The sequence below is a fragment of the Tropicibacter oceani genome (genome assembly GCF_029958925.1).
Lineage (GTDB): Bacteria > Pseudomonadota > Alphaproteobacteria > Rhodobacterales > Rhodobacteraceae > Pacificoceanicola > Pacificoceanicola oceani.
Genome location: NZ_CP124616.1, coordinates 1,126,821 through 1,181,701, shown reverse-complemented (window position 1 = coordinate 1,181,701; position 54,881 = coordinate 1,126,821). Strand labels below are relative to the sequence as shown.

Genomic DNA, 54,881 nt, shown 5'->3' with positions numbered 1-54,881 from the left:
CATGTGCTTTTGCTTTTGCGCGCAGGCTACCACAACCTGCACACCTGGGAAAGTTCCCGTGTTTCCACCTATTGCAGCGGTCCCCAGCTGGGGTCCGACGCGCCTGCCGGGGTACGCACCCGCTTCAGGTTGCGCCCCGAAATATCCACCGAATACAGCGCCGATGCGCCATCCGCGCCTTGGGTTTCGCGGGCAAACATGATCACCCGGCCATTGGGCGCCCATGTCGGGCCTTCGTCAAGGAACGACGCCGTGAGCAGGCGCTCTTCGCTGCCATCGGTGCGCATGACGCCAATGTGGAACCGGCCTGCGTTCTGCTTGGTAAAGGCCACCTGATCGCCGCGCGGTGACCAGACCGGGGTGCCATAGCGCCCTTCGCCAAAGCTGATGCGGGTGGCATCGCCGCCCTGCGCCGGCATGATATACAGCTGCTGCGATCCGGACCGGTCGCTTTCAAAGACGATGCGGCTGCCGTCGGGCGAATAACTGGGCGCGGTTTCGATCGACGGGGCAAATGTCAGCTGGCGCGACGCGCCGCTGGCGATGTCCATCGCAAAGATGTCGGTGTTCGACCCGTTGGTCAGCGAATAGATCACGGTGCGGCCATCGGGCGAAAAACGCGGTGCAAAGCTCATCACGCCTTCGCTGGTCTGGAAGATCCGGCTTTGCACATCGCCAACGTTCAGCACGTGAATGCGCGGCTGGCCGGTTTCATAGCTGGTATACAGCACGCGGTCGCCCGCAGGCGAAAAGCGCGGCGCCAGGACGATGGCATCCGATCCGGTCAGGTACTGCACGCTGGCGCCGTCATAATCCATGATGGCAAGCCGTTTGGCGCGCGCATTCTTCGGCCCGGTTTCCGAGACAAAGACAACACGGCTGTCGAAATAGGGGTCTTCACCGGTCAGGCGGGCATAGACCTGGTCGGCCACCTTGTGCGCAAGGCGGCGCCAACCATCGGCGGTGGCGGCGAATTGCATGCCCTGCCCCAGCTCGGCCCCGGCAAAGACGTCCCAGACGCGGAACTTGACGATGACCTTGCCGGCGCCGTCGGTGCTGACCGCGCCGGTGATCAGGGCCTGCGAATTGATCGCCTTCCAGTCGGCATACTGGATGGGGGCGCCAAAGCTGGCCACCGTGCTGATATGCGCCTCGCGGGGGATTTCGCGGAACAGGCCGGTGCCGGTCAGGTCATCGGCGATGACGCGGCTGATCTGTTCGGCGTATTGCTGGGCATCCGCGGTTTCGGCGACGAAATTCGGCACCGCGTAGGGCATCGGTTCGACGACGCCTTCGGTGATCTCGATCCTCAGCGGGCCGGTCTGCGCCGTGGCGCCAGAGGCACCAAGGATCAAGACCAGCGCAACCGCGCCGATCATCAAGCTGGCAAGGCGATGCATCATCCTGTTTCCCTCCTTGGGGGGCTGCTCATTGCTGTCCGAGCGGGTCTGCGCCCGCTTTAGCGCAGCATACGCGGATTTGCGCCACTGCAAAACACCATAGGCGGCGTCGGTCGCGGGGAATTTGCGCGGGTTATTGCTCATTTATTGCTCATTTCAGGCCTATCTCAGGCGCATGTCGGCGGGATTGAAGGTAATTTCGATCTGGCGCCAGTGGTCGTACTTGTCATCAGGCAGGTCATACCCGTCAGCCTGGCAGCGCAGCACGGCACGGCGCGCCGCCTGAAAGGCGGTTTCGACCGCCGCGCCCGATCCGCCGGACGCGCTGATCATCCTGAGGTCCACGACCTTGCCGCTGCGATCCATCTCAAGCCCGACCGTCACCACGACCGAAGCCGCGGCAGAGCCGACATCGACGTTCCAGCACTTTTGCACGGCGACCCGCAGGCCCTCCTGCTCGCCGCGTGTCAGCGGCGGGCCGGCGGGGGCGGCGGGCTCTGATCCGCCCGAAAGCGCCTCGGCCAGGGCGGCGGCCACGGCATCGGCGGTGTCGGTCTCCGGCTCGGCGGCCGGCTCGGCGGGTTTGGGCGGTGTTTCCGAGGCCGGGCCTGCAGCCGCAGCCGCAGCCGTCGCGGCAGCGGGCCGTGTCTTGGGACGCGGACTGCTGGGCGGTGCCAGGCTGCCCGAGGGTTTTTCAGCCTCGGTCACGATTTCGGTTGCCGCCTCCTCGGGGGCGGTGGCCTCTTGCGACTCTTCTGCCGGTTCGGGGGAAACGGCGTCGGGCTCGGCGGCCTGCTGGACCTCGTCGGCAACGGTTGTGTCGGTTTCGGGCGGGGCCACGGGTTCTGCGGCGACGCGCTGCGCCGGGCGCGGTTTCGGCCGCACCGAGGCATCGGGCGCCAGAACCGGCGGCGGGGTCACTTCGGGGGGTGTCGGCTCGGGCGGCGGCGGAGCAGCCTCGACCGGCGGCAAGGCCGGCGGCGCAGGCTCCGGTTCGGGTTCGGGCGCGGGGGCGACAGGGGTCGGTTCCGGCGCAGGGGTCGGTTCTGGCGCAGGGGTCGGTTCTGGCGCCGGTTGGGGTTCCGGTACGGGCTCGGGCGCGGGTTCGGGTCTGGGGCTGGGGCGGACGGGGGCCGGCTCCGGCGGCGGCGCGGACAGCACCGGCTGGGTCAGCGCGGCGAATTCAGCTTCGGACAATACCGTGACGTCGGCCACCTCGACCTCGGGCGGGTTGGCGCGGAAAAGCCCCCCGAACAAAAGCCACAGGATCGCAAGGCCGTGGGCACCGGCGGATATGTACTGACCCTTCGTCACGATGGCCCCTACTGACCCGTGCCGTTCAGGGCCGGACCACCAATGTCCGTCACAAGACCGATCGAGGAAAAGCCGCCCGCGTTCAGCGCGCCCATGATCTGGGCCACTTCTTCGTAAGTCACCGACCCGTCGGCGCGCAAATAAACGCGGTCATCGCTGCGCTCGGCGGCGATGGCACGCAGGCGCGGCACCAGGTCCTCGCGGCTGATCTCGGTCGATTGCAGAAGAACGGTGCCCTCGGCGGAAATCGTCACGGTCAGCGGTTCTTCGGTTTCCTGCGGCAGGGCCTGCGCGGCGGTCTTGGGCAATTCCACCGGAACCCCAACCGTCAGCAAAGGCGCGGCCACCATGAAGATGATCAAAAGCACCAGCATCACGTCCACAAAGGGCGTGACGTTGATTTCGGACATGGCCTGGCTGCTGCCGCCCCTGCGGCGACGCCTGCGGCGGCTGCCACCCCCGCCGTTTTTCATGACCCCGGCGCCCATGGCTCAGGAATCCAGCTGGCGCGAAAGGATGGTGGCGAATTCGTCGGCAAAGGCCTCATAGCCGCCAAGGATGCGGTCGCTGTCCGCATTGAACTTGTTGTAGAAGATAACGGCCGGGATCGCTGCCATCAGGCCCAGACCGGTGGCCAGCAGCGCCTCGGCGATGCCGGGGGCCACGACCACAAGCGAGGTGTTCTGCTGCGACGCGATCTCGATAAAGGCGTGCATGATGCCAAAGACCGTCCCGAACAGGCCGACAAAGGGTGCGGTCGACCCGACGGTGGCCAGCACCGGCAGACCTTTTTGCAGCTCTTCGGCCTCTTTCTGGATGGCCACGTCCATGCTGCGGTCGATTCGGCTTTGGGCATTGGCGATCAGCCCGCCATCCTCGCGGTGCGAACGTCGCCATTCCGTCATGCCGGCGGCAAAGACGCGCTGCGCCCGCCCGCTGGGTTCGGGGCCAAGCTGTTCGTAAAGCTCGTCCAAAGGTTCGCCCGACCAAAAGGCCTGATCGAAAATCTTGGCCTCGCGTCGTGCCTTGCGGTACGCGATCAGCTTGTCGATGATGATGCCCCACGACCAGACCGATGCGATGGTCAAGGCCAGCATCACCAGCTTGACGGTCAGCGTTGCGCGCGCAAAAAGCCCCCACATAGAGAAATCAATCTCCTGCGCGAGCGCTAGGGTTTCTGCTTCCATGAACCTGCTCTTTCCACCTGTCGACCCTCTTTCGGGGCCGTATTAAAGGGGTGTTTAGCCGATTTGGAGGGCAAAGGCCAACATAATGCTGTGATCGGCGCGCGATTTTGCACGATAGGCGAACAATCGCCACAGCCGGGGCTGTTCAGGCCGGGCGCGCTTCGGGACGGCGGGCGGGGCGGCTTTCGGCCAGGGGCCGGAACAGCGCCCTGCGGCGGCCCCCTAGTGCACCTTTTTGCGCAAACCGGCAGGCAGGCGCGCGGGATGGCCGTCCAGCGTGGCGCAGACTGCCGTGACCTCGGCGCGGAACAGCACTTCTTCGCCGCGCAGCACCTCTTGCGCCATGATCAGGCGCACCCCGGTCATGGCCTTGACGCTGGTGCGCACCTCAAGCGCGTCATCGTATTTCGCCGGATGCAGGTAATCGCATTCGATCCGCCGCACGACAAAGACGATGCCGTCCTCGCGCATGGCGTTCTGATCCAAGCCCTGTTCCTTGACCCAGTCACTGCGCGCCCGTTCAATGAATTTCAGGTAATTGGCGTGATAGACGATCCCCGCCATATCGGTGTCCTCGTAATAGACGCGGACAGGAAAGACATGGATCATGGGCAAGGCTCCGCAATGGCTTGGGCAGACCCTAACCGCTGGATTGTAACAGCCGCAAGGCCCCGTCACCTTTTGCGGCGCCCGCCCGCGCTGCGGCTGTGAAAATCCGGGCGGCGTTTGGCCACCCAGGCCAGAAAGCGCGCCATCCTGGGGTGGGCGCGCAGTGCCTCGACCGTGTTGTAGTCGCGCGCCAGTTCCGCCTCGGTAAAGACCGTGTGGATTTCCGAATGGCAAATCTGGTGCAAAAGCACCACCGGCCCGCCCTTGCCGCCCTTCAGCTTGGGGATCAGGTGATGCAGGCTTTGCTTGGCAGCGGGTGGAATGGGCCGCAGGCACAGGGGGCAAATCGGGTCACTCATGGGCTTTGACTTGTGCCTGACCGCGCCACAAGGCAAGACTGCACGCCAAATCAGCGCCGTCCCGGGAACCGCCACCATGACCTTCGACCTCGACTCGCAGCCGCAGATCATCCAGCGCGCCGCCGGCTTTGCCCTGCAAGGCTGGGACATCGCCAAGGGTTGGCTGCTGTCGCCCGCCGCATGGTCGCAGTTCGGCCTGTTGATCGCGGCCTTTGTGCTGGCCTGGCTGCTGACCCGGCGCCTGCGCCCGATGCTGGAACGCCTGTTGACGCCCGAGGCCGGGAAAACCTCGATCCTTGCCACGATCCGCCGCTTTTTGCTGATCTTCGTGCCGCTGCTGCTGCCGCTTCTGGCCTGGGGCTTTACCGCCATCGGCGAACAGGCCACCCGCGCCCTGTTCGGATCGGGCGCCGTCATTGCCTTTGGCAAGCGGATCTTTTTGTTCCTCGCGGCGCGCATCCTGGTCCGGGAAATCATCTCGGACGGGTTTCTCAAGATGCTGGGCCGCTTTGTGCTGCTGCCGATCATGGCGCTTTACGCGCTGGGGTTCCTGGATGACAGCATCGCCCGCCTGAACGAGATGACGATCTCTTTGGGCAATATCGAATTCACCGTGATGTCGATCATCCGGGGCATCATCGCCGGGTCGATCCTGTTCTGGATCGGCCGCTGGTCGAACGACCAGACCGGCAACTTCATCAAGAAACAGGACGACATGCCGCCTGCAACCCGGCAGCTTGCCTCGAAAGCGGCCGAGATCGCGATCTTTGGCCTGGCCTTCCTGCTGCTGATGAACATCATGGGCATTCCGCTGACCTCGCTTGCGGTGCTGGGCGGCGCCATTGGTGTGGGCCTTGGCTTTGGTCTGCAAAAGATCGCGTCGAACTATATTTCCGGCGTGATCCTGCTGCTCGAAGGGCAGGCCACGGTGGGCGATTATGTCGAACTGGACAGCGGCGAGGCCGGCACCATCGTAAAGACCACCGCCCGCGCCATGATCCTGGAAACCTTTGACGGGCGCTGGATCGTCGTCCCGAACGAAGATTTCATCACCACCCGGATCATCAACTATTCGGATCAGGGCAGCGCCAACCGCTACGAAGTGCCGTTTTCCGTCAGCTACGACACCGACATCAACCTTGTGCCCGACATCATCGAAGCGGCCGTTGCCACGCACCCCGGCGTCTTGCAAAAACCATATCCGCCCGATTGTGAATGGCGCGCCTTTGGCGAAAGCGGCGTCGATTTCGCGGTGGAATTCTGGGTGAACGGGCTGGACGACGGCAAGAACAAGTTTTCGTCCGATGTCGGTTTCCTGATCTGGAACGCGCTCAAGGCACACAACATCGAAATCCCCTATCCGCGCCGCGTCATCGAAATGCGCAATGCGCCGTCGGGCGACTAGACCGGCATGCAGGGCATGAAGGGCGCGCTTGTCATCGGGGGTGGCCCCGCGGGGCTGATGGCCGCCGATGCGCTGTTGTCGGCGGGCATCCCGGTTTTGCTGGCCGAGGCCAAGCCATCGCTTGGACGCAAGTTCCTGATGGCGGGCAAGTCCGGGTTGAACCTGACCAAGATGGAGCCCCTGGCCGATTTCCTGTCCAACTACGGCACCGCCCGGAACGCGCTGAGCCCGATGATCACCGCCTTTGGCCCCGATCAGGTCAAGACCTGGGCCGAGGGGTTGGGCCAGCCCTGTTTCACCGGCTCGACCGGGCGGCTGTTTCCGACGGCCATGAAAGCCTCGCCGCTGCTGCGCGCCTGGCTGGCGCGGCTGGACGACATGGGATTGCAGCGCCGCACCCGCTGGCGCTGGACCGGATGGGACGGCGACGCGGTTTTGTTCGACACGCCCGTAGGGCCGCAGCGGATCACGCCGCAGGTGACTGTTCTGGCGCTTGGCGGGGCCAGCTGGGCGCGGCTTGGGTCCGACGGGGCCTGGGCCGGAACGCTTGTTCAGGCGGGGCAACCGGTTGCGCCCTTCCAGCCGTCAAACGTCGGGATCGTGGTGGAGTGGTCCGCCCACATGCAAAGGCACCTTGGCGCGCCCTTGAAGAACATCGGCTTTCACGCCGGGGATCTGTCCAGCCGGGGCGAGGCGGTGATATCGACAAAGGGGCTGGAAGGCGGGGCGATCTACCCGCTGGCCCCTGCCCTGCGCGCCGGGGCCGCGCTGTTTGCCGATCTCGCGCCCGATCTGGACGAGGCCGCCGTTGCCGCGCGGCTGTCCCGCCCGAAAGGCAAACAAAGCCTGTCCAACCACCTGCGCAAGGCGCTGTCCTTGTCCCCCGCCAAGCAGGCCCTGCTGATGGAATGCGCCCGCCCCCTGCCTGACCAGCCCGATGCACTGGCGCGGCTGGTCAAACACCTGCCCATCGCCCACCAGGGCCCCCGCCCCATGGACGAAGCGATTTCCACCGCCGGAGGCCTGCGCTGGGACGGCCTGAGCGATGGCCTGATGCTGCGTGAAAAGCCCGGTACCTTCTGCGCTGGCGAAATGCTGGACTGGGAGGCCCCGACCGGCGGTTACCTGTTGACGGCCTGCCTTGCCACCGGGCTATGGGCCGGGCAGCACGCCGCGCGTCATTGCCAAAGGTAGCGGACCGTTTCGCCCGCATCGTCCGCTGCCTGTCCGATCGCCTCGATCCTTGCGCGCGGCACCCCGCGTTCGGCCAATGCGGCGCGCAAGGCCTCGGCCCGGCGCCGCGCCAGTTGGCGGTTAAGGGCTGGGTAGTCGGTCTTTCCGGCCTGAACCTCGATCATCAGGGTCAAGTCGCCGGTCCAGGTACAATCGCGCGCCACGGCCGCCAGCTGGGCCAGCGGATGCACCGCCCCCAGCGCCAGAGCAAAGCCATTTTCCTCGAACGGTACGGGCTTGGCCTCGGCCATCGCCTTGGTGCAGGCCTCGGCGGTCGGGGAAATCGACAGTTTCGGCAACCAATAGCCATCCGTGAAAACCTGCGGCAGGCCCAGCACCACATGCGTGCGCTGGGTGCCGGGCAGCGGCGGGCTGGCGCTGTCGATCGTGGCCTGCACCCCATTGGGCAGCGCCAGTTGCTGCCGCAACAGTGCAACCGGTGCACCCGGCGTGACCTGCAAGCGCAGGGACAAGGGCGCGCCCGGCCCGTGGTCAAGCGTCATCCCGTCCAGCAGGTCCAGATAGGGCTGAACCGCGCGCAAGGCGTCCAGCACCGGCGCGGCGTCGCCCCCTGGCGCGACACGCGGATCACCCCGGACCGCGTCCAAGCCCAGCGCCTCGGCCATCGCCGCAGGCGTCAAGCCGGCGGGCAGCTTGCCTTGCAGGCTCGCGCCGGTCGCCGCGTCATAGGTCAGTTCGAACACCGCAGGCGCGCCATCATCCGCCAGTTGGAGATCGGCCTCGCCGCTGTCGCCCAGCGCCGCGCGCGCCATTTGCCGGGCCGCCGGATCAGCGGCAAGCCCGGTCAGGCGCAGGCCAGTGGCGTCCAGTTCCAACACGCCGCTGCGCAGCGCGGAAAGCGCGCGCAAGCCCGGCTGCAACGGGTCATCCCAACCCTGAAGATCGGGATAGGGTGAACGATCCAGCTGTTCGGCCCCCAAAGGCGCGCCAAACCCCGCTGCCCAAGCCCCGGCGTCGAAATCCGCGGGCACGCGGCCATGAAAGTCCAAGGCGCTGCCATCCCATGTGACCGTCAGCGTCAGGGCCGGGCCATCATCCACCGGCACCAAGGAACGGTTCAATGCATAGCCCAGCGGCAATTCCAAGGCGTCGATTTGCGCGATGATCGCAGGCGGCATCGGCCCGCCCTGCACCGTCACAACCCCTGGCGTCACGCTGATCGTGCCCAGTTCCAGGGCCTCCACCAGCGGGGCAATCGCGGCCAACGCCTCTTCGAAACCCGGTGCGTCCAGCGGTTTCGGGGCATGGGTGATGGCCCCCTCTGCCCCGTCGATCACCGCCGCAACAGGTCCGGCATAGTCCGGAGGCAGCTTACCAAAAGCCCGCAACCCCATGAAAGGATCGCGCGTCACCAGCAGGCTATAGGGCAACCCGTCATCCAGAGCGGTGATCGTCAGGGTCGCGCTGTAGCCTTCGGGCACTTCGGCAAACCCGGCCTCAATCTGGCGCAACTGCGCAGGAAGATGCACCACGCCGCTGATCGCCAAGTCGCGGTCCACCAGACGCACCTGCCCCTCTTCCATCCCGGCCAGGGTCTGGGCAGCCCGCAAGGCGACTTCGCCCCAAAGACCATCGGGCGCCCCCGCCGCGACAGTCAAATCCGGCTCGTCCAGCGCAAAAAGCTCCGTCAACTGCCGGGCCAGACCCTCTTGCGGAACCACGCCCGCGACGGTGACCAGCCCCGCCGCCTTGGTCATACCCAGATCAAAGGGTGCAACCGTGGGCAGGATCGTCAGCAGGTTTTCCACTGCTTCGACGCCCTGCAGATCGGTCAGTTGCGCGACGACCTGTTCTGCCTCGGCCTCGCTTTCGACGCGGCCCGACACGGTGACCGTGCGCGCCTTGACCGCAATGTCCAACGGATGCCGCGCCTGATAAAGGGCAGCCTCGGCCTCGGCCTTGATCCCGGCGGCGACCAGCGCGTTTTCATCCGGCACGCGGAACACACCCAGCGAGATCACCGCCAGTGCAATCGCCAGAATGGCAAACAGGTCCCGCATGGCGCGGCTTAAACCGCGGCCTTGCGGCTTTCGTCCAGATAGATTTCGCGCAGGCGCAGGGCGCGCGCGCCCGGGGTGCCATCGCCCAGTGCCACGCCGTCAATCTCGACCACGGGCATCACGAAAGTAGACGCACTGGTGACGAACGCCTCGTCCGCCTCTTTTGCCTCGTCGATGGAGAAATTGCGTTCCTCGACCTCCATCTGAGCCTCGCGGGCAAAGCGCAGCACGGCGGCGCGGGTGATCCCGTGCAGGATGTCGTTGGACAGGGCGCGCGTGATGATCTTGTTGCCCTTGACGATATAGGCGTTGTTGCTGGTTCCCTCGGTGACAAAGCCATCCTCGACCATCCAGGCATCATCGGCCCCGGCCTTCTTGGCCATCATCTTGCCCATCGACGGGTACAGCAGCTGCGTCGTCTTGATATCGCGGCGGCCCCAGCGCACGTCCTCGATGCTGATAACCTTGATGCCCTTTTTCGCCACTGGATTGTCGGCCAGCCCGGGCTTGTTCTGGGTGAACAGAACCAGCGTCGGCTCGCAAGTCGCAGGATCGGGAAAGACGAAATCGCGGTCGCCGGGCGCGCCGCGGGTGATCTGCAGATAGATCATCCCCTCGTCGATGCCGTTCAGGCGCACCAGCTCGCGGTGGATCTCCAGCAGGTCGTCAAAGGCGGCGGGTTTGGGCATGTCCAGCTCATTCAGAGACCGTTCCAGCCGCTTGGCATGGCCTTCGAAATCGATCAGCTTGCCGCCCAGCACGCTTGTCACCTCGTAAACCCCATCCGCCATCAGAAAGGCCCGGTCAAAGATGCTGACCTTGGCTTCGGTTTCGGGCAGATATTCGCCGTTGAGGTATACGGTGCGGGTCATGGGCGGGTCTCCTTATCCCCAGAGGGCGGGGCCTGACGGATGCACCCCGGCCTCGTCATAATGCAAAGCGTTCTCACGGTCTTCCGCCAATAGCAGCGGCCCGTCAAGGTCCGTCACCAGCGCACCCTGCGCCACCAGAACCGCCGGGGCCATCGCCAAAGACGATCCCACCATGCAGCCCACCATGACCTTGTAGCCCTCGGCGCGGGCCGCATCGCGCAGCGCCAATGCCTCGGTCAAGCCGCCGGTCTTGTCCAGCTTGATGTTGACCACGTCATACTTGCCCTTCAGCGCCGGCAGACTGGCCCGGTCATGGCAGGATTCGTCGGCGCACACCGGTACCGGTCGATCCATGCCGATCAGGGCCGCGTCTTCGCCGGCAGGCAGGGGCTGTTCGACCAAGGACACGCCCAGCCGCACCAGATGCGGCGCCAGATCGGCGTAAACCTTCGCACTCCATCCCTCGTTCGCATCGACAATGATCCGGGCCATAGGCGCGCCGCGCCGCACGGCCTCCAACCGTGGCATGTCATCCGGCGTACCCAGCTTGATCTTGAGCAACGGGCGATGTGCATGCTTGCGGGCCGACGCCTCCATTGCGCTGGGTTCCCCAAGCGACAACGTATAAGCCGTCACCTCGGGCCCCGGAGCCGCCAACCCGGCCAACTCCCAAACCCGCCGACCTGCCTGCTTGGCCTCCAGATCCCACAGCGCGCAATCCACCGCATTGCGCGCCGCCCCCGCGGGCAACAACCCGGCCAAGGCATCCCGCGTCACATCCCCGGGCAATCCCGCGATCTCTGCCTCGACGCTTTCCAGGGTCTCGCCATAGCGCGCATAGGGCACACATTCGCCCCAGCCGGTCACCCCGCCGCGCGTCACCCGAACCGTCAGAACCTGCGCTTCGGTGCGGCTGCCCCGCGAAATGGTAAAGGCCTCGGCCAGTCGGAAAACATCCCGCGTCACGTCAATGGTCATGGCCTGTCCTTCTTCTTGGTCAAAATACTCCCGCCGGAGGCGCCCGTGGGACGGTGGGCGGGGCGAGGTTCCGGCCCAAGGCCGGAACAAGCGCCGTCCCGCCGGATCAAAACGCCGCCAGGGCCTCGGCCAGACGCGCAGCACCATGGCGGAACGGATCCACCGTCGACAACCCGAACTGCGCCTCGATCGCCTCGCAATAGGTCGCCGCTTCGGCTTCGCCCATGTGCTGGGTGTTGATCGACACCCCGACCACCCGGCAATCAGGATTGGCCACCTTGGCCATTTGCAGCGACAGATCGCGCAGGTCCTCAAGCGAGGGCAAGGCATAGCCCGGCAACCCCCGCATGTGGCTGCGCGTCGGTTCGTGGCACAGGATCAGCGCATCGGGCTGACCGCCATGGATCAACGCCAAAGTCACCCCGGAAAAGCTGACGTGGAACAGGCTGCCCTGCCCTTCGATGATGTCCCAGTGATCCGCGTCGTTGTCCGGCGTCAGCCATTCGATCGACCCGGCCATGAAATCGGCGATCACCGCATCCAGCGGCACCCCGTCACCGGTGATCAGGATGCCGGTCTGCCCGGTCGCGCGAAAGGTGCTTTTCATCCCCATCTCGCGCATCGCCTTGTCCAGCGCGAGCGCCGTGTACATCTTGCCGACGGAGCAATCGGTGCCAACCGCCAGAACACGCTTGCCACGGCGTTTTTCACCATTGGCGATGGGGTATTCCACCTCGGGCACCCGTACGTCGTGCAGGGCGCGCCCGCAGGCCTTGGCCACCGCCACCAGGTCGGGTTCGTTGCGCAACAGGTTGTGCAAGCCCGAGGCAAGGTCGAACCCTTCTTCAAGCGCGCCGACCAGCACCTTTTTCCAGGCCTGGCTGATCTTGCCGCCACGGTTCGCCACGCCGATCACCAGAGTCTTGGCGCCGGCGGCCTTGGCCTCTTCCAGTGTCATGTCCGGCAGTTTCATGTCCGCCATGCAGCCTTCCATGCGCAACTGGCCCACGCAGTTCTCGGGGCGCCAGTCCTTGATGCCCTGCGCCACCTTGGCCGCAAGCGGATCGGGGGCATCCCCGAGGAACAGCAAATACGGAGTCTCGATCATTTCATTCCCTTTCCTGCGCTTGGGACGGTCCGCGCCCGACTGAAGCCGACCTTGCCCGCCACGGGACAGGATTTTCACCCCGAGTGCATCCTGATTCCATAGGCCGACCGAAGAAATCGTTCTTTTCGGACGCCTTGGCGGGACATCCTCCCACAAAGCGGGCAGATCGGGCGGCAGTCCTCCCTGCGTCATGCTGCAGTCGCAAAATACCCTTGCGCAGCGCAGCGTAATTTCATAACCAAAACGGGAACTCAAACGTAATTTCATTACCGAAGGGGAATCTCCCATGTCCTTCCGTCTTCAGCCCGCTCCGGCTGCGCGTCCCAACCGTTGCCAGTTGTTTGGACCCGGTTCGAATACCAAGCTGTTTGCCAAGATGGCGGCGTCGGCCGCTGATGTGATCAATCTGGACCTCGAAGATTCGGTGGCGCCCAGTGACAAGGACAGCGCGCGGGCCAATGTCATTCAGGCGATCGGCGACATCGACTGGGGCAACAAGACGCTGTCGGTGCGGATCAACGGGCTGGACACGCCCTATTGGTATCGCGACGTGGTGGACCTGCTGGAACAGGCCGGCGACCGGCTTGACCAGATCATGATCCCCAAGGTTGGCTGCGCCGCCGACATCTATGCGGTCGACGCACTGGTCACCGCCATCGAGCGCGCCAAGGGCCGCACAAAGCCGATCAAGTTCGAAGTGATCATCGAATCCGCCGCTGGCATTGCCCATGTCGAGGAAATCGCCGCCGCCAGCCCCCGGCTGGAAGCGATGAGCCTTGGCGCCGCAGATTTTGCGGCCTCGATGGGTATGGCGACCACCGGCATCGGCGGCACGCAGGAAAACTATTACATGCTGCACGAGGGCCAGAAACACTGGTCCGACCCGTGGCACTGGGCGCAGGCCGCCATCGTTGCCGCCTGCCGCACCCATGGCGTGCTGCCGGTCGACGGGCCCTTTGGCGATTTCAGCGACGACGACGGATACCGCGCGCAGGCGCTGCGCTCGGCGACGCTGGGCATGGTCGGCAAATGGGCCATCCACCCCAAGCAGATCGCCCTGGCCAACGAGGTATTCACCCCGTCCGAAGCCGCCGTCGCCGAAGCGCGCGAGATCCTGGCCGCGATGGAAGAGGCCAAGGCCAAAGGCGAAGGCGCAACCGTCTACAAGGGCCGTCTGGTCGACATCGCAAGCATCAAACAGGCCGAGGTCATCGTGCGCCAATCCGAGATGATCGCCGCAAACTGACCGGCCTGAAATCCAGTGTTAAGACAGCGGGTGGGGCGTCAAACCCCGCCCGTTTACGGTTTGACAACCTGCAATCAGTGCGATTCCCGGCCCGTTTGGTACATATTCCAAAACCCAGACCCGGCGCATCCGCCCCGCCCGAATCGCACCCAAATCCGCTTTGGTACGGTTTGGCGGCTGTTTGGTACAGATTCCAAACCCGGAATGAAAAATCAGCTCGCCCCGTCGCAACCAAGCGCTCACAAAACCGTGATGCCGCAATGCGGCAAAGGCCGGGTTTGGCCCGCGCCGGTTACACGCTGACCCCGAACAACGTCCCGATCCCGGCGGTGACGGCCATGGCGAACACCCCCCAGACAACCACGCGCAAGGTCGCGCGCAGCACCGGCGCGGCCCCCGCCTTGGCCCCCAAGGCGCCGAGCGCGGCAAGGGTGATGACCGTGACCACAAGGACGACCGGAATGATTGCCCCCTCTGGCGCGACAAGGGCCGCCAGCAGTGGAATCGCCGCCGCAACGCTGAAGGTCGCCCCCGAGGCAAGCGCGGCCTGAAGCGGGTTGGCGGCATGCGCCTCGGAGAGGCCGAGTTCGTCGCGCACATGGGCGCCCAGAGCATCGCTGGCGGTCAGTTCCCTGGCGACCACAAGCGCGGTTTCCGCGCTCAGCCCCTTTTCACGGTAGATGGCAGCAAGTTCGGCCAGCTCTTCCTCGGGCAAATCTGCAAGCGCCTTGGTTTCGCGGGCGATATCGGCCTTTTCCGTATCCGACTGCGACGAGACCGAAACATATTCCCCCGCCGCCATCGACATGGCCCCGGCGGTCAACCCCGCGATTCCGGCGATGAAAACCGCAGACGGGTTCGGATCGGCCGCCGCGACCCCGACGATCAGTGACGAGACCGAGACAACCCCGTCATTGGCGCCAAGCACGGCCGCCCGCAGCCAGCCGCTGCGCGTGATGTAATGCGGGTCTCCGGGGTGGGCGGATGCTGTGGGCATGTCTCTCTCCTGTGGCGGGCCGGGGCCGATTGGCGCCCTTGCCCCGTTGGGCTGTTCCGGCCAAGCAAAACACACTTGTCAGCCATCGGGAAGGGGCGACCGGGGCCTGTTGGTGGGCGGACGCTTTGACCTTTTCAAAACCCGCGGCGCGTGATTAGACATCGCGCCATGACCTATGACCTGCTTGCCGCGCTGGCCTTGTTCTGCGCCGCCACCCTGTTCACACCCGGACCGAACAACCTGATGCTGATGGCCTCGGGGGCGAATTTCGGGCTGCGCCGGACGCTGCCGCATCTGACTGGCGTCGCGGTCGGGTTTCCGATCATGGTGCTGCCGGTCGGGCTGGGCGTCATGCAGGTGTTTGACCTGTGGCCACCCGCCTACACGATCCTCAAGGCGCTGTCGGTCGCCTATATCCTGTGGCTGGCCTGGAAGATCGCCCATGCCGCCCCGCCCAAGGAGGCGCAGACCGAAGCGCGCCCTTTGACCTTTGTTCAGGCGGCGGCCTTTCAATGGGTGAACCCCAAGGCCTGGTCGATGGCGCTGGGGGCGATCACCCTGTATGCCACCAGCCGGGATTTCACCGCGATCCTGTGGGTCGCTGGCGCATTCCTGAGCATCGGCATCGTGTCGGCCCTGACCTGGGTGACGCTGGGCACCGGGGTGCGGCGGCTGCTGGCACGGCCCGAACGGCTGCGGGTTTTCAACTGGACCATGGCGGGGCTGTTGATCGCCTCGATGGTGCCGGTGCTGCTGCACCCGTAAGGGCCGCAGCGGGATTTGTTGAATCCTTGATATTGATTTCGGTCAAATCACACATTTCATTTTCGGCATATGACTTGGCGGATGGGGTGCAGGGAGCGCCCGACGACAATGGAGATGACCGTCATATGAAAACGTACGTACTTGCCGCCGTCCTTGGACTGGCCACCGCAACCGCCGCATTTGCCGCACCTCCGGCCGAGCTGTCGGATCCGATCGTTGCCTATACCCCTGTCATTGCCAAGAACGCGGACCTTCTGGGCCTGACCGAAGAACAGCGCGCCGATCTGAAGGCGTGGCTGGCCAGCATGCCCGCACAACGTGAAGCCCTGCAAAACGCCGCCGTCGAGGCCCGCGCCGTCCTGCGCGCCGCGATCAAGGACGGTGCGCCGGTCGAAACCCGCCAAAAAATGGCCGAAGAGGTTGGCAAGCTGGAAACCCAGTTGGTCATGATGCGCTCCAACTGCGTCGATCACTGGCGCGGCGTTCTGAGCGAGGCGCAATTCGCGCAGATGCTTGAGCTTGCGGAACAGTAAACCGCACGCCGGACATGGTATCCTGTCCGAACGGCCCGAGCGCATCCGCGCCCGGGCCGCTTTGGTTTGTTGCATTTGCCGAATTGCGCGGCCATATAGCGACAAGTTGACAGGAGGCCATGATGACCCACTACCTCGACTTTGAAAAACCGCTGGCCGAAATCGAAGGCAAGGCGGAAGAGCTGCGTGCCATGGCGCGTGAAAACGAGGACATGGACATCGAGGACGAAGCCAAGGCGCTGGACCGCAAGGCAGACGCCCTGTTGCAGGACCTTTACAAAAAGCTGACGCCCTGGCGCAAATGCCAGGTGGCGCGCCATCCCAACCGCCCGCATTGCAAAGACTACATCGACGCGCTGTTCACCGAATACACGCCGCTGGCCGGGGACCGGAACTTTGCCGACGATCACGCGGTGATGGGCGGCCTTGCGCGGTTCAACGACACTCCGGTCATGGTCATCGGCCATGAAAAGGGCAACGACACGCAATCGCGGATCGAACGCAATTTCGGCATGGCCCGCCCCGAGGGCTATCGCAAGGCGATCCGGCTGATGGAAATGGCCGACAAGTTCGGCCTGCCGGTGGTGTCGCTGGTCGACACGCCCGGTGCCTATCCCGGCAAGGGCGCCGAGGAACGCGGCCAGTCCGAAGCGATTGCCCGGTCGACGGAAAAATGCCTGCAGATCGGCGTGCCGCTGGTGTCGGTCATCATCGGCGAAGGCGGTTCGGGCGGGGCGGTCGCCTTTGCCACGGCGAACCGTTTGGCGATGCTGGAACATTCGGTCTATTCGGTAATCTCGCCCGAGGGTTGTGCCTCGATCCTGTGGAAAGACAGCGACAAGATGCGCGAAGCCGCCGAGGCGCTGCGCCTGACCGCACAGGACCTGCTGAAGCTGGGCGTGGCCGACCGGATGATCCCCGAGCCGCTGGGCGGGGCGCACCGCGACGCCGCCAAGACCATCGACGCCGTCGGCAAGGCGATTGCCGCGATGCTGGACGATCTGGCCGGGCAAAAGCCCAAGGAACTGATCGGCGCGCGCCGCCAGAAATACCTGGGCATGGGCGCTAAGGGTCTGGCGGCCTGAGGGCGGCCGGTTGCGGCCCCCCTCGTAACAATGCTTACGGTGCTGTGATCGCGCGTCAGGGTTTCGTTTGGTGACAGACCCGGCGCGGCGGGCAATAGTCGCGGCATGGAATTGCTTTTTGCATATGGCGCGGGCCTGCTGACGCTGATCAACCCCTGTGTTGTTCCCGTCCTGCCCATCGTGATCGCGACGGCCCTGCAGGCCAGTCGCCTGGGGCCGGTCGTGATGGCCGCCGGGCTGAGCCTGTCGTTTGTCGTTCTGGGGATTGGTGTCACCGCCTTTGGCCATGCGCTGGGGCTGGACATCGACATGATCTCCAAGGCCAGCGCGGTCTTGATGATCCTGTTCGGTCTGGCGCTGCTGCTGCCGCAGGCCGGGGCGGTTCTGGCCGGGGCCACCGCCGGGCTTTCGGCGCGGGCCGATGCGCAGATGGACACGGTTGATCGTGGCGGGCTGCGCGGTCAGTTCCTGGGCGGTTTGCTGCTGGGCGCGGTCTGGAGCCCCTGCATCGGTCCGACGCTGGGCGGCGCCATTTCGCTGGCCTCGCAGGGCGAAGGGCTGGGCCGCGCGACGCTGATCATGGTGTTCTTTGCCGCCGGGGTTTCGACGCTGATCCTTGGGCTGGCCTATGGCACACGCGGCGCGATCGGGCGGCACAATGCCCTGCTGCGCCGGCTTGCGGTGCGGGCGCGCCCGCTGCTGGGCGGCACCTTTTTGCTGGTCGGCACTGCGCTTTTGCTGAACTGGCACCACGTGATCGAAGCCTGGCTGATCGGCGCGCTGCCGCCCTGGCTGATCGACCTTTCCGTATCCCTTTGACCCCTGACCAAGGAGACCCAAGATGAACAGACGTGACTTTTTGATTCTGTCCGCAGGCGCTGCGGCCCTGCCTCTGGCTGCCAAGGCCGCCCCGCTGACCTATGCCACCGGCCTGGTGGAACAGCGGCTGGCCGCTGGCGAAACCGTGTTCCTGGACTTCAAGGCCAGCTGGTGTTCGACTTGCGCCGCGCAAGAGCGGGTGATCCAGGCGCTGAAGGCCGAGAACCCCGACTACGAGGAAAAGATCACCTTTATCGACGTGGACTGGGACGAACACGGCAAGTCCAAGCTGGCGAAATCGCTGAACATTCCGCGCCGCTCGACGCTGGTGGCGCTGAAGGGCGACCAAGAGCTGGGCCGCATTGTCGCCCAGACCTCGACCGCCAGCATCAAGGCGCTGATGGACACCGCCCTGGGCGCCGCAAGCGCCTGATCCCAGGTCCCAGGTCCCTGACCCTTATCAATCTCGAGAGGCCCGCCGGACCGCCTGCGCGGTGGCAAGCGGGCCGATCAGTTCAAAGACCACCGTGGTGCCGATGGTCAGTGTCAGGATCGTTTCCGCATGGGCCGGAAAGCTTTGTGCCGCGATCAGGGCCATGCCCACGGCCACCCCCGCCTGCGGCAGCAGCGCCGGGCCGATCCAGCGGCTGTCCTGTGCCGACAGCCCGCCCAGCCGCCCGCCGATCCAGCCGCCCACCAGGCGCGCGGCGATGCGCAGCACCACATACCCCAGCCCCAGCGCCCCGACCTGCCAAAGCGCACCCAGCTCCATCGCGGCGCCCGCCAGCAGGAAGAACAGGATCAGGAAGGGCCGCTCGATCAGCTCGATCTCGTGGAAGGCGCGTTCATGATGGCGTGCCCTGTTGGCGATCACCGCCCCCGCGACCATCCCGGCCAGCAAAAAGGACAGGTTCAGCCACAGTGCGACCCCGGCGGTCAGGAACACCAGGCCAAGCGCCTCGAGCTGGGTCGGCTCTCCGGGTTTGAGACGGCCGGTCAGGTAGGCGCCGGGCAGGCCGATCACGACCCCAAGCACGGTTGCCCCGCCGATTTCGCGCAGTGCGCCGGTGACATGCCCGGTTTCGACCCCGCCGCTGGCCAGGGCCTGCGCCCCGACCATCGCCAGCGCAAAGACGATCATCCCCCAGGCATCGTCGATCGCGACGACCCCGCGCAACGTATCGGCAAAGCGACCCCGCGCGGCGGTTTCGCGCAGCGTTTCCTGGGTGGCGGCCGGGTCGGTCGCGGTGGCGATGGCCCCCAGCAACAGCGCCAGTTCCGGCGGCACCCCGATCAGCATCAGGCCCAGCGTCAGGCCGATCACCGTCACCACGACAACCATGCCGGACACGCACAGGATCGCCCTGCCCCGTTCGCTGAGCCGGTCGCGGGTCAGCGAGCCGCCCAGCAGAAAGGCCACCATGGTCAGGGCCACGGCCGACAGCGCTTCGTACAGGTTCAGGGCGGCGGCGGGGATCAGCCCCAGCGCCGAAGGGCCGACCGCGATGCCCAGCAGCAACAGCAAGGTCACGCGCGGCAGCCTTGTCCGGCGGCCCAGCGTGTCCGCCGCCAGCCCGGCCAGAAACAGCGCGCCAAAGCCGGTAAAGGCCGGGGCCAGCTGTGTCAGGCCGCCCGCCTCCATCAGCTGGCCAGCATGCGCAGGCCCTGCGTCACGTCCGAGCGGACCGCCAGTCGCAGCCCCGGTTCATCCCCGGCCTTGAGCGCGGCGATGATCAGGCGGTGATACTGCGGCGGATCGGACCGGCGCAGGCGCGTGTAAAGCGCCCGCATGGTCGGACCCAGCTGCAACCAGACGGTTTCGCACATCGCCAGCATCGCCGGGGCCTGCGCCCGCAGGTACAGCGTGCGGTGGAATTCAAGGTTGGTGCGGATATAGCTGACCGCATCGCGGTTGCTGACCGCATCGGCGATGGTCGAATTGATCGTCTGCAGCCGTTCGATCAGCGCCATATGGGCGCGCGGCAGGGCGCGTGAGGCCAGCTCGACCTCGATCAGGCTGCGCAGGGCGGCCAGTTCCTCGATCCGTTCGTTCGTCAGTTCGGGCGTTGCGACGCGGCCCGAATTGGACATCGACAGCGCGCCTTCGGCGACCAGCCGGTTCACCGCCTCGCGGGCGGGGGTCATCGAGACGTCGAATTCACGGCCGATGCCACGCAGGGTCAGCGCCTGCCCCGGTTCGATCTGGCCGTGCATGATGCGCGTGCGCAGCCCGCGATAGACGCGGTCATGGGCCGAGGTCGAGGTGTCAGCGGGGCGCGGTGTGATCGTGTGCATGGGTGATTTGTGATCACGTTTGACGGGGCCGTCAATGCCCAAGACAGTCGCCCGGGGGCTGACTGACCGGCGCCCGGGCGAGACTAGTCGAAACGGTAGCGGTGCAGTTGCGGGCCTTGGGTCCGCAGCCAGCGGCGCGGGGCCTTCCAGTCGCCGTACAGCCGTTCGACCACGGCCCAGAAGGCGGGGGAATGGTTCATTTCGGCCAGATGCGCGACCTCGTGCGCGGCGACGTAGTCAAGCACCGCCGGCGGGGCGAGGATCAGCCGCCAGGAATACATCAACCCGCCATCCGCCGTGCACGACCCCCAGCGCGAGCGCGTGTCGCGCAACGTCAGGCGCGTATAGGGGCGGCCCAGCGCCTGCGAATAGCGGTCCGATGCCTCGGCCAGCCGATCCCGCGCCAGTGTTTTCACAAAGGCCTGCACGCGGCGCGGCACCTGATCCTGGTGGCCCGGCACTTCGAGCGCGGTTTCGGTCAGGCGCACGGCGCGGCCCGACCCGGGGCGAATCGGCAGGTCGGCGCCATGCAGCGGCAGCAGGGCGCCGTGGGTGACGGGGACTTCGGCCTGTTGCTGATCAAGATGCGCGCGCAGCCAGCTTTCCTTGGACAGCACGAAATCGCGGCCCTCGGCCTCGGACACGCCTTTGGGCAGGGTCAGGGTGACGCGCCCGTCCAGACGCGACAGGCGCAGCGACAACCGCCGCGCCCGCGCCGAGCGCCGCAGAATCACCGGGATCGGAGGATTGCCGGGTAGGTTGATCTGGCCCATATGCCGCTTGCCCGTCTGTTTCGCGCCAAAGCCTTTGACATGGCCCCCCTGTTATGGCAGTTGGCCCGGATTGTCGACATGACCACGAGTTTGAAGGGAATCTCTGATGCCCAAAGAAGAATGGGGTGTAAAACGCGTCTGCCCGACCACGGGCAAGCGTTTTTATGACCTGAACAAGAATCCGATCGTCAGCCCCTATACCGGTGAGGTCGTGAACCTTGAGACCGGCAAGCGCGGCCAGATCCTGGCCGATGCGGCTGACAAGGCGTCGAAAGCGGCCGCCGCAGAGGAAACCGATGAGGTCGATCTGCTGGACGATGACGATGTCGAAGTCGATCTGGACGATGACGATGTTCTGGAAGACGAAGACGACGACAACGTGTCGTTGGACGATATTGCCGACGTCGCAAGCGACGGCGACGACGAGTCCTGAAGAATTTGTTGCAGGGCGGGATTTTTCCGCTTGATCCCGCCCGCAGCATTGCGTAATCACCCGCGAACGGTGCCTTTGGTACCAACACTGATGGGGCCTTAGCTCAGCTGGGAGAGCGCTTGCATGGCATGCAAGAGGTCAGGGGTTCGATCCCCCTAGGCTCCACCAAATCCCATCATCGACAGTGAAATCGTGACGCCGCGCCAGTTCGCGTATTGTGCTGATATGCGACTGCGTGTCAGCCCTGCGTCACCACGACATCACAGCCCCAGGTGCGGCAGGCCGCATCCAGCCCCCCGGGCAGCGGGCGATCGGTCACAAAGACGTCGATTTCCGCCAAAGAGGCGATTCGAACCGGGGCGCTTCGGGTGAACTTGGTGTGATCCGCCACCAGCAGGGTGCGCCGCGATTGCCGCAGGATCGTCTGACTGACGCTGATTTCCTGAATGTCATAGTCCAGCATGTCGCCCTCGGCATCGAGGGCAGAGCAGCCGATCACCGCCATGTCGAACTTGAACTGGCGGATCGTCTCGGCGGCCAGGTTGCCGACCAGCCCGCCATCGGCGCGGCGCAACTGGCCGCCGGTCACGATGACCTCGCAATCGGGGTTCGCGGCCAGGATGGTCGCGACGTTCATGTTGTTGGTCACCACCATCAGGTTGCGATGGCCCAGCAGGGCGCTGGCGACGGCCTCGGTGCTGGTGCCGATGTTGAGGAACAGGGAAATGTCGTCGGGGATGCGCGCGGCGCAGGCCTGTGCCATGGCCGCCTTGCCCGCCGCGTTGATCGCCCGGCGTTCGTCATAGCCGATGTTCGTCGTCCCCGACGGCAGGACTGCCCCGCCGTGCACACGCTCGAGCTTGCCGGCCTCGCCCAGTTCGGTCAGGTCGCGGCGGATGGTCTGCAACGTCACGCCGAAATGACCGGCCAGCCCCTCGACCGTGACCTTGCCCTGCCTGCGGGCGATTTCCAGGATTTCGGGGTGGCGAAAGGTCTGAGACATGCGCGGGCGGTCCAAGGCTGAGGTCAGCGCCAAGCATAACGCCCGCCCCAACAGGCACAAGCGAAACCGAACAAAAACGCGTATCCACTTTTGGAAATCACTCTTCAAGCCGGCAAAACGGGGCAAAACCGAACCCATACGAACAAATTTCTTGCCATATCGCGGAAATAAGAACATACCCGGGCGCATCAACCCAAGGGGGATTCCCATGCCGCAGACGGCTGACGATACCATCCGCGACCTGTTCATCATCGGCGGCGGCATCAATGGCTGCGGCATTGCCCGCGACGCGGCCGGGCGCGGGCTTTCGGTCAGCCTTGCCGAGATGAACGATCTGGCCTCGGCGACCTCTTCAGCCTCGACCAAGCTGTTCCACGGCGGCCTGCGCTACCTTGAATATTTCGAATTCCGGCTGGTCCGAGAGGCGCTGATCGAGCGCGAAACCCTGCTTCGGGCGATGCCGCACATCAGCTGGCCGATGCGGTTCGTGCTGCCTTATCACAAGGACATGCGGTTCGAATCGGACACCCCGACATCGCGCCTGCTGGGGCTGTTCATGCCCTGGATGAAGGGTCGCCGCCCCGCCTGGCTGATCCGGCTGGGACTGTTCCTGTATGACCACCTGGGCGGGCGCAAGATCCTGCCCGGCACCCGGACGCTGGACCTGAAAGGCACGGCCGAGGGCGCGCCGCTGCAAGACCGCTTTGCCCGCGCCTATGAATATTCCGACTGCTGGATCGAGGATTCGCGGCTGGTCGTGCTGAACGCCCGCGATGCGCAGGCGCGCGGCGCGCAGATCATGACCCGGACAAGGGTCGTGTCCGCCACCCGCGAAAACGGACTGTGGCACATCGAAACGCAAGACACCGAAACCGGCAAGACGCAGGCGCACAAGGCCCGCATCCTGATCAACGCCGGAGGCCCCTGGGTGGGCGACATCATCCGCCAGACCGTGCGGCTGAATTCCCGCGAAGGGGTGCGGCTGGTGCGCGGCAGCCATATCGTGACGCGGCGGCTGTATGATCACGACAAATGCTATTTCTTCCAGGGGACCGACGGGCGGATCATCTTTGCCATCCCCTACGAAGGCGATTTCACCCTGATCGGGACCACCGACGCCGACCATGCCAGCCCATCGGACCGGCCCGAATGCACCCCCGAGGAACGGCGCTATCTGATCGACTTCGCCAACCAGTATTTTGCCCAAAGCCTGACCGAGGACGACGTGGTCTGGAGCTATTCCGGCGTGCGCCCGCTGTTCGACGACGGGGCCAGCAGTGCCTCGGCGGCGACGCGGGATTATACGCTGAAGCTGGACAGCGACGGCGCGCCGCTGCTGAACATCTTTGGCGGCAAGATCACCACCTATCGCCGCCTCGCCGAAAGCGCGATGGACAAGCTGGCCGACCATCTGCCGGGGCTTGCCGGTGCCTGGACCGCAGGGGTGCCTCTGCCCGGCGGGGATTTCCCGGTGACCGGCGTCGACCGGCTGATCGACGATCTGCGCGCGCGCTTTGCCTTTCTGGGGGACCGCTGGGCGCGCCGGATGGTGCGCGCCTATGGCACCGAGGCAGCGGAGATCCTGGGAACCGCCAAGACGCCCGCCGACCTGGGCCGCGATTTCGGGGCAACCCTGACCGAGGCCGAAGTGATCTGGCTGATGGACAAGGAATACGCCCGCACCGCCGAAGACGTGGTCTGGCGGCGCAACAAGCTGGGCCTGCGCCTGAGCGCCGCGCAGATCGCCGCGCTGGACGATTGGATGGCGGCGCGGCAGCGCTGACGCCCGCGAAGGGGTCAGGGGCAGGCGCCGGTCGTGACGCGCGGCGATCCGCGCCAGCAGACCGTGGCCCGCCCCAGCCCCGTCACCACCCAGCCGTCGCCGGCCTGTTCCAGCAGTACCCGAAACACCTGACCGGCCACGGAATCGTCGGCCCAGCCGGTTTCCAGCACGTTTGCGGCGATCCTTGTCCCCTCTTGCGCCATTTCCAGCAAAAGCCTGGGGCGGCCTTCGGCCTGGTCCTGTGATGGAAAACCCAGCGCAAGCAGCGCGACGATCCCGCCTGGATCAGGCAGTGTCCAGTCGGGTGTCTGTTGCGCTTCAAAGCCTTGCAGATCATGGGCCAGGCCCAGTTCGTCCAGGATCGAGGGCGGGCGGGGCGGCCAAAGCGCGATCTGCTGGCCGCTGTCCAGCACCAGCGCCGCCTCGGTCAGAACCGCGCCCCATTCGCTGATCTCGTAGCGGTAGACAAAGGCGCCTTCGCCCACGCCGGGGGCAATGCGGGTGCTGCTTTCGATGGTGCCGGTCATCGGCTGGACCTGCGCGGACGAGATCAGGGCAGAGCTGAAGACATCGCCGATCCGCGGGTGCGCCCAGTCGATCTGGTCGTCGGGGCCATAGTCGAAATCAAAGGTCGGTTCGGTGAACAATAGCGGCACAAGGGCGCCGCCGCGTTCCAGGATCATCACCGACAGCTGATCGGCAAAACCCATCCGGCAGGGTACCCGGTGCAGGACACCGTCGCCAAAGGGCTGGCTGGTCAGCCCCTGGGTCATCGTGCATTCGCCCGGGGCAAGGGCATCGCGCAGCGCAAACAGTGCGGCCTGATCGGCAGCGCCCGCCTTGGCCCCGACACTCAGGGCCAGCACGGCAAGGGCTGCGGTCGTCGGTTTCATCATCGGTTCCTTTGTTGGTCTCCGGGCCAGCTGCCCGGGAACACGATAGCCCAAGGATGGGCGCCGCGCAGGATCATTTCCAGACCTTTTCCTGCGGCATGAGCAATCCCCCAGAAAGGGGGTGCAGCGGACACGGGCAAGGCGGAAACCGGGGCTGGCATGCGCTGCGAAAATCGCGACAATGGTCAGGAATGCGGCGCGCCTTGCCAGGACCCCGCGCCGCAAGGTGGCAGGAGCTTGCCGGTTGGCGGCCTTGGCGCCGCAAATGGGGGTTTTCCCCCAGTGCGCCCGACACGGATTTCGGGCCTTGTGCCATGCAAGGGGGCCGGTTGGCCCGCGCCTGCCCGATGACAGCCCTTTGAAAAGGAGACCCGCCATGGTCCGCCCCACTCTGACCCTGCCTGCCGCCCTGATGATCAGCACCGGTCTTGCCGGACTGGCCCAGGCCCAGGCCCTCCCGGAAATCACCAGCATCGAACTGGGGCAGGCCGGGATCGCCCGCTATACCATGACCGCCGAGACAAGCGGCACCCGGATCCGGTTTGCCGTGCCGGCGGCGGCCTCCAGCGACGTGCTGGCCTCCTTGATCGTGCGCGATCCGGCGGGCGGTGTGGTGGACCTGCAGACCGACACGCCGGGTTCGGCCGCCGCCGCCCTGCGCGAAACGGAATTTGCCGCCGGCATTCCCACCGACACCCCTGCCCTGCTTGAGGCTTTGAAAGGCCAGGAGGTCACTCTGACCACCGCGCTTGGCAGCACCACGGGCCGGGTCATGGGGCTGCGCCGCTTTGATGCGGTCGAGGATACGCAGCGGGTGGACCGTCTGGCAGCCCTGCTGCTGACCCAGGATGGCGTGGCCGAGGTGGTGCTGCTTCCCGGCACCAAGGTGACCTTTTCCCAAGAGGCCGCGCAGCACCTGGCCAGGGCGATGGACCAGTCCCGGATCGCCGCGGATGTCCGCCAGTTCGACCTGACTCTTGCCGCGGACACCCCGCGCGCCGTTGATCTGTCCTATGTGACCGAGGCGGCCGCCTGGAAGAATTCGTGGCGGTTGCTGCTGGACGAAGGGCGCCTGCAGGGCTGGGCCACCTTTGAAAACGTGTCGGGCGCGGATTGGCAGGATGTTGACCTGACTCTGACCACCGGCGCGCCGGTCGCCTATCGGCGCGATCTGATCAATCCGCTGATGATCGCCAGGAACGAGGCCGATGGCACCCATCCGGTGCCCATCGACGTGCAGGCCGACAGCGGTGTCGGGCTGATGGCCATGGCAAGCGCCCGCGCGGCGCCCGCGCCAAAGATGGAAATGGAGCCGGTGATGGTTTCCGGCAGCGAGTCCGAGGGAACGCAACTGCAAAGCAGCGGCATCCTGCGCTATGCCCTGCCCAATCCCGTCGATCTGCAAGATGGCCGCACCGCAAACCTGATGTACCTGGACCTGCCGATCGAGCCGGACATTCGCGGGCTGTATCGCCCGGACGAAATGGAGGACTCGATCCTGCTGGCCGCCGCGATCCATGCCGATCAACCGCTGGCCCCGGGGCTGGTGTCGGTCCAGGACAAGGACGGCTTTGTCGGGGATGCCCGGTTTGACGGGATGCTGGCCGGTCAGACCCGGCTGCTGCCCTTTGCCGCCGCAACCGGCAGCACGATCCTGACCGACAGCACCGAGCGCTATGCCCTGACCACCCTGGTCCACATGCAGGGCACACTGACGATGGAATTCCAGAACACCCGCACCACCACCTATTCTGGCGCCATGCCGGAAATGGTCGATCTGTTCACCGTCGAGCACCCCAAGGGGTTTGGCGATATCGACGGCGCCACCGGCACCATCGAACATGGCGATTGGTTCTATCGCATCACCGCCCCGGTCACCGATGGCAAAGGCGTGATCAGCCTGACAGAAAAAGCCGTGTACCAGCGGCAGGTGCGCATCGGCGACGGCAATTTCGCCAGTATCCTGGCCGAGATCGCCTCGGGCCAGGTCAGCCTGTCTGACGAACACCGCGCGGCCTTTGACGACGCCCGCGCCCTCAAGACCCGGATCGACGCCGCCAAGCGCGAGATCGAGTCGCTGCGCGGGCGCTATGACGGATTGACCCAGGAACAAAAGCGCCTGCGCGAGAACCTGGACAGCGTCAAACAAGAGGCCCTGCGCGACCGTTACCTGACCGCGCTGGACAAGACCGAAACCGAGATTGCCGGCAACTTTGACAGGATCAACGCGCTGGAAGCCCAGATCTCCGGGCTGGAACAGGATTTGCTGACGGTCTTTGCCGGGTTCTGAGCCGCAGGCGACCCCGTCCCCGGGCGCGCCCTTGCCCGCCCGGCAGCAATCGTGAACGATGCCTTTGTCGATGAAATCGGCCGGAGGGATGCCAGCCCCCCGGCTTTACCGCCGCAAGGCCGCCCTGAAAGAAAGCGCCCGATGTCCAAGATCCTGATCACCTGCGCCGTCACCGGCTCGATCCACACGCCGTCCATGTCGCCGCATCTGCCGGTCACGCCGGAGGACATCACCGGGCAATCGCTGGACGCCGCCGAGGCGGGGGCCGCCATCCTGCACCTTCATGCGCGCGATCCCTTGGATGGCCGCCCCTCGTCCAGCCCCGAGGATTTCATGGCCTTCCTGCCGCGTCTCAAACAGGCGACGGGGGCGGTGCTGAACATCACCACCGGGGGCAACGCCAGCATGACGCTGGAACAGCGCCTTGCCGCACCCAAGCGGATCGAACCGGAAATGTGCAGCCTGAACATGGGGTCGATGAACTTTGCCACCTACCCGGCAGCAGACCGCATCACCGAATGGAAACACGATTGGGAAAAGCCGTTCCTCGAAGCCTCGGAGGATATGGTGTTCAAGAACACGCCGCGCGACATTGCGCAGGTTCTGACCCAGATGGGGGCCGAGCGCGGCGCGCGGTTCGAGTTCGAGTGCTACGACGTCAGCCACCTGTACATGCTGCGGCACTTTCTGGATCGCGGGCTGGTGCAGGGGCCGCTCTTCCTGCAGTTCGTCTTTGGCGTGCTGGGGGGCATCGGCGCGGACCCGGAAAACCTGACCCACATGAAACGCATCGCCGACAAGCTGTTCGGCGAGGACTACATGTTCTCGGTGCTGGCGGCGGGACGGCACCAGATGCCGATGGCGGCGATGTCGGCGGCCATGGGCGGGCATGTGCGCGTCGGGCTGGAGGACAGCCTGTTCATCGCGCGCGGCGAACTGGCCACCAGCAATGCCCAGCAGGTCGAAAAGGTCCGCCGCATTGTCGAGGATCTGGGCCGCGAGGTCGCAACCCCGGACGAAGCGCGCGCGATGCTGGGCCTCAAGGGGGCGGATCGCACCGCCATATGACCCGGGCGGGACAGGCGCGCCCTTCAGGCCAGAAAGGCGCGGCGCAGCAGGTTCAGCCCGGCGACCAGCAGAACAACCAGCGTCGCGCGGCGAAAGGCGCGTTGGTCGATCCGGTCCTGCACCATGCCGCCCAGCCACATGCCCAGAACCGCAGGCCCCAGCAGCGCCAGCGACAGCCAGATCGTCCGTTCGTTCAGGATGCCCGACCCGACATGCGCCACGGTCAGCGCCACGGCCCCAAGACCATAGATCACCCCCTGCACCCGCATCTGTTCGCGCTTTTCCGTGCCGAGGGCGGTCAGATAGGCCACCGTCGGCGGCCCCCAGACCCCGGACATGCCGCCGATGAACCCGGCAAAGGCGCCAATCGCCGCCTCGACCTTTTGGTTCCCGGCGGCGATCTGCGGCTGCCAGCCCGCCAGTTGCAGCACCACGAACAAAACCACGGGCACGCCGATGGCCAGCAGGAACAGCCGTTCCGGCATGACCGCCACCAACAGTGACGATCCCATCAGGAACACCAGCCCGACCAGCAAAAACACCCGAAACCGCCGCACAGACCCCAGCGCCGCGCCGGGCCCCTGCCGCAGCGCCTGCATGCCATTGGTCACCACCGTGGGGATGATCAGCCCGGCCAGCGCCAGACCCGGCGGCAGAAAGCTGGACAGGCCGGACACAAGGATCATCGGCATGGCGAATCCCACCATGCCCTTGACGACGCCCGCAAGCAGCGCAATTCCAAGGGCAAGCGCCCAAAGGGCGGGGGTCAGTTCGGGCAGCAGAGTCTCCATGCCGGTCTGTTAGCATGCCTGTTTCCGCCGCACCGCAAAAAACGAATGCGCAACAAATGAACAAAGCGCCGCAGCAACGGGTATTTTTGTTGCGCTGCACCTGCAAAATGGCTATCCAGCCTTGGAAAATGAAAAAGGACATGAATCATGGCGCATGATGGACAAGATATGACCCTTGCGGGCGCAATTCTGCCTGACCTTCTGGCCCTGACCGGCGCGGCTGTTGCCCCGGTCGAACACGTCTTCGAAGCCGCACGCAGCAGCGTCCGCGACATGGTGTCGGTCGACGGCCGCGTGTCCGGTGCCGCGCTCGAGGCGAACCAGACCGCCGCGCACGGGCTGGCCTGGTTGGCCACCTACCTGGAATCGCTGCGCCAGATGCAGAACTGGGCCACCAAGATGCAGGCAGAAGGCACCTTTGGCGAGGTCGAGGAACTGCTGCACCAGATCGCATTCGGCGAATACCTGGGCCAGATCCGTGGTGGCATCCTGATGAACCAGGGCGAAATTATCCGCCTGCACGATCTGGGCCTGACGGCAGATGACGCCGCCGCGCTGGACACCGCCGAAATCAACAAGCTGATCGCCGAGGCCAATTCCCCCGCCGCCCGCACCCGTCTGGTGCAGCTGATGGAAGAACAGTCCGCCGAGATCACCGTGGGCAAGACCGGCCTCGACGAAGAACTGGAAATGATCCGCGAACAGTTCCGCCGCTATACCGTGGACAAGGTCGAACCCTTTGCCCACGAATGGCACCTCAAAGACGAACTGATCCCGATGGAGGTCATCGAGGAACTGGCCGAAATGGGCGTCTTTGGCCTGACCATCCCCGAGGAATACGGCGGCTTTGGCCTGTCCAAGGCCTCGATGTGCGTCGTCTCCGAAGAACTGTCGCGCGGCTATATCGGCGTCGGCTCGCTGGGCACGCGCTCGGAAATCGCGGCCGAACTGATCATCGCAGGCGGCACCGAAGAGCAGAAACAGAAATGGCTGCCGGCGCTCGCCTCGGGTGAAAAGCTGCCCACCGCTGTCTTTACCGAACCCAACACAGGGTCCGATCTCGGGTCGCTGCGCACCCGCGCGGTCAAGGACGAGAACGGCGACTACACCGTGACCGGCAACAAGACCTGGATCACCCACGCCGCCCGCACCCATGTCATGACCCTGCTGGCCCGGACCGATCCGAACACCAGCGATTACAAGGGCCTGTCGATGTTCCTGGCGGAAAAGACCCCGGGCGACGACGCCAACCCCTTCCCGACCGAGGGCATGACCGGCGGCGAAATCGAAGTGCTCGGCTATCGCGGCATGAAGGAATACGAACTGGGCTTTGACGGCTTCAAGGTCAAAGGTGAAAACCTGCTGGGCGGCGAAGAAGGCAAGGGCTTCAAGCAGCTCATGGAAACCTTCGAAAGCGCCCGCATCCAGACCGCCGCACGCGCGATCGGCGTGGCGCAATCGGCGCTGGACGTAGGCATGAAATACGCCCAGGACCGCAAGCAGTTCGGCAAATCCCTGATCGCCTTCCCGCGTGTGTCGGGCAAACTGGCGATGATGGCCGTGGAAATCATGATCGCCCGCCAGCTGACCTATTTCAGCGCCTGGGAAAAGGACCACGGCCGCCGCTGCGACCTCGAGGCTGGCATGGCCAAGCTGCTGGGCGCGCGCGTGGCCTGGGCCGCGGCCGACAACGCCCTTCAAATCCACGGCGGCAACGGCTTTGCCCTCGAATACGCGGTGTCCCGCATCCTGTGTGACGCGCGCATCCTCAACATCTTCGAAGGTGCCGCCGAAATTCAGGCCCAGGTCATCGCCCGCCGCCTTCTGGCCTAAGCACAGCAGCCCACCCCAAAAACCCAAGGCCCCGCCCCAACCGGCGGGGCTTTTTGCTGTCCCATGGCTTCTTCTTGGCCAAAATACTCTGGGGGAGCGCCGCAGGCGCGGGGGCAAAGCCCCCCGTTTGATCCACCTCAAAGCCGCGCCGCGGCGTCCATGGTCTTGAGACCTCAATCACATCTCAGGAGCATGATATGTCCTTCAAGGAAAAATTCGCCGAAACCCGCAACAACCTGCGCGAATTGCGCAAGGCCATTCCCGACACTTTCGGTGGCTTTGTGCAGATGGAACAGGCCGCCAGCGCCGATGGCGCCCTGACGCACAAGCAAAAGGAACTGATCGCCCTTGGCATCGCGGTGGCCCTGCGCTGCGAGGATTGCATCATCAGCCATGTCGGCGCCTGCCTGCGCGCCGGTGTCACCCGCGCCGAGATCGTCGAGGCCCTGGGCACCGCGATCCAGATGTCCGGCGGACCCGGCTTGATGTATGCGTCCAAGGCGCTCGCCGCCTACGACGAGGCTGCCTGAAACGGCGATTTTCCAAACCCTTAGTCCGCAAAACCCCCTGCGGCATCCTGTCACGACGGACGGTCCGGGACCGTCCGTTTAATATATGTGAAAAACGGAATATATGGAACATGACATGAAAAATCTCGCTCTCGCCCTGCTGCTTGCCTCGACCCCTGCCATCGCCTTTGCCCAGGCCGGGCAGCCCGGTGCGCATTTCGTCGAAAACTGGGATCTCGACGGCAACGGCTCGGTCTCGCTCGAAGAGGCGGTCGAACGCCGCGGCGACGTCTTTACCACCTTCGACTCCGACGAAGACGGATTTCTGAACGACGAAGAATACGCCCTGTTCGACGAGGCCCGCGCCCTCGACATGGCGAACGAACCCGGCGGCCATGGTCAGGGTAACATGAAGAACGCCGCCGAGGGCATGGAAAAGGCGCTGAATGACGTGGACGGCGACGGCAAGGTCAGCCGCGAGGAATTCATCGGTCAGGCCCAGGTCTGGATCGCCGAGATGGACCTGGACAAGGACGGCGTGATCACCACGGCGGATTTCGCCATGCGTCGCGGCATGATGGGCGGCGGTCAGGGCCACGGCAAGAAGGTCGGCAACTGAGACAAAGCAAAGGCCCCGCGCGATCCGCCGGGGCCTTTCACCTTGATACCGTAGGGCGGGGTTATGCCCCGCCTTTTTCGGACGTCAGCCGCGCAACACGCCGCCGGTCGCCTTGCTGACCTTTTCGACGATCTTGGCCCCGACCGCCTCGATATCCTTTTCCTTCAGGGTCTTGTCCGTGGGCTGCATGCGCACCGTGATGGCAAGGGATTTCTTGCCCTCGCCCAGCGATCCGCCGATGAATTCGTCAAAGACCCGCACGCTTTCGATCAGCGCCTTGTCGGCCCCGGCCGCGGCATTGACCAGATCCAGCGCCTGAACGCACGCATCCACGACAAAGGCAAAATCGCGCTCGACCGGTTGCAGGTCGCTGATCGCCAGCGCGCTGCGTGTCGCCACGGTTTTGCGCGGCAGCGGGATTTCCGCAGGCCACAGGGTATAGGCCACCGCCGGGCCCTTGACGCCCATTTCGCGCAGCACCTTGGGGTGCACTTCGCCGAATACCGCCAGCACCTTTTTCGGGCCAAGGCACAGTACGCCGTGCCGCCCCGGGTGCCACCAGTCCGGCCCGTTGCGCATCACCTGCATCTTTGCCGGGGCGCCGATGGCGGACAGCACCGCCTCGACATCCGCCTTGGCGTCGAACAGATCGACGGGGCGCGACGCGCCGTGCACGTCCTTGGGGCCGGTGTTGCCAACCAAAAGACCCGCCGCCTGCAAATGCTGTTCCCCCGGCTCGCCGCCGGAAAAGGCGGCGCCGATTTCAAACAGCGCAAGGTCCATGAAACCGCGCGCCTGGTTGCGGGCCGCCGCCTGCAACAGACCGGGCAGCAAAGCGGGGCGCAGGTGGCTCATCTCGCTGCTGATCGGGTTGGCCAGCATTGTCGCATCCTGCCCGCCCCCGAACAGCGCCGCCGAGGCGCTGTCGATAAAGCTGTAGGTCACGCATTCGTTGTAGCCGAGCGCCGCCATGGTCCGCCGCGCGATCTGTTCGCGTTTCTGGATTGGCGACAGGATCGGGCGCGGCACGCCCGTGGTCATGCGCGGCAGCGGTTTGCCCTGCAGCTTGGTCAACGAAGCAATGCGCGCCACCTCTTCGACCAGGTCCGCCTCGCCCAGCACATCGGGGCGCCAGGACGGCACGTTGGCCATGTCACCGGTCATCTTGAAGCCCAGCGCGGTCAGCGTCTGGCGCTGTTCGGATTCCGGGATCTCCATCCCGACCAGCGAAATCACCCGCTTGGCATCCAGTTTATAGGCGCGCGACACGTCCGGCACGGCGCCCGCAACGGTCACCTTGGACGGCGTGCCGCCGCAGAGATCAAGGATCATCTGTGTCGCGTCTTCGATCGCCTGCATGTTGTAACCCGGGTCGATGCCGCGTTCGTTGCGATAGCGTGCGTCCGAGTTGATCTTCAGCGCGCGGCCCGTGGTGGCGATCTGGACGTTGTCCCAATAGGCGCTTTCAAGGAAGACGTTGACCGTCTCTTCGGTGCACCCGGAGTCCAGCCCGCCCATGATGCCGCCGATGGATTCGATGGCGCTGTCGTCCGAAATCACCACCTGCCCGTCGGCAAAGGTATAGGTCTTCTCGTTCAGACCAACCAGCGTTTCGCCTGATTTGGCGCGGTGGACGCGCAGGTTGCCATTCACCTTGTCGGCATCAAAGACGTGCAGGGGGCGGTTGCGGTCAAAGGTGAAGAAGTTGGTGATATCCACCAGTTTCGAAATCGGGCGCAGGCCAATCGCGCGCAACCGGTCCTGAAGCCACTGCGGGCTGGGGCCGTTTTGCACACCGCGGATAAGACGACCCGCGAACACGTGGCAGCCGCCTTCGCCTTGGGTGTCTTCGTCGATTGTAACGCTGATCGGGCAGGCAAATTCGCCGTCGACCTGATCGGTCTTCAGCGGCTTGAGCGTGCCCAGACCCCGCGCCGCCAGATCGCGTGCGATGCCATGCACGCCCAGCGCATCGGGGCGGTTGGGGGTGATGGCGATCTCGATCACCGGATCGACCTTGGCGGGATCGTTCTGCGCCAGCCAGTCGGTGAACTTTTGACCCACCTCGCCCGAGGGCAATTCGATGATGCCGTCGTGTTCGTCCGACAGTTCGAGTTCGCGTTCGCTGGCCATCATGCCGTGGCTTTCGACGCCGCGGATGTTGCCGACCGACAGCGTCACGTCGATGCCGGGGACATAGTCGCCCGGTTTGGCCAGCACCACGGTGATACCGGTCCGGGCATTGGGCGCGCCGCACACGATCTGTTTTTCGCCCTCATCGGTCAGCACCTTGCAGACGCGCAGCCGATCCGCATCGGGGTGCTGTTCGGCATGAACCACCTTGGCCAGCGTAAAGGCCGACAGCTTGGCGGCGGGGTTTTCGATGCCCTCAACCTCAAGCCCGAGGTCGGTCAGCGCCTCGGAGATTTCATCAACCGAAGCGGTGGTATCGAGGTGCTCTTTGAGCCAGGAAAGCGTGAATTTCATCGTGTCGCCCCTTTGGGGAAATGTATCAGGTCAGGCTTAGCGGGACAGGCCACCATGCAGCGTCGGCACGTCCAAGGCGGCGAAACCGTAGTGTTTCAGCCAGCGCAGGTCTGAATCGAAGAAGGCCCGCAAATCGGGGATGCCGTATTTCAGCATGGCGATGCGGTCGATGCCCATGCCGAATGCAAAGCCCTGCCATTCGTTCGGATCGACGCCAGCGGCCGACAGCACCTTGGGGTGCACCATGCCGGACCCCAGCACTTCGAGCCAGCCGTCGCCTTCGCCGATCTTCAGCTGACCGTCGACCCAGCTGCACTGGATATCCACCTCGGCCGAGGGTTCCGTGAAGGGGAAGTGCGAGGCGCGGAAACGGGTCTTGATGCCGTCGATCTCGAAGAAGGCGGCAAAGAATTCCTCCAAAACCCACTTGAGGTTCGCCATCGAGATGTCCTTGTCGATGGCAAGGCCTTCGATCTGGTTGAACATCGGCGTGTGGGTCTGGTCATAGTCAGCGCGGTACACACGGCCCGGCGCGATGATGCGGCAGGGGGCGCCGTTGCCCTCCATATGGCGGATCTGCACCGGGCTGGTGTGGGTGCGCAGCACATGGGGCGGACGGTTGTCGCCCTCGGCGCGGTGCATGTAAAAGGTGTCCATTTCCGCCCGCGCGGGGTGGTGGCCGGGGATGTTCAGAGCGTCAAAGTTGTACCAATCGCTGTCGACCTGCGGCCCTTCGGCCACGGCAAAGCCCATGTCGGCAAAGATCGCCGTCGCCTCTTCCATGACCTGGCTGACCGGATGAATGCTGCCTTGGCGCATGGGGCGCGGTGGCAGGGTGACGTCCAGCCATTCGGCCTGCAGCCGTTCATTCAGGGCGGCATCGCCCAACGCGGCCTTTTTCGCGGCCAGCGCGGCGTTGATTTCATCCTTGAGCGCGTTCAGGGCGGGACCGGCTGTCTGGCGCTGCTCGGGCGTCATCTTGCCCAGCTCGCGCATTTGCAGGCTGATCTCGCCCTTCTTGCCGACGGCGGCAAGGCGAAGGGCCTCAAGGGCGTTTTCATCAGCGGCTTCGCCGATTGCGGTGATATACTTGTCGCGCAGCTCTTGCATGGGGCCTCTCCGGATGGGATCGAAGGGGAGTTACCACAGAAGTAGGGGAATGCAAGCAGGGGTGCAGCCAAGGCACGGCCAATGGATACAGAGTTTCCACAGCGCCTGCGCATTTGCGCCACAAACCTTTGGCCTGTACTGACCCAAAGGTCACATCCCGGGAGACCCCGAATGCACGCCCATGCCCACCGCATCGAGCGCCCTCAAAAGGGCTGGCGCCGCCGGGTTGCCATCGCCCTTGTCGGGCTGATGCCGCCCCTGACCCGGCTGGTCCGGGCGCGCAGGGCATCAAGGCCCGGCAAACGGCTGCTGATCGAGACCGTCCATCTGGACGAGATCTGCGATCAGGCCCGGATCGAAAGCCGTGCCCGCCAGCTGTCCGAGGGCGCGGATTGGGATGGTTTGCACCGCCTGATGGCCGACCTGGACGCCGAGAGCGGCAAAAGCTGTGGCAAGGTGTTGACCCGTTGCGCCGCGCGCGGGACCCGCGGGGCGCAGGCCGATTGGGTTGCGCAGCTTGGCGGCGGCGCGGCCTTGCCTGTCAGCGCCATTCTGTATGACGAGCTGGAACGGCTGGAGCTGGCCTATGCGCTGCGCCCGGACGATCACCACCTGGGCGCGATCCTGACGCTGGCACATCTGGAAATGGCGCGGGTGCGCCAGGACCTGACCCCGGTGGATGATGACACCGGCGCGGATGGCCACGACCTGCACCTCGCCCGCGCCAACGAGATCCTGACGGAATGGCACGCCAAGGCGCCCGGGTCGGGTTTTCTGACGATGGTGGCGCATCGTGTGGCCTGCGAAGTCCCGGGCGCTGACACGCTGATCCACGACCGCTTTGCCCAGGCGTTGGAGGAGGCGCCGACAGACTGGGACCTGATGAAAGAGCACGCCTTTCATCTGCTGCCGGGGCAGCGCGGCGACTACGAAATGCTGGAGCTTGAGGCGCGGCGCACCATGGTGGCCACGCCGGACACCGGCGCCGCCGCCTACGCCGCCTTTTACATGGGTGTGATGACCCGCGATCCCGGCACGCTGTTCCTGGCCGACGCCGCGCTGCTGGCGCAGGGTCTGTGCGACATCGCGAGGGCCGAGGCGGGCGATCCTGCAACCGTCAACAGGCTGCTGCAGTTCTGCACGGATATCACAACCCCGACGGACAGCGGCAACCCCGGTGCCGATGCCGAGATCAACGCCCAGCGCAGCCGCTTTGCAAAGGTGGCCAGCGGGCTGTTTGCCGAATGGTTCACCTGCCATGTGCCCGAATGCTGGACCGTGCCGGCAGACAGCATGCGGCGCAGCCTCGCCGCCCATTATGCCCCGCTGCTGGAACAAGGCGACCGGATCAGCCTGACCCGCGCGGGCATCGCGATCAACCCGCCCAAGGCCGCCGCCCGGTCAGCGACGTGACCTGATCTGACCCGACAGGCGGCCCTCGCCGGGGTCATGCGCCCCGGCGCTTGCCGTCACCTTGCGGCGCGGCAGTTGGCCAGTTGCGCCGAATACGTGCGCGAACGTTCACCCACCTCGGCGGCAACGCGCATCAACCACGCCTTGTTGTTGTAGGTGCCGTTGCGATAGCCGGTGCGGCCTTCGTGATAGGCCAGGTAGTGACGGCGCGCGTCCGACAGCGGGATGCCCAGCTGATCGCGCGATTGCTTCATGTACCAGCCCATGAAATCCGTCGCATCGCGGATGTCGTCCCGGCGCGCACGGCGGTTGCCAGTCGAGACAAGGTATTCCTTCCACGTCCCGTCCAGCGCCTGGCTGTACCCAAAGGCCGAGCTTTGCCGCCCCATCGGGATCACACCCAGCGAAAACTTCAGCGGGGTGCGCGCGTCCGAGATGAATTTGCTTTCCTGATAGATCGTCGCCATCTGCACGTGAACCGGAACGCCCCATTTGCGTTCGGCCGCACGGAAGGCCTGATAGTACCCACGGCGCTGTTCGAGTATCGAACAGGCGTTATCCAGATTGCGCGGTGCTTGTCCCGGCCGGCCGCCGCCCCCGCAGGACGCGGCCAGAAGGACAATCACCAATGCGCGAAGCCACTTGCTCATCTGCCTCTCGCTTTTGTTTATTAGTCTTTTGCCACAGTTTAGCCGATTGTCGCGCGGGTGGAAATCACATTTCCCAAATGCGCGAGTCTTGGCGCAACCCAAGAAGAAGGGGTTGAATTCCGCGGATTTTCGCTATCTTGTTCACAACTGTCGGTTTCCGCTTCACACAGTGTTTCCGGCGAAAATGTGTCCCAAAGTTGGACATATGGCCACTTTTCACGTTAAGAATGGCACTGAGAGGTGCAGCATGATCCGTCAACGCGCGAAATACCATCTGGGCCAGGTTGTCCGCCATCGCAAGCACCCCTTTCGCGGGGTGGTCTTTGATGTGGACCCGCAGTTCAGCAACACCGACGAATGGTACGAGGCGATTCCCGAAGAATCACGCCCCAAGAAGCAGCAGCCGTTCTACCACCTGCTGGCCGAAAACGATCAGAGCTTTTACGTGGCCTATGTGTCGGAACAGAACCTTGTGGCCGACTATTCAGGTGAACCGGTGGATCACCCGGACATTCCCGACCTGTTCGGCGCCTTCCACGACGGCAGCTATGAACTGCACTTTCAGATGAACTGACGCACGGCGGGGTGGATTGCCCCGCCCTATGCCTGCACTTGCGCCGCAACCAGCGACAGGAAGCGGTCGACGTCGCGTTCGCAGATCGACCAGTCACAGACCAGGCGCGCCGTGACGACCGTGTCGTCGCCCCCTTGATCAGCCCCCCACAGATGATAGACGGCGCCCTGCGCCATCACCGCCCTGTGCAACCCCAGCGGCGCGCGGAAAAACACCATGTTGGCCTGCGTTTCATTGACGATCTCAAGCCCAAGCCGCTGCAACCCCGCGCGCAGGCGCTGCCCGGCAGTATTGGCGCGCAGGGCCAGCTTGCTCCACAGATCGCCCTGCAGATAGGCCTGCATCTGGGCGGCAAGATAGCGGTGCTTGGAGTAAAGCTGCGCGCCGCGCTTGCGCCGCAACTCGAATTCGCGGGCGTGTTTCGGATCGAAAAAGATCACCGCCTCGACCCCCATCAAGCCGTTCTTGGTGCCGCCAAAGACCGCAACATCAACACCCAGTTTCCAGGTCATTTCAGCCGGGGTGCAGCCCAGCGCGACGCAGGCATTGGCAAAGCGCGCGCCGTCCAGATGCACGGGCAAATGGAAGTCGCGGGCCACGTCGCACAGCGCGCGCATCTGGTCCAGCGCATAGACATTGCCGCCCTCGGTCACATTGGTGATCGACACCGCGCCGCGCTGCGGGCCGTGGACGCCGCGGTTTTCCTCGCCTTCGATGGCGGTGCGCAGGGCCTGCGGGGTCATCACGTCGCTGCCCGGTACCAGCGTCAGCTTGGCCCCGCCGGTATAGAATTCGGGCGCATTGCATTCATCCATGTGGATGTGCGCATCGGGCGAACAAAAGACCGTATCATAGGGCTGGACCAGCGTGGCCAGCGCCAGCACGTTCGCCGCCGTGCCCAGCCCGACCAGATAGACCGCCGCCTCGGGCGCCTCGAACAGCTCGCGGATCTGGTCACAGACCTCGGAAGTCAGCGGATCGCTGCCATAGCCGGGGGCATAGCCTTCGTTCGCCCGGGCCAGGGCATCCAGAACCTGCGTCGGGACCGGCCCGCCGTTGTCAGAGGCAAAATTCATCACGTGTTCCCCAGGGGTTCGTCGATAATGTGGTCTTCCCAATCCTCGTCCGAAACTTCGAATTCGGCAACCGTGCGGTGCTGCATCGACACCCCCGCCTCGTGCACCGAGTCGGGGGTGCCGGTCAGCAGCGGATGCCATTCGGGCAGGGCATTGCCCTCGTACAGGCGTTTGTAGGCACAGGTCTGCGGCATCCAATAGGCGTGCTGGTCGATGTTCGACGGCTTCATCACGATGCATTCGGGCACGAACTGGTGACGGATCTCATACTTGGCGCAGCGACAGGTGGTGTCGTCGAACAGCCGGCAGGCGACGCGGGTCAGGGCGACCTCTCCGGTGTCTTCGTCCTCAAGCTTGTTCAGGCAGCATTTGCCGCAGCCGTCGCACAGCGCCTCCCACTCTTGCGGGGTCATGTCGGTCAGTTTCTTGCGTTCCCAGAAACGCGGGGACAAACCGCTGCGGTCGATCGGATCGCTCATAGCGCCGCCAGAATGCCGCGGGACTGCGTGCAGTCGGCATCCATCTGTTCGATCAACGCCTCGAGGCTGTCGAACTTCAATTCGGGGCGCAGGTAATCGACAAGGGCGACCGACAGGGTCGCGCCATACAGATCGCCGGTAAAGTCGAACAGGAAGGTTTCGATGTTGGGGAACTGGCCGTCGAACATCGGCCGCACCCCGACCGAGGCGGCGCCGTGGTACTGGCCCTTGTGCGGACCATCCAGCACCTCGACCAGCACGGCATAGACGCCAAAGGCGGGCGGATGCAGGCCATCGATGCTCATGTTCGCGGTGGGATAGCCAAGCACGCGGCCACGCTGTTCGCCGCCGATCACTTCGCCTTCGATCCGGTGCCAATGGCCCAGTTGCGCCGCGGCGTCGCGGGGGCGGCCTTCGCTCAGCGCCTCGCGGATCGCGGTCGACGAAATCTCGATCCCGCCGGTTTCAAGGATCTCGGCCACCGTGACGCCAAAGCCCATTTCCGCGCCAAAGGCCTGCAGATCGGTGACATTGCCCGCCCTGCCCTTGCCGAAACAGAAATCGGCGCCGACAACGATATGGGTCAGGCCCAGCCCGTCATGGATGACCTTTTGCGCGAACTCGCGCGGCGTCAACGAGGCCAGCGCGGTATTGAAGTTCAGCTGGTACAGCCTATCCACCCCCAGCTTTTCAAGCCGCGAGGCGCGGGCCTCGGCGCTCATCAGGCGGAAGGGCGGCGCATCGGGGGCGAAGTATTCGCGCGGGTGCGGCTCAAAGGTCAGCACCCCCAACGGCGCATCCGGCGCGGCCTTGCGCGCAAGGTCGATCACCGCCTGATGGCCCAGGTGAACACCATCGAAATTGCCGATGGCGGCGCTGGCACCGCGGTCTTCAGGGCGGACATACTGATAGTCACGGATAATTTTCATGCGGTTGGGTTAGCCCCCTTGCGGGCCTTGTGCAAGCGCGGCGGCGATCAGGGCGATGCCCTCTTCGATGCGCTCGGAGGGGATCGAACTGTAGCCAAGGCGGTAAAACCGTGTCGGCGGTGCGTTTTGCGCGAAAAACGGCGTGCCGGGTTCGATCAGCACGCTGTCCTGATGCAGTTGCGCGGCCAGGGCGCGGCTGTCGACGCCCTCGGGGGCCTGCATCCAGATGCTTGATCCGCCATGCGCGCCCTTGCCGGCGATCTCCAGCCCATGGGCCGCGATGGCCCGCTCCATGATCTTGCGGCGGTCCCCCAGCGCGCGGCCCATCCGGCGCACCTGCGCATCGTAATGGCCAAGCGACAGGTAATAGGCCGCCGTGCGCTGCACATGCCCGGGCGGATGGCGCAACATGCTGGCGCGCAGGGCGCGGGCCTCGCGAATGAAGGGGGCTGAGCCGACCAGATAGCCCAGCCGCAACCCCGGAAACAGCGATTTGGAAAAGCTGCCGACATAGATCACCCGCCCCTCTTCATCGAGGCTTTTGAGCGCCGGGCTGGGCGGTTTGAGAAAAGACATCTCGAATTCGTAATCATCCTCGACGATCAGCGCGTTGATCTGTGAAGCGCGTTTCAGCAAGGCCTCGCGCCGGGCGCGCGGTAGGGTGGCCGAGGTCGGACATTGGTGGCTGGGAGTTGTAAAGATCACCTGCGTGTCGCGCGGCACCGCATCGGGGGGCAGGCCTTCCTGATCGACATCCACCGGGGTGACCTGCGCGCCGCCCTGACGCAGGATTTCCCGCAACGCCGGGTAACAGGGGTTTTCGATCGCCACACGCCGCCCGCGCGAGGCAAGGATCTGCGCCGCCAACCACAGCGCATTCTGCGCACCCAACGTGATCAGGATTTCATCCGGGGCGGCCTGGATGCCGCGGCGTGGCAGGGTGTGGCGCGCGATGAAGGTGGCCAGTTCGGCATCATCCTGATCGTATTGATCCTGCGTCAGCGCCATGAAATCGCGCGCCCCCAGCGCCTGCGTCGCGCATAGCCGCCAGTTGGCATGGTCGAACAGCTTGGGGTCGGCCTGCCCGTAGATGAAAGGAAAGCGGAAGCGCGCCCAATCCAGCGGTTTGTTCATGCCCAGATTGGCGCCATTGCTGAACCGCTGGGCAAAAGCCGCGTCCCAGTCGACCTGGTCGCGGCGCGGCGCCAGCGGGCCAAAATCCGGGGGTTCGGGAGCGTTTTCGCTGACGAAATAGCCCGAACGGCCGCGCGAGGTCAGGTAGTCATTGGCCAGAAGTTCGGTATAGGCCAGCGTCACGGTGATCCGGCTGACGCCAAGGTGATGGGCAAGACCGCGGGTCGAGGGCAGCTTTTCCCCCGGTCGGAACCGGCCCGCCAGGATGCCTTCGGCCACCATTTGCTGGATGCGCGCCTGAAGCGTGCCCTGCGAGGTGGCGGAGAGGTGGAAGGTTTCGACGGGGATGGCCATGCGCGCAGGATAGACTGGGCTTATCGCGCGCGCAATCTGGACTGATGGTCCTTGTGGTCAGGGCGGAACGAGGGGCGCTGCCCCTCGCGCTCCCCGGAGTATTTGAGCCAAGAAGAAGGATCAGGCCGGGGTGCGTTCCCCGAAGATGGCGGAACCGACGCGGACATGGGTGGCGCCAAAGGCGATGGCCTGCTCGAAATCGCTGCTCATGCCCATCGAGAGCCCGGCAAGGCCGTTGCGGTTGGCGATTTTTTGCAGAAGCGCGAAATGCAGGCTGGGGGTTTCATCCACCGGGGGAATGCACATCAGCCCCTTGATCGGCAGGTCCAGCGCCCGGCATTCGGCGATGAAACCATCGGCCTCGGCGGGGGAAACCCCTGCCTTTTGCGGCTCTTCCCCGGTGTTGATCTGGATGAACAGATCGGGGCAGTGGCCGGTTTCCTGCGCGAGGCGGGCCAGAGTATTCGCCAGTTTGGGCCGGTCGAGGGTGTGGATGGCGTCGAAAAGATCCATCGCCTGACGCGCCTTGTTGGTTTGCAGCGGGCCGATCAGGTGGACCTGCACATTTTCGTAGCGGTCCCGGAAATCCGGCCATTTGCCGGCCGCCTCTTGTACCTTGTTTTCGCCAAACAGGCGGTGGCCTTGCTGCAGAACCGCCTCGACGCGGTCATTCGGCTGGACCTTGCTGACGGCGATCAGCTGCACGTCTTCGCGCGGGCGGCCAGCGTCCTGGCAGGCTTTGGCAATACGGGTTTCGATGTCATTTAGTCCCACGGATCAGTCCCCCAGGCGTGGATGAATGGCTGAAGCTCGGTTTCGTAGCGGCGCCAGGCGTCGCGGCGGCCGGCGTGAATCGGTTGGCGCACCTGCGCCAGGCTCAGCGTCTGTACCGCAGCCCGGGACTGATGGAAATCCAGGCATTGGTCTTCCCACTCCAGCCCTGCTGCGGCGATCAGCGCGCGGGACTGCGGTTCGGGATCGCTGACCAGCGCTTCGTAGTGGACCTCCTGGATCACGCCGTGCATCCGGTCCTTCCAGTGTTGCACCACCTTGCGGAACCGTTTGATTTCATGCGCGATCTCGGCCAGGTCATTGGCATAGCGGTGGGTGCCGATGGCAAAGTGGTTCTTGTAGATCGACAGTGCGATGTCGCGCGGATCGCGGTGCACCACGATGATCCGGGCGCCGGGCATGGCGCGGTGGATCAAACCGAAGATCAGATAGCTTTGGATCGCCTTGTCGGTGATCACGCCGCTTTTCGCGCCGGTGTCGCGCATGGCAAGCCGGCGATAGTGGTCGGCATAGTCGGCCAGCGCCGCGGGGCTGATCTGCGCCAGCGGCTTGATCTTTTCGACGGCGCCGAAATGGGCATAGGCCTGCCGCAGCGCATGCACCATTTCTCCGCCCGCATGGGCCTGCCCATGGGCCGCGATGATCTGTTCGACCAGCGTCGTTCCGGACCTGGGCATTCCGGTCACAAAGACCGGGCGCGGGTCCATGCACCCGTCGATCGGGGTCAGGTCGCTGTCCTGCGCCGCCAGAACGGCGGCGATTTCACGATCCTTTGCCTGCGGATCAAGCGGCGCGATCTTGGCCTGCAGGGCATTGGCGCGGTTCAGAAAGGCAAAGACCTTGCCGGTTTCGCCCTGCTCTTCCAGCGCCTTGGCAAGGGCAAAGCCCAGGTGGACGCGCCCGGCATCGTTCAGCCGTGGATCGTTCCACAGCTTGACCATCTGGCGCACCAGCGGATCGCCCTTTCTGGTCCGGATGCCACCCAGCAGAATCCGGTAAAGCTCGGGCTGGTTGGGGTGGCGCTTGATCAGCTTGCGCAACATCTCTTCTGCATCGTCGAACCGGCCGAGGGTCTGAAGATAGCGCGCCTTGTCGGCCCGGGGGGCAATTGCCTTTGGGTCAAGGGCGATCAGGCGGTCATAGGCATCCAACGCCTTGTCTGCATGCCCGGTGCGCCCGTAACGGTCGGCGGCGGCCTGCAACAACCGCTGCGATCCCGGGGCAAGATCCAGGGCCCGGGCGGTATGATGCAAAAAGCCATCGGCATCGCCGTCTTCATAGGCAAGGGTCGACAGAAAGGCATGGGCTGCCGCGTGGTCGGGATCGGACAGAATCAGCTGCTCGAACGCCTTGCGGGCCTGTAGTCTTTGGCCTGCCGCGTGCAACCGCTGCGCCTGCGCGAACAAGGCAGCTTTGTCCTGTGTCGAAAGTGGCAGCATCCCGGTCCCCCTTTTGGCGACCCTTTTGCACAAAAGAAAAGAGCGGGCGCAAGGCCCGCTCTTCCCTTAGCCTAACTGGCTGTAGACGTCCTTAGAAGGACATCGACAGACCCAGCGAGAAGGAGTCGTTCTCGTAGGACACGCCGGGTGCCGAGACTTCTTCCTTGCCGTAACCCATCTGGGCTTCGAGACCGCCACCCAGATCGTAGTTCACTGCCAGACCAAAGCCTTTGGCTTCCAGGCCGTCGATGCCGTAACGGTCATCGTACTTGCCGAAGTTGGCGCCGATGGTCAGAGCGTTCATCGAGTAGCCCAGACCCAGACCCCAGAAGGATTCGGTTTCGTCGTTCAGGAACGCGACGTCGGAGTAGTTGGCTTCCGAGTAGTTCAGACGTGCCTGCAGACCGTTGCTGAAGGTGGTGTCGAGGCTGATGCCCCAGACGTCCGAACGCTCAGCCACTGCACCGAATGCTTTGGCTTGCACTTCGAAACGCTCGTCTGCGGTTGCACCGGGATCCAGCAGCAGCAGAGCTGCGTCAGCTGCAGCGGCAGCTGCGAGACCACCGATTGCGGCCACGGTAGCGTTGTTCTCGTCGCCCGACTGGTAGCCGATGCCGACGCCGAGGGTCAGGCCAGCAAGCTCAGCCGAGTAACGTGCACCGATACCCCAAACCGGGTCGAACACGCCAGCGTCGTCCAGTTCAACCGACAGGTAGCCGGTGAAGCTGTTGAACGAGTATGCGAACTGGGCGATCTGACCGTCGTAGGTGCCGTCCATGCCGGAGTTGGCGTTGAAGCCAGCGTGCCAGGTTTCGGAGTCGTCGATGGAGCCACCGATGTTGACTTCCTGCATGGCTGCGTCGAATGCGCCGTCAACGTCGCCCATGGTCAGCTTGGCTGCGCCGTATGCAACGTGGATGGTTTCGCCACCCTGGGTGCCGTTGCCGAATGCGCCGTTTTCGTCCAGATCAACGACTGCGCCGAAGGTCAGGCCGTTGTCTGCTTCACCGGTCATGGTGAAGGACACGTCGATGTCGGTGTGGAATTGTGCGTTGTCGCCATAGCGGTCACCGCCGACGATGCCCATTTCGGCCCAGCCGGACAGAGCGATGTCTGCCGATGCTGCGCCCGCGGTAGCAACCAGTGCGGTGGTCGCGAACAGAATCTTTTTCATTTTTTCCCTCATGTGTTCAAAGGCACTACCAAGCCGGGTTGCCCGACCTTGATGTGATGTTCTATGCGCCCGCAGCCCCCGTCATTGCAAGTCATGCAAAAAGCATCCCTGCAACAAGCGGATCAGTGATGCGCAATTGTCACAAGCCTTTTGCCCGCCGGGATCGACGCGACGTTTCCTGCGCAAAAATCCGCCAGTCACAAGGCGGCCAAGCCCTTTTGACCATTCACGCATCTTGCGCCCCGGGCGCATTTGCTGCAGGCGCACGTGCCTCGCGCGCGCCCGCGATTCCTTTCATCACGGTGGTTGATGCCGGATTCCCCCGTATTCCCCCGTCCGGGCCGCAATTGGCGGGCATTGATCGCTTGCCGCTGCGCCGTGTGCCGAGTATTCAGGGGGAAATCGGGAATTCCGCAGGAGGCTGCAAATGGACATCAAGCGTATTGCACTGGGAATGGGGCTGGTGATTGCCCTGACGGCCCAGTCCGGTTGCAGCGTCTTCGGCGGTGGCCGGGGCCAGCCGGTCGATACGCCCTCGGCCGAGGAAACCAACGACCAGATCATCTATGGCGATCGCGGCAAGCCGCGCGGCACGATCTGGGACATCTTCCGCGCCCGCCCCGATCAGGGACAGGTTGGCCAGGTGAACAAGTATATCTGGAACGCCGCGCTTGAGACGCTGAACTTCCTGCCGGTGCAGTCGGTCGATCCCTTTACCGGGGTGATCACCACCGGGTTCGGCACGCCCCCCGGCGGCGGTCAGGCCTATCGCGCGACGATCTATGTCAACGATCCGGCGCTGGATGCCCGGTCGCTGAACGTGGCGCTGATGACGCGGTCGGGTCCGGCCTCGGCCGCGACGGTCCGCGCGATCGAGGATGCCATCCTGACCCGCGCCCGCCAGCTGCGCGGCCAGGACAGCAAGCTGTAAGGCTTAGCGTTCCACGCAACAGATCGCAGGGCGGGGTGTTTCCCCGCCCTTTTTCGTGGCCCCGGCGGATCAGTCCAGCGGCGGGCGCGGGTCCAACTGCGACAGGCGCTGGACCCAGTCCAGGTGTTGCGGCAGGCAAATCGTCTTGAGATCGTAGTGCGCGCGCACAAAGGCGCGGGCATTGGCGCCCAGCCGCGCGCGGGTTTCGGGATCGTCCAGAAGGGCGCACAGCCGGTCCACCAGCCCGTCGCGGTCAAAGAAATCGACCAGCCAGCCGTTTTCGTCCTCGGTCACGACCTCGCGCACCGGTTCGGTCCCTGACGCCAGAATCGCGCATTGGGCGCTCATCGCTTCGAGCAGGGACCAGGACAGGACAAAGGGATAAGTCAGATAGACATGCGCGGTGCTGATCTGCAGCATCGACAGATAGACGTCATAGGGCACGCGCCCCAGAAAATGCACGCGGTTCCAGTGCGGCGTCGGAATGCGCCCGCGCACCTCGTCGATGAAGATCTGTTTCCAGCTTTGTCCCCCCGGGGCCTTGGCGCCATAGCTGACCTCGTCTCCGCCGATCAGAACCACATGGGCGTTCGGCCGCCGTTTCAGGATTTCGGGCAGCGCCCGCATGAACACGTGATAGCCGCGATAGGGTTCGAGGTTGCGGTTGATAAAGGTGATCACCTCATCGTTTCGCGTCAGCGTGACATCGCGGTGCACCAGCAGGCTGGCATCGGCCCTGGGCACCACCAGGTCGGTATCCACCCCGTCATGCGCCACGGTGATCCGGTCCTGCCAACCCTGCGGAAAGCTCGAGGCCTGGAACTGCGTCGGAGACAGGCCCGCATCCATGATTTCCTCGTGCAGGCGGTTGTTCAGGTTCTTCATGCGAATTCGCAGTTTGTCGGCTTCGGGCGATTGCGACGGGAATTCCGGGTCGAAATTCATGAAGGGCTTGGTCGTCAGGTGGTACAGCTCGCAATACAGGCCCAGCCGGGCGGTGGGCCAGACATCCTTGAGGAACATGGATTCGCCCCAGCCGTGATGGGCGCAGATCACATCCGGCTGAAACCCCTGCGCCTTCAGCGCCGCCGCGCCGCGATAGCAGGACGTGGCGCGCAGCAGCTTGGTCTCGAAATCGGCCAGCCAGGGATGAACGCCCTTGGTGCTGGCGCCCTTGACTTCGTAGGGGACGACCCTGACCCCTTTCCAGTTCGACGGCTGCTTGACCTTGCAGGTCAGGGCGACCACCTCGTGGCCCTGCGCGACAAGCGCCGGGGCAAGGTGTTTGTACTGCCCGGGAAAGTTCTGGTGGATCAGCAGGATCTTCATGGTGCTCGGCCTAACTTGGTCTTTTGACCGCCTTTGTGACATGCCTGCGGCGTCCGGCCAATCCCGTTTGCCCCCTGCCCGCGCCAAGCGCTGCGGAAATACCGCCTGCGGCCTTGCCTTGCTGCGCCGTTCAACGCCATGGTGCCGACGGCAACAGGGATGGGCACGATGGCCGGGCCAGGAAAACTGATCATTCACGCCGGGTTCCACAAGACCGGCACCACCAGCGTCCAGATGGCGCTGCATGGCAATCGCGAGGCGCTGGCCGATCATGTCGACATCCTGCTGCGCGACGACATCCTGCCGCTGACCCAGGCCGCGCGGCACTTTTCAAAACGCCGCACCCCCGAGTCGCTGGCCGAGGTCGCCCGGCAGGCCGACGCCTGTTTTGCCGCCATCGCCGGCGGCACCCGCCCCGTGGTCATCGCCACCGAGGACCTGTCCGGCATGATGCCCGGGCGCGCCGGGCTGGACAGCTATTCCGCCGCGCCAATCCTGATGCAGACGCTGGAACGCGCCGCGCTGGCCCGGCTTGGCGCTGCGACGCCGATGGTCTTCTACTTTTCGACCCGCGCCGCCGATCCCTGGGTCGAAAGCCTGTGGTGGCAACACCTGCGCAGCACCCGGATCGAAACGGACCTGGATGACTATCGCCGGGAGGCGCAGGCCGCCGCCGATCTGGACGCCATCATCGCGGCGGTGCGCGGCGCGCTTGGCCATGCCAGCGTCGTCAGCCATGCGCTCGAGGATATCCGCCAGGCGCCCGAAGGCCCGGTTTCCGTCCTGTATGACCTGCTGGACCTGCCGCAGGCGCTGCGCGGCCCCGCGCCAAAGCCCGCGAACACCCGTCCGCCTTGCGGGTTGGAGCCGATCTTTCTGGCGCTGAACCGTAGCGGCCTGCCCGACGATTGCGTCAGCGACACCAAGCGCAGGCTGCTGCGCGCTGCCCGCCGCAACGCCGATTGAACCGCCAGCACTGGACGAAAGCCTTCGCGCGGCCTATCACGCCCCGCAAACCTGCCCTGACCGCACCCAGGGCGAAGACCTGCAAAGGATACCCCATGTCGCGTTACGACCCCGCATCGATCGAGCCGAAGTGGCAAGAGGCCTGGGACAAGGCACAGACCTTCAAGGCCGTCCGCTCGGATGACAAGCCCAAGTACTACGTGCTGGAAATGTTCCCCTACCCCTCGGGCCGCATCCACATCGGGCATGTGCGCAACTACACCATGGGCGACGTGATCGCGCGCTACAAACTGGCGACGGGGCATAACGTGCTGCACCCCATGGGTTTTGACGCCTTTGGCATGCCCGCCGAAAATGCCGCGATGGCCTCGAACGGCCATCCCAAGGACTGGACCTATTCCAACATCGACACCATGGTCGGCCAGATGAAGCCGCTGGGCTTTGGCCTTGACTGGTCCCGCATGTTCGCCACCTGCGATCCCGAATACTACGGCCAGCAGCAGGCCCTGTTCATCGACTTCCTCGACAAGGGGTTGGTCTATCGCAAGAACGCCGTGGTGAACTGGGATCCGGTCGACATGACCGTTCTGGCCAACGAACAGGTGATCGACGGCAAGGGCTGGCGGTCCGGCGCGGATGTGGAACGGCGCGAGTTGACGCAGTGGTTCTTCAAGATCTCGGACTTTTCCGGCGAATTGCTGGATGCATTGGACGGGCTGGAAAACTGGCCCGCCAAGGTGCGCCTGATGCAGGAAAACTGGATCGGCAAATCGCGCGGGCTGCAATTCGCTTTCAGCACCATCGAGGCCCCCGAAGGTTTCGACCGGATCGAGGTTTATACCACCCGCCCCGACACGCTGATGGGCGCGTCCTTTGTCGGGATTTCCCCCGATCACCCGCTGGCCAAACAGCTTGAACGAGACGACCCCAAGGTCGCCGAGTTCTGCGCACTGGCGCGCAAGGGCGGCACCACCGCCGAGGCCATCGAAAAGGCCGAAAAGCTGGGCTATGACACCGGCATCACCGTGCGCCATCCCTTTGATACTGCGTGGGAACTGCCGGTCTATATCGCCAATTTCATCCTGATGGATTACGGCACCGGCGCGATCTTTGGCTGTCCGGGCCATGACCAGCGCGACCATGATTTCTGTGTCAAATACGACCTGCCCATCGTCGACACCTTTTTGCCGGTCGAGGGCGAGCATGACATCCAAAAGGCGCCCTTCGTTCCGGCCAAGACCGAAAAGGTCCGCTATACCCGCCTGATCGCAGGCGAGGAAATCCAGACCGGCGACGAAGGCGTGAACGCCACCATCGACTTTTGCGAGGCGAACGGCGTCGGCCAGGGCGTGACCAAGTACCGCCTGCGCGACTGGGGCCTGTCGCGCCAGCGCTATTGGGGTTGCCCGATCCCGGTCGTCCATTGCGATACCTGCGGCGTCGTTCCCGAGAAAACGGAAAACCTGCCGGTCGAACTGCCCTACGATGTCAATTTCAGCACCCCGGGCAACCCGCTGGACCGTCACCCCACGTGGCGCGATTGCGCCTGCCCTAAATGCGGCAAGCCTGCGCAGCGCGAAACCGACACGATGGACACCTTTGTCGATTCGTCGTGGTATTTCGCCCGCTTCACCGCGCCCCACGCCAAGACGCCGACCGACATGGCCGAGGCCGAATACTGGATGAACGTCGACCAATACATTGGCGGCATCGAACACGCGATCCTGCACCTGCTTTATTCGCGGTTCTTCGCCCGCGCGATGAACATCTGCGGCCACCTGCCCGACAAATCGCGCGAACCTTTTGATGCGCTGTTCACCCAGGGCATGGTGACCCACGCGATCTATCAGACGAAAAACGCCGAGGGCCGCCCGGTCTATCACTATCCCGAAACCGTCGAGCTGCGCGACGGCAAGGGGTTCCTGAAAGACGGGACCGAGGTAAAGATCATCCCCTCGGCCAAGATGTCCAAGTCCAAGAACAACGTCGTGGACCCGGTCGAGATCATCAAGACCTATGGCGCCGATACCGCCCGCTGGTTCGTGCTGAGCGACAGCCCCCCCGAACGCGACGTGGAATGGACAGCCAGCGGGGCCGAGGCCGCGTACAAGCACCTTGGCCGCGTCTATCGCATCGCGTCGGAAATTGCCGACCTCGAGGTTGAAACCACCGGCGAGGACGAGGCCCTGCTGCGCGAAATGCACAAGGCCATCCACGATGTCACCATGGGCGTCGAGAGCTTTGGCTTCAACGCCTCGATCGCCAAGCTCTATGCCTTTACCAACGCGCTGCAAAAATCCCGCGCCGGCAAGGCGGCCAAGACCCAGGCCGCGAAAACGCTGGCTCAATTGATGTCGCCAATGACGCCGCACCTGTCCGAAGAGGTCTGGCAATTGCTGGGCGGCGAAGGGCTGATCGCCAACGCGCCCTGGCCCAAGGCCGACGAAGCGATGCTGGTCGAAGACAGCGTGACCCTGCCGATCCAGATCAACGGCAAACGCCGAGGCGAAATGACCGTGCCGCGCGACATGCCCAAGGAAGAGGTTGAAAAAGCCGCCCTTGCACACGAAGCTGTGGTGAAGGCCCTCGAAGGGGGCCAACCGAAAAAGCTGATCGTGGTGCCGGGGCGGATCGTCAATGTGGTTGTCTAAACGCAAATTCCTGCTGGGCGCGCTGGTCCTTGGACTGGGCGCCTGCGGGTTCACCCCGGTCTACGGGCCGCAAGGCACCGGCAACAGGCTGCTGGGCCGCATCGCGCTGGAGGCGCCCAAGACGCCCAACGACTACGCCTTTAACGCGCGGTTCGAGGAACGCATGGGCCGCGCATCCTCCGGGCCGTATTTGCTGAGCGTGAAAAAAACCGTCGACCAGCAGGATCTGGGCAGCACCTCGACCGGCAACACGACGCGCTATCGCCTGCTGGGGCGGGCCAGCTACAGCCTGACCGACGCGGGCACCAAGGCCGTGCTGATTGAAGGCCAGACCGATGGCTTTACCGGCTATTCCACCACCGGGTCGACCGTTGCCACGCTGGCGGCGGAACGCGCCGCCGAACAACGCCTGATGGTGATTCTTGCCGATCAGGTCATCGACAAGCTGATCTTGCAAGCCACCGACCTGCCGGAATGAAGCTAAACCCGCGCGACGCCAACGCCTTTTTCCAGCGCCCCGACCCCAAGGTCGCGGGCCTGCTGATCTTTGGCGAGGACACGATGCGCGTGGCGATGAAACGGCAGGAAGTGATCGCCAATATCGTCGGCCCCGCGGGCGAAGAGGAAATGCGCCTGTCGCGCATGACCGGGGCCGAATTGCGCCGCGAACCGACGATGCTGCTGGATGAAATCAAGGCCACCGGCTTTTTCCCCGGCCCCCGCGCCGTGCTGGTCGAAGAGGCGACCGACGGGCTGTCCAAGACGCTGGGCGCGGCACTGCTGGACTGGCGCGAGGGCGATGCCCAGATCGTTGCGACCGCCGGGCAACTGGCGTCGAAATCAGCCCTGCGCAAGCTGTTTGAAAGCGCCCCGAACGCCGTTTGCGCCGCGCTTTACAATGACCCCATGGGCCGCGCCGAAATCGAGGCCGAGCTGAAACGCGCCGGCCTGCGCGAGGTCGGGCGCGAGGCGATGACCGCGCTCGAAGTGCTGTCGCGCAGCCTGACGCCCGGCGATTTCCGCCAGACGCTGGAAAAGATCGCGCTGTACAAGCTGGACGATGCCGATCCGCTGACCCCAGAAGAGGTGGGGTTGATGGCCCCGGCCTCGGTCGAGGCCGAAATAGACGAGGTGTTCCACGTGCTGGCCGAGGGGCGAAGCCAGGACATCGCGCCAGTCATGCAGCGCCTGACCGCGCAGGGCGTGACGCCGGTGACACTGCTGATCATGGGCGCGCGGCATTTCCGGACGCTGTACACGCTGGCCTCGGCCCCAGGGGGGCCGGCGCAGGGCATCGGACGGCTGCGCCCGCCCCTGTTCGGCGCGCGCCGCGACCGGATGTTGCGGCAGGCACAGGGCTGGTCGGTCACGCGGCTGGAACAGGCGCTGGACGTGCTGATGGAAACCGACCTGACGCTGCGGTCCGCCGGTCAGCGCGCGCCTGCCATGGCGCTGGTCGAACGCGCCTTTGTGCGCCTTGCCTTCCTGGCGCGGCGCTGATCGGGAGGAAAGACAATGGGCTATACTCTGTACGGTCCGCTGCGCAGCCGCGCCTTTCGCGTGCTATGGATGCTGGAAGAACTGGGGGTGGATTACGGCCATGTCCCCGCCGGGCCGCAATCCGAGGAGGTGCTGCGCGTCAGCCCCATCGGCAAGGTTCCGGTCCTGCTGGACGGCGATCACGTGATCCCCGACAGCACCGCCATCCTGACCTACCTTGCGGACAAGCACGGCCAGTTCACCGCAGCCGCCGGCACCCCGGAGCGGGCGCGTCAGGATGCCCTGACCTTTCGCATTCTGGACGATCTGGAAAGCCTGCTGTGGACCGCCGCCAAACACAGCTTTGTCCTGCCCGAAGAAGAACGGGTGCCCGAGGTCAAACCCGCCTGCCGCGCGGAATACGCCCGCAACCTTGATCGGCTGATGTCCGAGATCGAGGGCCCCTACCTGATGGGCGAGACCATCAGCGTGCCGGACTTCATCCTGTGCCATTGCGGCGGCTGGGCGCAAAACGCGGGTTTTCCGAAGGGGCCCGAATCCTTCAAGGCCTATGTCGCCCGCCTGCGCGCGCGCCCGGCCTTTGTAAAAGCGGCGGCGCGATAGGGGCTCTGCCCCCGCGCTGCGCGCTCCCCCGGGATATTTTCGGCACAAAGAAGCCGGGACGGTTCAGGATTTGTCGGTGACGTTTTCCTTGAACGCCTTTTCGAAGGCGGCCTGTTTCGCGGCGTCCGCCTCGGTCTGGTTCTGCGCCTTCCAGTCGTCGTAGGGCATGCCGTAATAGATCTCGCGCGCGGCGTCCTTGGACATCTCGATGCCGCGTTCGTTTGCGGCCTCTTGATACCAGCGGCTGAGGCAGTTGCGGCAGAAGCCGGCCATGTTCATCAGGTCGATGTTCTGCACGTCCTTGCGGTCTTGCATCAGGTGCTGGCGCAGCCGGCGAAAGGCGGCGGCTTCGATTTCGAGGCGGGTCTGGTCGTCCATGGGGTCTCTCCTGTGTTACTCGGGAACCTGGGTCAGGGCCTGCTGCAGCAGCGGGGCAAGGCGTTCGCCCCAGTGGGCCTGCGCCGCCTGGCTGTCGATCAGGTCATTGCGCAATTCGATCAGGGTGTTGTTGCGGCCATGGTGCAGGGCGTGGCGGTCGATCGCGTCGCCCGGCAGGTGGCCGGAATAGGGTTCGTTGCGGCCAACCGTCAGGTCGGGCTCTGCCTCGAGCAGGGCAATCAGCGGATCGGACAGACGCCTGTCGTAGGAATGCAGAATGCCGATGTGCCAGGGCCGCGACGGGCGCGCGCGCAATTGCCGGGTGAAGGAATGCACCGCGACGATCACCGTGTCCTTGCGCCGCCCCGCCAGCCTTGCATAGGCGTCGTGGTAGGGCCGGTAATAGGCATTCAGGCGGCGTTCCTTTTCGGCGGCATCCGCATCGCGGTTGGCCGGTATGACCGAGCCGTCGTAAAGCTTCATCAGCAAGGTGGGATCGTCCTCGCCGCGATTGGGGTCGATCACGAGGCGGGAAAAGTTGGACAGCAGCACAGGCGCACCCAGCGCCCGCCCCAGCGCCAGCGAAACGCCCGCCGCGCCCGGGTCATAGGCGATGTGCCGCGCCATGTCCGCATCGGGCAGGCCCAGCGTGCCGCCCAGATCCGGCGGCACCGTGTTGGCGGCGTGGTCG

55 protein-coding genes and 1 tRNA gene (1 of these 56 only partly in view) are annotated in these 54,881 nt (G+C 64.8%); 26 read left to right on the top strand and 30 right to left on the bottom strand.

Going from position 1 to position 54,881, the window contains the following annotated elements; all coding sequences use genetic code 11:
• Nucleotides 1–68: 68 nt before the first annotated feature.
• From tolB to QF118_RS05665, 6 genes are all read right to left on the bottom strand, one after another.
• Nucleotides 69–1,403, bottom strand: coding sequence for a Tol-Pal system beta propeller repeat protein TolB (gene tolB / locus QF118_RS05690; RefSeq protein WP_282301679.1), 1,335 nt, complete (start codon nucleotides 1,401–1,403; stop codon nucleotides 69–71).
• Between the two features lie 159 nt (nucleotides 1,404–1,562).
• Entirely contained in the window at nucleotides 1,563–2,714 is a 1,152-nt protein-coding gene (locus QF118_RS05685; protein WP_282301678.1) for a cell envelope integrity protein TolA, read from the bottom strand.
• 8 nt (nucleotides 2,715–2,722) lie between these two features.
• Nucleotides 2,723–3,202: a protein TolR gene (tolR, locus tag QF118_RS05680; protein WP_282301677.1), complete on the bottom strand. Its 480-nt coding sequence runs from the start codon at nucleotides 3,200–3,202 to the stop codon at nucleotides 2,723–2,725.
• A 3-nt stretch (nucleotides 3,203–3,205) separates the two neighbouring features.
• Nucleotides 3,206–3,901, bottom strand: a complete 696-nt coding sequence (gene tolQ / locus QF118_RS05675) for a protein TolQ (protein WP_282301676.1) — start codon at nucleotides 3,899–3,901, stop codon at nucleotides 3,206–3,208.
• 222 nt (nucleotides 3,902–4,123) lie between these two features.
• A complete protein-coding gene (gene ybgC, locus QF118_RS05670; protein WP_282301675.1) occupies nucleotides 4,124–4,510 on the bottom strand; it encodes a tol-pal system-associated acyl-CoA thioesterase in 387 nt (128 codons plus the stop codon).
• 65 nt (nucleotides 4,511–4,575) lie between these two features.
• Nucleotides 4,576–4,869: an HNH endonuclease family protein gene (locus tag QF118_RS05665; protein ID WP_282301674.1), complete on the bottom strand. Its 294-nt coding sequence runs from the start codon at nucleotides 4,867–4,869 to the stop codon at nucleotides 4,576–4,578.
• Between the two features lie 76 nt (nucleotides 4,870–4,945).
• Here QF118_RS05665 and QF118_RS05660 point away from each other — a divergent pair, with 76 nt between their 5' ends.
• Together QF118_RS05660 and QF118_RS05655 are read left to right on the top strand one after the other, a co-directional pair.
• Nucleotides 4,946–6,274: a mechanosensitive ion channel family protein gene (locus QF118_RS05660; RefSeq protein WP_282301673.1), complete on the top strand. Its 1,329-nt coding sequence runs from the start codon at nucleotides 4,946–4,948 to the stop codon at nucleotides 6,272–6,274.
• A 15-nt stretch (nucleotides 6,275–6,289) separates the two neighbouring features.
• Entirely contained in the window at nucleotides 6,290–7,468 is a 1,179-nt protein-coding gene (locus tag QF118_RS05655; protein WP_282301672.1) for a TIGR03862 family flavoprotein, read from the top strand.
• On the opposite strand, the gene QF118_RS05650 is transcribed toward QF118_RS05655, so the two are convergent.
• The 4 genes from QF118_RS05650 to dgcN all read right to left on the bottom strand — a co-directional run bounded on the left by QF118_RS05650 (nucleotide 7,453) and on the right by dgcN (nucleotide 12,486).
• Nucleotides 7,453–9,528, bottom strand: coding sequence for a BON domain-containing protein (locus QF118_RS05650; protein WP_282301671.1), 2,076 nt, complete (start codon nucleotides 9,526–9,528; stop codon nucleotides 7,453–7,455). The two genes, QF118_RS05655 and QF118_RS05650, sit on opposite strands and share 16 nt — an antisense overlap.
• 8 nt (nucleotides 9,529–9,536) lie before the next feature.
• Complete coding sequence (locus tag QF118_RS05645; RefSeq protein ID WP_282301670.1) at nucleotides 9,537–10,400, bottom strand: D-amino-acid transaminase; 864 nt, start codon at nucleotides 10,398–10,400, stop codon at nucleotides 9,537–9,539.
• A gap of 12 nt (nucleotides 10,401–10,412) precedes the next feature.
• Nucleotides 10,413–11,378, bottom strand: a complete 966-nt coding sequence (gene dgcA / locus QF118_RS05640; protein ID WP_282301669.1) for an N-acetyl-D-Glu racemase DgcA — start codon at nucleotides 11,376–11,378, stop codon at nucleotides 10,413–10,415.
• A 106-nt stretch (nucleotides 11,379–11,484) separates the two neighbouring features.
• The gene (dgcN, locus tag QF118_RS05635; RefSeq protein WP_282301668.1) at nucleotides 11,485–12,486 is read right to left on the bottom strand and encodes an N-acetyltransferase DgcN; all 1,002 of its coding nucleotides are present in this window, start codon (nucleotides 12,484–12,486) and stop codon (nucleotides 11,485–11,487) included.
• A gap of 286 nt (nucleotides 12,487–12,772) precedes the next feature.
• Here dgcN and QF118_RS05630 point away from each other — a divergent pair, with 286 nt between their 5' ends.
• Nucleotides 12,773–13,732, top strand: a complete 960-nt coding sequence (locus tag QF118_RS05630; RefSeq protein WP_282301667.1) for an L-malyl-CoA/beta-methylmalyl-CoA lyase — start codon at nucleotides 12,773–12,775, stop codon at nucleotides 13,730–13,732.
• 292 nt (nucleotides 13,733–14,024) lie between these two features.
• Here the strand turns inward: QF118_RS05630 and QF118_RS05625 are convergent, their stop codons facing one another.
• Nucleotides 14,025–14,729 (bottom strand): VIT1/CCC1 transporter family protein, encoded by a 705-nt coding sequence (locus QF118_RS05625; RefSeq protein WP_282301666.1) that lies wholly within the window; start codon nucleotides 14,727–14,729, stop codon nucleotides 14,025–14,027.
• Nucleotides 14,730–14,897: 168 nt separating this feature from the next.
• On the opposite strand from QF118_RS05625, the gene QF118_RS05620 reads away from it, so the two are divergent.
• The 5 genes from QF118_RS05620 to QF118_RS05600 all read left to right on the top strand — a co-directional run bounded on the left by QF118_RS05620 (nucleotide 14,898) and on the right by QF118_RS05600 (nucleotide 18,364).
• On the top strand, nucleotides 14,898–15,494 hold the full coding sequence (locus QF118_RS05620) for a LysE family translocator (RefSeq protein ID WP_282301665.1): 597 nt from the start codon (nucleotides 14,898–14,900) through the stop codon (nucleotides 15,492–15,494).
• 125 nt (nucleotides 15,495–15,619) lie between these two features.
• A complete protein-coding gene (locus QF118_RS05615) occupies nucleotides 15,620–16,027 on the top strand; it encodes a Spy/CpxP family protein refolding chaperone (protein WP_282301664.1) in 408 nt (135 codons plus the stop codon).
• A 122-nt stretch (nucleotides 16,028–16,149) separates the two neighbouring features.
• Nucleotides 16,150–17,112 (top strand): acetyl-CoA carboxylase carboxyltransferase subunit alpha, encoded by a 963-nt coding sequence (locus QF118_RS05610; protein WP_282301663.1) that lies wholly within the window; start codon nucleotides 16,150–16,152, stop codon nucleotides 17,110–17,112.
• Between the two features lie 105 nt (nucleotides 17,113–17,217).
• Nucleotides 17,218–17,931, top strand: coding sequence for a cytochrome c biogenesis CcdA family protein (locus QF118_RS05605; RefSeq protein ID WP_282301662.1), 714 nt, complete (start codon nucleotides 17,218–17,220; stop codon nucleotides 17,929–17,931).
• A 22-nt stretch (nucleotides 17,932–17,953) separates the two neighbouring features.
• Entirely contained in the window at nucleotides 17,954–18,364 is a 411-nt protein-coding gene (locus QF118_RS05600) for a thioredoxin family protein (RefSeq protein ID WP_282301661.1), read from the top strand.
• A gap of 27 nt (nucleotides 18,365–18,391) precedes the next feature.
• Here the strand turns inward: QF118_RS05600 and QF118_RS05595 are convergent, their stop codons facing one another.
• The 3 genes from QF118_RS05595 to QF118_RS05585 form a co-directional block, all read right to left on the bottom strand.
• The gene (locus QF118_RS05595) at nucleotides 18,392–19,573 is read right to left on the bottom strand and encodes a cation:proton antiporter (protein ID WP_282301660.1); all 1,182 of its coding nucleotides are present in this window, start codon (nucleotides 19,571–19,573) and stop codon (nucleotides 18,392–18,394) included.
• Nucleotides 19,573–20,226: a GntR family transcriptional regulator gene (locus QF118_RS05590; protein ID WP_282301659.1), complete on the bottom strand. Its 654-nt coding sequence runs from the start codon at nucleotides 20,224–20,226 to the stop codon at nucleotides 19,573–19,575. The genes QF118_RS05595 and QF118_RS05590 overlap by 1 nt, the downstream gene beginning before the upstream one ends.
• 83 nt (nucleotides 20,227–20,309) lie before the next feature.
• Nucleotides 20,310–20,999, bottom strand: a complete 690-nt coding sequence (locus QF118_RS05585; RefSeq protein ID WP_282301658.1) for a M48 family metallopeptidase — start codon at nucleotides 20,997–20,999, stop codon at nucleotides 20,310–20,312.
• Nucleotides 21,000–21,105: 106 nt separating this feature from the next.
• On the opposite strand from QF118_RS05585, the gene QF118_RS05580 reads away from it, so the two are divergent.
• Both QF118_RS05580 and QF118_RS05575 read left to right on the top strand, forming a co-directional pair.
• The gene (locus QF118_RS05580) at nucleotides 21,106–21,432 is read left to right on the top strand and encodes a TIGR02300 family protein (RefSeq protein ID WP_282301657.1); all 327 of its coding nucleotides are present in this window, start codon (nucleotides 21,106–21,108) and stop codon (nucleotides 21,430–21,432) included.
• Between the two features lie 92 nt (nucleotides 21,433–21,524).
• Nucleotides 21,525–21,600 (top strand) — tRNA-Ala (locus tag QF118_RS05575).
• A gap of 70 nt (nucleotides 21,601–21,670) precedes the next feature.
• On the opposite strand, the gene QF118_RS05570 is transcribed toward QF118_RS05575, so the two are convergent.
• On the bottom strand, nucleotides 21,671–22,435 hold the full coding sequence (locus QF118_RS05570) for a DeoR/GlpR family DNA-binding transcription regulator (RefSeq protein WP_282301656.1): 765 nt from the start codon (nucleotides 22,433–22,435) through the stop codon (nucleotides 21,671–21,673).
• A 208-nt stretch (nucleotides 22,436–22,643) separates the two neighbouring features.
• On the opposite strand from QF118_RS05570, the gene glpD reads away from it, so the two are divergent.
• On the top strand, nucleotides 22,644–24,218 hold the full coding sequence (gene glpD / locus QF118_RS05565; RefSeq protein WP_282301655.1) for a glycerol-3-phosphate dehydrogenase: 1,575 nt from the start codon (nucleotides 22,644–22,646) through the stop codon (nucleotides 24,216–24,218).
• A gap of 14 nt (nucleotides 24,219–24,232) precedes the next feature.
• Here the strand turns inward: glpD and QF118_RS05560 are convergent, their stop codons facing one another.
• Nucleotides 24,233–25,111, bottom strand: coding sequence for a hypothetical protein (locus tag QF118_RS05560; RefSeq protein WP_282301654.1), 879 nt, complete (start codon nucleotides 25,109–25,111; stop codon nucleotides 24,233–24,235).
• A gap of 376 nt (nucleotides 25,112–25,487) precedes the next feature.
• On the opposite strand from QF118_RS05560, the gene QF118_RS05555 reads away from it, so the two are divergent.
• Both QF118_RS05555 and QF118_RS05550 read left to right on the top strand, forming a co-directional pair.
• The gene (locus QF118_RS05555; protein WP_282301653.1) at nucleotides 25,488–27,401 is read left to right on the top strand and encodes a hypothetical protein; all 1,914 of its coding nucleotides are present in this window, start codon (nucleotides 25,488–25,490) and stop codon (nucleotides 27,399–27,401) included.
• A 141-nt stretch (nucleotides 27,402–27,542) separates the two neighbouring features.
• Nucleotides 27,543–28,469 carry a 3,5-dioxohexanoate:acetyl-CoA acetone transferase gene (locus QF118_RS05550; RefSeq protein WP_282301652.1) on the top strand — a complete coding sequence of 309 codons (927 nt, stop codon included), beginning with the start codon at nucleotides 27,543–27,545 and terminating at the stop codon, nucleotides 28,467–28,469.
• A gap of 23 nt (nucleotides 28,470–28,492) precedes the next feature.
• Here QF118_RS05550 and QF118_RS05545 read toward each other — a convergent pair whose 3' ends face one another.
• Complete coding sequence (locus QF118_RS05545; RefSeq protein ID WP_282301651.1) at nucleotides 28,493–29,260, bottom strand: sulfite exporter TauE/SafE family protein; 768 nt, start codon at nucleotides 29,258–29,260, stop codon at nucleotides 28,493–28,495.
• 14 nt (nucleotides 29,261–29,274) lie between these two features.
• Here QF118_RS05545 and QF118_RS05540 point away from each other — a divergent pair, with 14 nt between their 5' ends.
• From QF118_RS05540 to QF118_RS05525, 4 genes are all read left to right on the top strand, one after another.
• On the top strand, nucleotides 29,275–29,418 hold the full coding sequence (locus QF118_RS05540; protein WP_282301650.1) for a hypothetical protein: 144 nt from the start codon (nucleotides 29,275–29,277) through the stop codon (nucleotides 29,416–29,418).
• Complete coding sequence (locus QF118_RS05535) at nucleotides 29,408–31,093, top strand: acyl-CoA dehydrogenase family protein (RefSeq protein WP_282301649.1); 1,686 nt, start codon at nucleotides 29,408–29,410, stop codon at nucleotides 31,091–31,093. Before QF118_RS05540 ends, QF118_RS05535 begins: the two co-directional genes overlap by 11 nt.
• Before the next feature lie 197 nt (nucleotides 31,094–31,290).
• On the top strand, nucleotides 31,291–31,623 hold the full coding sequence (locus tag QF118_RS05530) for a carboxymuconolactone decarboxylase family protein (RefSeq protein ID WP_282301648.1): 333 nt from the start codon (nucleotides 31,291–31,293) through the stop codon (nucleotides 31,621–31,623).
• A 115-nt stretch (nucleotides 31,624–31,738) separates the two neighbouring features.
• On the top strand, nucleotides 31,739–32,221 hold the full coding sequence (locus QF118_RS05525) for an EF-hand domain-containing protein (RefSeq protein WP_282301647.1): 483 nt from the start codon (nucleotides 31,739–31,741) through the stop codon (nucleotides 32,219–32,221).
• Nucleotides 32,222–32,305: 84 nt separating this feature from the next.
• Here the strand turns inward: QF118_RS05525 and pheT are convergent, their stop codons facing one another.
• On the bottom strand, nucleotides 32,306–34,708 hold the full coding sequence (gene pheT / locus QF118_RS05520) for a phenylalanine--tRNA ligase subunit beta (RefSeq protein ID WP_282301646.1): 2,403 nt from the start codon (nucleotides 34,706–34,708) through the stop codon (nucleotides 32,306–32,308).
• Between the two features lie 36 nt (nucleotides 34,709–34,744).
• Entirely contained in the window at nucleotides 34,745–35,818 is a 1,074-nt protein-coding gene (gene pheS / locus QF118_RS05515) for a phenylalanine--tRNA ligase subunit alpha (protein ID WP_282301645.1), read from the bottom strand.
• 171 nt (nucleotides 35,819–35,989) lie between these two features.
• Here pheS and QF118_RS05510 point away from each other — a divergent pair, with 171 nt between their 5' ends.
• Nucleotides 35,990–37,231, top strand: a complete 1,242-nt coding sequence (locus QF118_RS05510) for a hypothetical protein (protein WP_282301644.1) — start codon at nucleotides 35,990–35,992, stop codon at nucleotides 37,229–37,231.
• A 56-nt stretch (nucleotides 37,232–37,287) separates the two neighbouring features.
• On the opposite strand, the gene QF118_RS05505 is transcribed toward QF118_RS05510, so the two are convergent.
• Nucleotides 37,288–37,881, bottom strand: a complete 594-nt coding sequence (locus QF118_RS05505; RefSeq protein WP_282301643.1) for a transglycosylase SLT domain-containing protein — start codon at nucleotides 37,879–37,881, stop codon at nucleotides 37,288–37,290.
• A gap of 247 nt (nucleotides 37,882–38,128) precedes the next feature.
• Here QF118_RS05505 and hspQ point away from each other — a divergent pair, with 247 nt between their 5' ends.
• Entirely contained in the window at nucleotides 38,129–38,455 is a 327-nt protein-coding gene (gene hspQ / locus QF118_RS05500) for a heat shock protein HspQ (RefSeq protein WP_282301642.1), read from the top strand.
• Nucleotides 38,456–38,481: 26 nt separating this feature from the next.
• Here hspQ and QF118_RS05495 read toward each other — a convergent pair whose 3' ends face one another.
• The 7 genes from QF118_RS05495 to QF118_RS05465 form a co-directional block, all read right to left on the bottom strand.
• A complete protein-coding gene (locus tag QF118_RS05495; RefSeq protein WP_282301641.1) occupies nucleotides 38,482–39,531 on the bottom strand; it encodes a threonine aldolase family protein in 1,050 nt (349 codons plus the stop codon).
• Complete coding sequence (locus QF118_RS05490; protein WP_282301640.1) at nucleotides 39,531–40,010, bottom strand: YcgN family cysteine cluster protein; 480 nt, start codon at nucleotides 40,008–40,010, stop codon at nucleotides 39,531–39,533. Before QF118_RS05490 ends, QF118_RS05495 begins: the two co-directional genes overlap by 1 nt.
• Nucleotides 40,007–40,939 (bottom strand): bifunctional riboflavin kinase/FAD synthetase, encoded by a 933-nt coding sequence (locus tag QF118_RS05485; RefSeq protein ID WP_282301639.1) that lies wholly within the window; start codon nucleotides 40,937–40,939, stop codon nucleotides 40,007–40,009. Before QF118_RS05485 ends, QF118_RS05490 begins: the two co-directional genes overlap by 4 nt.
• Nucleotides 40,940–40,948: 9 nt before the next feature.
• Nucleotides 40,949–42,427: a MocR-like pyridoxine biosynthesis transcription factor PdxR gene (gene pdxR / locus QF118_RS05480; RefSeq protein ID WP_282301638.1), complete on the bottom strand. Its 1,479-nt coding sequence runs from the start codon at nucleotides 42,425–42,427 to the stop codon at nucleotides 40,949–40,951.
• Nucleotides 42,428–42,547: 120 nt separating this feature from the next.
• Nucleotides 42,548–43,201 carry a YggS family pyridoxal phosphate-dependent enzyme gene (locus QF118_RS05475; protein WP_282301637.1) on the bottom strand — a complete coding sequence of 218 codons (654 nt, stop codon included), beginning with the start codon at nucleotides 43,199–43,201 and terminating at the stop codon, nucleotides 42,548–42,550.
• Nucleotides 43,192–44,658, bottom strand: a complete 1,467-nt coding sequence (locus tag QF118_RS05470; protein WP_282301636.1) for a tetratricopeptide repeat-containing sulfotransferase family protein — start codon at nucleotides 44,656–44,658, stop codon at nucleotides 43,192–43,194. Before QF118_RS05470 ends, QF118_RS05475 begins: the two co-directional genes overlap by 10 nt.
• 91 nt (nucleotides 44,659–44,749) lie before the next feature.
• A complete protein-coding gene (locus QF118_RS05465) occupies nucleotides 44,750–45,832 on the bottom strand; it encodes a porin (RefSeq protein WP_282301635.1) in 1,083 nt (360 codons plus the stop codon).
• A gap of 38 nt (nucleotides 45,833–45,870) precedes the next feature.
• Between QF118_RS05465 and QF118_RS05460 the strand changes: the two genes are divergently transcribed.
• Complete coding sequence (locus QF118_RS05460) at nucleotides 45,871–46,299, top strand: hypothetical protein (protein ID WP_282301634.1); 429 nt, start codon at nucleotides 45,871–45,873, stop codon at nucleotides 46,297–46,299.
• Nucleotides 46,260–46,763 carry a DUF3576 domain-containing protein gene (locus QF118_RS05455; protein WP_282301633.1) on the top strand — a complete coding sequence of 168 codons (504 nt, stop codon included), beginning with the start codon at nucleotides 46,260–46,262 and terminating at the stop codon, nucleotides 46,761–46,763. Before QF118_RS05460 ends, QF118_RS05455 begins: the two co-directional genes overlap by 40 nt.
• 69 nt (nucleotides 46,764–46,832) lie before the next feature.
• Here the strand turns inward: QF118_RS05455 and QF118_RS05450 are convergent, their stop codons facing one another.
• Nucleotides 46,833–48,092, bottom strand: coding sequence for a glycosyltransferase (locus QF118_RS05450; RefSeq protein ID WP_282301632.1), 1,260 nt, complete (start codon nucleotides 48,090–48,092; stop codon nucleotides 46,833–46,835).
• Nucleotides 48,093–48,230: 138 nt separating this feature from the next.
• On the opposite strand from QF118_RS05450, the gene QF118_RS05445 reads away from it, so the two are divergent.
• From QF118_RS05445 to QF118_RS05425, 5 genes are all read left to right on the top strand, one after another.
• Nucleotides 48,231–49,058, top strand: a complete 828-nt coding sequence (locus QF118_RS05445) for a hypothetical protein (protein WP_282301631.1) — start codon at nucleotides 48,231–48,233, stop codon at nucleotides 49,056–49,058.
• 95 nt (nucleotides 49,059–49,153) lie between these two features.
• A complete protein-coding gene (gene leuS, locus QF118_RS05440) occupies nucleotides 49,154–51,709 on the top strand; it encodes a leucine--tRNA ligase (protein ID WP_282301630.1) in 2,556 nt (851 codons plus the stop codon).
• Complete coding sequence (gene lptE / locus QF118_RS05435) at nucleotides 51,696–52,187, top strand: LPS assembly lipoprotein LptE (RefSeq protein ID WP_282301629.1); 492 nt, start codon at nucleotides 51,696–51,698, stop codon at nucleotides 52,185–52,187. Before leuS ends, lptE begins: the two co-directional genes overlap by 14 nt.
• Complete coding sequence (gene holA / locus QF118_RS05430) at nucleotides 52,184–53,209, top strand: DNA polymerase III subunit delta (RefSeq protein ID WP_282301628.1); 1,026 nt, start codon at nucleotides 52,184–52,186, stop codon at nucleotides 53,207–53,209. Before lptE ends, holA begins: the two co-directional genes overlap by 4 nt.
• Before the next feature lie 15 nt (nucleotides 53,210–53,224).
• Nucleotides 53,225–53,812 (top strand): glutathione S-transferase family protein, encoded by a 588-nt coding sequence (locus tag QF118_RS05425; RefSeq protein ID WP_282301627.1) that lies wholly within the window; start codon nucleotides 53,225–53,227, stop codon nucleotides 53,810–53,812.
• A 63-nt stretch (nucleotides 53,813–53,875) separates the two neighbouring features.
• On the opposite strand, the gene QF118_RS05420 is transcribed toward QF118_RS05425, so the two are convergent.
• Entirely contained in the window at nucleotides 53,876–54,190 is a 315-nt protein-coding gene (locus QF118_RS05420) for a DUF1244 domain-containing protein (RefSeq protein WP_282301626.1), read from the bottom strand.
• A gap of 15 nt (nucleotides 54,191–54,205) precedes the next feature.
• Nucleotides 54,206–54,881: the 3' portion of an N-formylglutamate amidohydrolase gene (locus tag QF118_RS05415; RefSeq protein ID WP_282301625.1), read on the bottom strand. Its footprint extends 62 nt past the window's final position; 676 of the gene's 738 nt are visible here — the last part of the coding sequence; the start codon falls outside the window, past its right edge; it ends in the stop codon at nucleotides 54,206–54,208.

Excerpts from the sequence above, each read along its gene's own strand:
- QF118_RS05595 (WP_282301660.1), bottom strand. The coding sequence starts at position 19,573 with ATGGAGGCGGGCGGCCTGACACAGCTGGCCCCGGCCTTTACCGGCTTT.
- QF118_RS05425 (WP_282301627.1), top strand. The coding sequence starts at position 53,225 with ATGGGCTATACTCTGTACGGTCCGCTGCGCAGCCGCGCCTTTCGCGTG.
- dgcN (WP_282301668.1), bottom strand. The coding sequence starts at position 12,486 with ATGATCGAGACTCCGTATTTGCTGTTCCTCGGGGATGCCCCCGATCCG.
- QF118_RS05600 (WP_282301661.1), top strand. The coding sequence starts at position 17,954 with ATGAACAGACGTGACTTTTTGATTCTGTCCGCAGGCGCTGCGGCCCTG.
- QF118_RS05490 (WP_282301640.1), bottom strand. The coding sequence starts at position 40,010 with ATGAGCGATCCGATCGACCGCAGCGGTTTGTCCCCGCGTTTCTGGGAA.
- QF118_RS05650 (WP_282301671.1), bottom strand. The coding sequence starts at position 9,528 with ATGCGGGACCTGTTTGCCATTCTGGCGATTGCACTGGCGGTGATCTCG.
- QF118_RS05560 (WP_282301654.1), bottom strand. The coding sequence starts at position 25,111 with ATGAAACCGACGACCGCAGCCCTTGCCGTGCTGGCCCTGAGTGTCGGG.
- QF118_RS05525 (WP_282301647.1), top strand. The coding sequence starts at position 31,739 with ATGAAAAATCTCGCTCTCGCCCTGCTGCTTGCCTCGACCCCTGCCATC.
- QF118_RS05655 (WP_282301672.1), top strand. The coding sequence starts at position 6,290 with ATGAAGGGCGCGCTTGTCATCGGGGGTGGCCCCGCGGGGCTGATGGCC.
- QF118_RS05590 (WP_282301659.1), bottom strand. The coding sequence starts at position 20,226 with ATGCACACGATCACACCGCGCCCCGCTGACACCTCGACCTCGGCCCAT.
- QF118_RS05555 (WP_282301653.1), top strand. The coding sequence starts at position 25,488 with ATGGTCCGCCCCACTCTGACCCTGCCTGCCGCCCTGATGATCAGCACC.
- QF118_RS05660 (WP_282301673.1), top strand. The coding sequence starts at position 4,946 with ATGACCTTCGACCTCGACTCGCAGCCGCAGATCATCCAGCGCGCCGCC.
- QF118_RS05455 (WP_282301633.1), top strand. The coding sequence starts at position 46,260 with ATGGACATCAAGCGTATTGCACTGGGAATGGGGCTGGTGATTGCCCTG.
- QF118_RS05495 (WP_282301641.1), bottom strand. The coding sequence starts at position 39,531 with ATGAATTTTGCCTCTGACAACGGCGGGCCGGTCCCGACGCAGGTTCTG.
- lptE (WP_282301629.1), top strand. The coding sequence starts at position 51,696 with ATGTGGTTGTCTAAACGCAAATTCCTGCTGGGCGCGCTGGTCCTTGGA.
- QF118_RS05580 (WP_282301657.1), top strand. The coding sequence starts at position 21,106 with ATGCCCAAAGAAGAATGGGGTGTAAAACGCGTCTGCCCGACCACGGGC.
- QF118_RS05620 (WP_282301665.1), top strand. The coding sequence starts at position 14,898 with ATGACCTATGACCTGCTTGCCGCGCTGGCCTTGTTCTGCGCCGCCACC.
- QF118_RS05665 (WP_282301674.1), bottom strand. The coding sequence starts at position 4,869 with ATGAGTGACCCGATTTGCCCCCTGTGCCTGCGGCCCATTCCACCCGCT.
- QF118_RS05465 (WP_282301635.1), bottom strand. The coding sequence starts at position 45,832 with ATGAAAAAGATTCTGTTCGCGACCACCGCACTGGTTGCTACCGCGGGC.
- leuS (WP_282301630.1), top strand. The coding sequence starts at position 49,154 with ATGTCGCGTTACGACCCCGCATCGATCGAGCCGAAGTGGCAAGAGGCC.
- pdxR (WP_282301638.1), bottom strand. The coding sequence starts at position 42,427 with ATGGCCATCCCCGTCGAAACCTTCCACCTCTCCGCCACCTCGCAGGGC.
- QF118_RS05535 (WP_282301649.1), top strand. The coding sequence starts at position 29,408 with ATGGCGCATGATGGACAAGATATGACCCTTGCGGGCGCAATTCTGCCT.
- QF118_RS05630 (WP_282301667.1), top strand. The coding sequence starts at position 12,773 with ATGTCCTTCCGTCTTCAGCCCGCTCCGGCTGCGCGTCCCAACCGTTGC.
- QF118_RS05450 (WP_282301632.1), bottom strand. The coding sequence starts at position 48,092 with ATGAAGATCCTGCTGATCCACCAGAACTTTCCCGGGCAGTACAAACAC.
- glpD (WP_282301655.1), top strand. The coding sequence starts at position 22,644 with ATGCCGCAGACGGCTGACGATACCATCCGCGACCTGTTCATCATCGGC.
- QF118_RS05540 (WP_282301650.1), top strand. The coding sequence starts at position 29,275 with ATGCCTGTTTCCGCCGCACCGCAAAAAACGAATGCGCAACAAATGAAC.
- tolQ (WP_282301676.1), bottom strand. The coding sequence starts at position 3,901 with ATGGAAGCAGAAACCCTAGCGCTCGCGCAGGAGATTGATTTCTCTATG.
- QF118_RS05445 (WP_282301631.1), top strand. The coding sequence starts at position 48,231 with ATGGTGCCGACGGCAACAGGGATGGGCACGATGGCCGGGCCAGGAAAA.
- QF118_RS05470 (WP_282301636.1), bottom strand. The coding sequence starts at position 44,658 with ATGCTGCCACTTTCGACACAGGACAAAGCTGCCTTGTTCGCGCAGGCG.
- QF118_RS05550 (WP_282301652.1), top strand. The coding sequence starts at position 27,543 with ATGTCCAAGATCCTGATCACCTGCGCCGTCACCGGCTCGATCCACACG.
- QF118_RS05420 (WP_282301626.1), bottom strand. The coding sequence starts at position 54,190 with ATGGACGACCAGACCCGCCTCGAAATCGAAGCCGCCGCCTTTCGCCGG.
- tolR (WP_282301677.1), bottom strand. The coding sequence starts at position 3,202 with ATGGGCGCCGGGGTCATGAAAAACGGCGGGGGTGGCAGCCGCCGCAGG.
- holA (WP_282301628.1), top strand. The coding sequence starts at position 52,184 with ATGAAGCTAAACCCGCGCGACGCCAACGCCTTTTTCCAGCGCCCCGAC.
- QF118_RS05510 (WP_282301644.1), top strand. The coding sequence starts at position 35,990 with ATGCACGCCCATGCCCACCGCATCGAGCGCCCTCAAAAGGGCTGGCGC.
- pheS (WP_282301645.1), bottom strand. The coding sequence starts at position 35,818 with ATGCAAGAGCTGCGCGACAAGTATATCACCGCAATCGGCGAAGCCGCT.
- QF118_RS05570 (WP_282301656.1), bottom strand. The coding sequence starts at position 22,435 with ATGTCTCAGACCTTTCGCCACCCCGAAATCCTGGAAATCGCCCGCAGG.
- QF118_RS05545 (WP_282301651.1), bottom strand. The coding sequence starts at position 29,260 with ATGGAGACTCTGCTGCCCGAACTGACCCCCGCCCTTTGGGCGCTTGCC.
- pheT (WP_282301646.1), bottom strand. The coding sequence starts at position 34,708 with ATGAAATTCACGCTTTCCTGGCTCAAAGAGCACCTCGATACCACCGCT.
- QF118_RS05485 (WP_282301639.1), bottom strand. The coding sequence starts at position 40,939 with ATGAAAATTATCCGTGACTATCAGTATGTCCGCCCTGAAGACCGCGGT.
- dgcA (WP_282301669.1), bottom strand. The coding sequence starts at position 11,378 with ATGACCATTGACGTGACGCGGGATGTTTTCCGACTGGCCGAGGCCTTT.
- QF118_RS05625 (WP_282301666.1), bottom strand. The coding sequence starts at position 14,729 with ATGCCCACAGCATCCGCCCACCCCGGAGACCCGCATTACATCACGCGC.
- ybgC (WP_282301675.1), bottom strand. The coding sequence starts at position 4,510 with ATGATCCATGTCTTTCCTGTCCGCGTCTATTACGAGGACACCGATATG.
- QF118_RS05505 (WP_282301643.1), bottom strand. The coding sequence starts at position 37,881 with ATGAGCAAGTGGCTTCGCGCATTGGTGATTGTCCTTCTGGCCGCGTCC.
- QF118_RS05645 (WP_282301670.1), bottom strand. The coding sequence starts at position 10,400 with ATGACCCGCACCGTATACCTCAACGGCGAATATCTGCCCGAAACCGAA.
- QF118_RS05605 (WP_282301662.1), top strand. The coding sequence starts at position 17,218 with ATGGAATTGCTTTTTGCATATGGCGCGGGCCTGCTGACGCTGATCAAC.
- QF118_RS05585 (WP_282301658.1), bottom strand. The coding sequence starts at position 20,999 with ATGGGCCAGATCAACCTACCCGGCAATCCTCCGATCCCGGTGATTCTG.
- QF118_RS05530 (WP_282301648.1), top strand. The coding sequence starts at position 31,291 with ATGTCCTTCAAGGAAAAATTCGCCGAAACCCGCAACAACCTGCGCGAA.
- tolB (WP_282301679.1), bottom strand. The coding sequence starts at position 1,403 with ATGATGCATCGCCTTGCCAGCTTGATGATCGGCGCGGTTGCGCTGGTC.
- QF118_RS05610 (WP_282301663.1), top strand. The coding sequence starts at position 16,150 with ATGACCCACTACCTCGACTTTGAAAAACCGCTGGCCGAAATCGAAGGC.
- hspQ (WP_282301642.1), top strand. The coding sequence starts at position 38,129 with ATGATCCGTCAACGCGCGAAATACCATCTGGGCCAGGTTGTCCGCCAT.
- QF118_RS05615 (WP_282301664.1), top strand. The coding sequence starts at position 15,620 with ATGAAAACGTACGTACTTGCCGCCGTCCTTGGACTGGCCACCGCAACC.